General features: G+C 42.6%; 46 protein-coding genes (2 of these 46 running past the window's edge). 41 read left to right on the forward strand and 5 right to left on the reverse strand.

What is annotated here, in order from left to right; genetic code table 11:
• From LG211_RS00810 to tagD, 19 genes are all read left to right on the forward strand, one after another.
• Window positions 1–115 carry the final stretch of a DapH/DapD/GlmU-related protein gene (locus LG211_RS00810; protein ID WP_269476850.1) on the forward strand. 809 nt of this gene lie to the left of the window's left edge, so the window shows 115 of its 924 coding nt (coding positions 810–924); its start codon lies off the left edge, out of view; it ends in the stop codon at window positions 113–115.
• A 28-nt stretch (window positions 116–143) separates the two neighbouring features.
• Window positions 144–713, forward strand: a complete 570-nt coding sequence (locus tag LG211_RS00815; RefSeq protein WP_269476851.1) for an acyltransferase — start codon at window positions 144–146, stop codon at window positions 711–713.
• Window positions 714–742: 29 nt separating this feature from the next.
• On the forward strand, window positions 743–1,807 hold the full coding sequence (locus tag LG211_RS00820) for a Gfo/Idh/MocA family protein (protein WP_269476852.1): 1,065 nt from the start codon (window positions 743–745) through the stop codon (window positions 1,805–1,807).
• A gap of 15 nt (window positions 1,808–1,822) precedes the next feature.
• Window positions 1,823–2,803 (forward strand): Gfo/Idh/MocA family protein, encoded by a 981-nt coding sequence (locus LG211_RS00825; protein WP_269476853.1) that lies wholly within the window; start codon window positions 1,823–1,825, stop codon window positions 2,801–2,803.
• 15 nt (window positions 2,804–2,818) lie between these two features.
• Entirely contained in the window at window positions 2,819–3,949 is a 1,131-nt protein-coding gene (locus tag LG211_RS00830) for a DegT/DnrJ/EryC1/StrS family aminotransferase (protein ID WP_269476854.1), read from the forward strand.
• Window positions 3,950–3,962: 13 nt separating this feature from the next.
• On the forward strand, window positions 3,963–5,054 hold the full coding sequence (locus LG211_RS00835) for a glycosyltransferase (protein ID WP_269476855.1): 1,092 nt from the start codon (window positions 3,963–3,965) through the stop codon (window positions 5,052–5,054).
• Window positions 5,055–5,059: 5 nt separating this feature from the next.
• Window positions 5,060–6,490: a lipopolysaccharide biosynthesis protein gene (locus tag LG211_RS00840; protein ID WP_269476856.1), complete on the forward strand. Its 1,431-nt coding sequence runs from the start codon at window positions 5,060–5,062 to the stop codon at window positions 6,488–6,490.
• Window positions 6,491–6,495: 5 nt separating this feature from the next.
• Window positions 6,496–7,872 (forward strand): hypothetical protein, encoded by a 1,377-nt coding sequence (locus LG211_RS00845; protein ID WP_269476857.1) that lies wholly within the window; start codon window positions 6,496–6,498, stop codon window positions 7,870–7,872.
• Window positions 7,873–7,929: 57 nt separating this feature from the next.
• Window positions 7,930–9,819 (forward strand): asparagine synthase (glutamine-hydrolyzing), encoded by a 1,890-nt coding sequence (gene asnB / locus LG211_RS00850; RefSeq protein ID WP_269476858.1) that lies wholly within the window; start codon window positions 7,930–7,932, stop codon window positions 9,817–9,819.
• 145 nt (window positions 9,820–9,964) lie between these two features.
• On the forward strand, window positions 9,965–11,026 hold the full coding sequence (locus LG211_RS00855) for an acyltransferase (RefSeq protein ID WP_269476859.1): 1,062 nt from the start codon (window positions 9,965–9,967) through the stop codon (window positions 11,024–11,026).
• A gap of 36 nt (window positions 11,027–11,062) precedes the next feature.
• Window positions 11,063–12,478 carry an O-antigen ligase family protein gene (locus tag LG211_RS00860; protein ID WP_269476860.1) on the forward strand — a complete coding sequence of 472 codons (1,416 nt, stop codon included), beginning with the start codon at window positions 11,063–11,065 and terminating at the stop codon, window positions 12,476–12,478.
• A 190-nt stretch (window positions 12,479–12,668) separates the two neighbouring features.
• Entirely contained in the window at window positions 12,669–13,550 is an 882-nt protein-coding gene (gene rfbA, locus LG211_RS00865) for a glucose-1-phosphate thymidylyltransferase RfbA (protein ID WP_269476861.1), read from the forward strand.
• Window positions 13,551–13,561: 11 nt separating this feature from the next.
• The gene (locus LG211_RS00870; RefSeq protein WP_269476862.1) at window positions 13,562–16,258 is read left to right on the forward strand and encodes a bifunctional glycosyltransferase/CDP-glycerol:glycerophosphate glycerophosphotransferase; all 2,697 of its coding nucleotides are present in this window, start codon (window positions 13,562–13,564) and stop codon (window positions 16,256–16,258) included.
• Window positions 16,259–16,269: 11 nt separating this feature from the next.
• Entirely contained in the window at window positions 16,270–17,148 is an 879-nt protein-coding gene (locus LG211_RS00875) for an LbetaH domain-containing protein (protein ID WP_269476863.1), read from the forward strand.
• Between the two features lie 128 nt (window positions 17,149–17,276).
• Entirely contained in the window at window positions 17,277–18,083 is an 807-nt protein-coding gene (locus LG211_RS00880; protein ID WP_269476864.1) for an ABC transporter permease, read from the forward strand.
• 10 nt (window positions 18,084–18,093) lie between these two features.
• Window positions 18,094–18,840 carry an ABC transporter ATP-binding protein gene (locus LG211_RS00885; RefSeq protein ID WP_269476865.1) on the forward strand — a complete coding sequence of 249 codons (747 nt, stop codon included), beginning with the start codon at window positions 18,094–18,096 and terminating at the stop codon, window positions 18,838–18,840.
• Window positions 18,841–18,897: 57 nt separating this feature from the next.
• Window positions 18,898–22,422 carry a CDP-glycerol glycerophosphotransferase family protein gene (locus LG211_RS00890; protein WP_269476963.1) on the forward strand — a complete coding sequence of 1,175 codons (3,525 nt, stop codon included), beginning with the start codon at window positions 18,898–18,900 and terminating at the stop codon, window positions 22,420–22,422.
• Window positions 22,423–22,437: 15 nt separating this feature from the next.
• Window positions 22,438–23,739 (forward strand): CDP-glycerol glycerophosphotransferase family protein, encoded by a 1,302-nt coding sequence (locus LG211_RS00895; protein WP_269476866.1) that lies wholly within the window; start codon window positions 22,438–22,440, stop codon window positions 23,737–23,739.
• 13 nt (window positions 23,740–23,752) lie between these two features.
• Window positions 23,753–24,190 carry a glycerol-3-phosphate cytidylyltransferase gene (gene tagD, locus LG211_RS00900; protein WP_269476867.1) on the forward strand — a complete coding sequence of 146 codons (438 nt, stop codon included), beginning with the start codon at window positions 23,753–23,755 and terminating at the stop codon, window positions 24,188–24,190.
• A gap of 1 nt (window position 24,191) precedes the next feature.
• Here the strand turns inward: tagD and LG211_RS00905 are convergent, their stop codons facing one another.
• Window positions 24,192–25,319: a CDP-glycerol glycerophosphotransferase family protein gene (locus LG211_RS00905; protein ID WP_269476868.1), complete on the reverse strand. Its 1,128-nt coding sequence runs from the start codon at window positions 25,317–25,319 to the stop codon at window positions 24,192–24,194.
• Between the two features lie 130 nt (window positions 25,320–25,449).
• Here LG211_RS00905 and LG211_RS00910 point away from each other — a divergent pair, with 130 nt between their 5' ends.
• The 12 genes from LG211_RS00910 (at window position 25,450) to LG211_RS00960 (ending at window position 38,289) form a co-directional block, all read left to right on the forward strand.
• The gene (locus tag LG211_RS00910; protein ID WP_269476869.1) at window positions 25,450–26,667 is read left to right on the forward strand and encodes a glycoside hydrolase family protein; all 1,218 of its coding nucleotides are present in this window, start codon (window positions 25,450–25,452) and stop codon (window positions 26,665–26,667) included.
• Window positions 26,668–26,803: 136 nt separating this feature from the next.
• Window positions 26,804–28,492, forward strand: coding sequence for a CDP-glycerol glycerophosphotransferase family protein (locus LG211_RS00915; RefSeq protein ID WP_269476870.1), 1,689 nt, complete (start codon window positions 26,804–26,806; stop codon window positions 28,490–28,492).
• A gap of 2 nt (window positions 28,493–28,494) precedes the next feature.
• Window positions 28,495–29,256, forward strand: coding sequence for an IspD/TarI family cytidylyltransferase (locus tag LG211_RS00920; protein WP_269476871.1), 762 nt, complete (start codon window positions 28,495–28,497; stop codon window positions 29,254–29,256).
• Between the two features lie 19 nt (window positions 29,257–29,275).
• Window positions 29,276–30,307, forward strand: coding sequence for an NAD-dependent epimerase/dehydratase family protein (locus LG211_RS00925; RefSeq protein ID WP_269476872.1), 1,032 nt, complete (start codon window positions 29,276–29,278; stop codon window positions 30,305–30,307).
• Window positions 30,308–30,315: 8 nt separating this feature from the next.
• Window positions 30,316–32,325, forward strand: coding sequence for an LTA synthase family protein (locus LG211_RS00930; RefSeq protein ID WP_269476873.1), 2,010 nt, complete (start codon window positions 30,316–30,318; stop codon window positions 32,323–32,325).
• A gap of 94 nt (window positions 32,326–32,419) precedes the next feature.
• A complete protein-coding gene (locus tag LG211_RS00935) occupies window positions 32,420–32,647 on the forward strand; it encodes a phosphopantetheine-binding protein (protein ID WP_269476874.1) in 228 nt (75 codons plus the stop codon).
• A gap of 18 nt (window positions 32,648–32,665) precedes the next feature.
• A complete protein-coding gene (locus LG211_RS00940; protein ID WP_269476875.1) occupies window positions 32,666–34,252 on the forward strand; it encodes an MBOAT family O-acyltransferase in 1,587 nt (528 codons plus the stop codon).
• A gap of 26 nt (window positions 34,253–34,278) precedes the next feature.
• The gene (locus LG211_RS00945) at window positions 34,279–35,361 is read left to right on the forward strand and encodes a hypothetical protein (RefSeq protein ID WP_269476876.1); all 1,083 of its coding nucleotides are present in this window, start codon (window positions 34,279–34,281) and stop codon (window positions 35,359–35,361) included.
• 178 nt (window positions 35,362–35,539) lie between these two features.
• Window positions 35,540–35,863: a hypothetical protein gene (locus LG211_RS00950; protein WP_336246013.1), complete on the forward strand. Its 324-nt coding sequence runs from the start codon at window positions 35,540–35,542 to the stop codon at window positions 35,861–35,863.
• 11 nt (window positions 35,864–35,874) lie between these two features.
• Window positions 35,875–36,051 (forward strand): reverse transcriptase domain-containing protein, encoded by a 177-nt coding sequence (locus LG211_RS20000; RefSeq protein ID WP_336246014.1) that lies wholly within the window; start codon window positions 35,875–35,877, stop codon window positions 36,049–36,051.
• 513 nt (window positions 36,052–36,564) lie between these two features.
• On the forward strand, window positions 36,565–37,809 hold the full coding sequence (gene ltrA / locus LG211_RS00955; RefSeq protein WP_269476877.1) for a group II intron reverse transcriptase/maturase: 1,245 nt from the start codon (window positions 36,565–36,567) through the stop codon (window positions 37,807–37,809).
• 117 nt (window positions 37,810–37,926) lie between these two features.
• Window positions 37,927–38,289, forward strand: a complete 363-nt coding sequence (locus LG211_RS00960) for a group II intron maturase-specific domain-containing protein (protein WP_269476878.1) — start codon at window positions 37,927–37,929, stop codon at window positions 38,287–38,289.
• A gap of 241 nt (window positions 38,290–38,530) precedes the next feature.
• Here the strand turns inward: LG211_RS00960 and LG211_RS00965 are convergent, their stop codons facing one another.
• Together LG211_RS00965 and LG211_RS00970 are read right to left on the reverse strand one after the other, a co-directional pair.
• Window positions 38,531–40,744, reverse strand: coding sequence for a S8 family serine peptidase (locus LG211_RS00965; protein ID WP_269476879.1), 2,214 nt, complete (start codon window positions 40,742–40,744; stop codon window positions 38,531–38,533).
• 34 nt (window positions 40,745–40,778) lie between these two features.
• Window positions 40,779–42,260: a class I adenylate-forming enzyme family protein gene (locus tag LG211_RS00970; protein ID WP_269476880.1), complete on the reverse strand. Its 1,482-nt coding sequence runs from the start codon at window positions 42,258–42,260 to the stop codon at window positions 40,779–40,781.
• A gap of 167 nt (window positions 42,261–42,427) precedes the next feature.
• On the opposite strand from LG211_RS00970, the gene LG211_RS00975 reads away from it, so the two are divergent.
• From LG211_RS00975 to LG211_RS01020, 10 genes are all read left to right on the forward strand, one after another.
• A complete protein-coding gene (locus tag LG211_RS00975; RefSeq protein WP_253021118.1) occupies window positions 42,428–43,387 on the forward strand; it encodes a LysR family transcriptional regulator in 960 nt (319 codons plus the stop codon).
• 30 nt (window positions 43,388–43,417) lie between these two features.
• The gene (locus LG211_RS00980; RefSeq protein WP_269476881.1) at window positions 43,418–44,389 is read left to right on the forward strand and encodes an ABC transporter substrate-binding protein; all 972 of its coding nucleotides are present in this window, start codon (window positions 43,418–43,420) and stop codon (window positions 44,387–44,389) included.
• 18 nt (window positions 44,390–44,407) lie between these two features.
• Window positions 44,408–45,175, forward strand: coding sequence for an ABC transporter permease (locus LG211_RS00985; protein WP_227754807.1), 768 nt, complete (start codon window positions 44,408–44,410; stop codon window positions 45,173–45,175).
• The gene (locus LG211_RS00990) at window positions 45,172–45,936 is read left to right on the forward strand and encodes an ABC transporter ATP-binding protein (protein ID WP_227754806.1); all 765 of its coding nucleotides are present in this window, start codon (window positions 45,172–45,174) and stop codon (window positions 45,934–45,936) included. Before LG211_RS00985 ends, LG211_RS00990 begins: the two co-directional genes overlap by 4 nt.
• 385 nt (window positions 45,937–46,321) lie before the next feature.
• Window positions 46,322–48,304, forward strand: a complete 1,983-nt coding sequence (locus tag LG211_RS00995; protein WP_269476882.1) for a S8 family serine peptidase — start codon at window positions 46,322–46,324, stop codon at window positions 48,302–48,304.
• A 107-nt stretch (window positions 48,305–48,411) separates the two neighbouring features.
• Complete coding sequence (locus LG211_RS01000; RefSeq protein ID WP_269476883.1) at window positions 48,412–49,758, forward strand: LCP family protein; 1,347 nt, start codon at window positions 48,412–48,414, stop codon at window positions 49,756–49,758.
• A gap of 626 nt (window positions 49,759–50,384) precedes the next feature.
• The gene (locus LG211_RS01005; protein ID WP_148395517.1) at window positions 50,385–51,716 is read left to right on the forward strand and encodes an LCP family protein; all 1,332 of its coding nucleotides are present in this window, start codon (window positions 50,385–50,387) and stop codon (window positions 51,714–51,716) included.
• A gap of 22 nt (window positions 51,717–51,738) precedes the next feature.
• Window positions 51,739–52,809: a D-alanine--D-alanine ligase family protein gene (locus LG211_RS01010; protein ID WP_253021120.1), complete on the forward strand. Its 1,071-nt coding sequence runs from the start codon at window positions 51,739–51,741 to the stop codon at window positions 52,807–52,809.
• 16 nt (window positions 52,810–52,825) lie between these two features.
• Entirely contained in the window at window positions 52,826–54,571 is a 1,746-nt protein-coding gene (gene thrS / locus LG211_RS01015; RefSeq protein ID WP_332108584.1) for a threonine--tRNA ligase, read from the forward strand.
• On the forward strand, window positions 54,564–54,839 hold the full coding sequence (locus LG211_RS01020; protein WP_148395520.1) for a putative signal transducing protein: 276 nt from the start codon (window positions 54,564–54,566) through the stop codon (window positions 54,837–54,839). The genes thrS and LG211_RS01020 overlap by 8 nt, the downstream gene beginning before the upstream one ends.
• A 230-nt stretch (window positions 54,840–55,069) precedes the next feature.
• Here LG211_RS01020 and LG211_RS01025 read toward each other — a convergent pair whose 3' ends face one another.
• A complete protein-coding gene (locus LG211_RS01025; protein WP_269476884.1) occupies window positions 55,070–56,233 on the reverse strand; it encodes a BaiN/RdsA family NAD(P)/FAD-dependent oxidoreductase in 1,164 nt (387 codons plus the stop codon).
• A gap of 9 nt (window positions 56,234–56,242) precedes the next feature.
• Window positions 56,243–57,671: the 3' portion of a hypothetical protein gene (locus LG211_RS01030; protein ID WP_269476885.1), read on the reverse strand. It continues 656 nt past the right edge of the window; 1,429 of the gene's 2,085 nt are visible here — the last part of the coding sequence; its start codon lies beyond the right edge, outside the window; its stop codon occupies window positions 56,243–56,245.

The raw sequence follows: 57,671 nt of genomic DNA on the forward strand, positions 1-57,671 counted from the left end.
GAATGGAAAACGTGTAGGAAGAAATTGCAAGATTGGCGTTGGCTCCATAGCAATAAAAAATATTTCAGATGAAACTACAGTGTTTGGATTTCCAGCAAAAATACTTAAATTATAGATAAAGGAAGTAATTAAAGGAGGATCATATGGCAGAGTATTTTGTACATGAGTCGAGTTACATTGATGAAGGAGTTAAAATAGGAAAAGGAACAAAGATTTGGTATTTTTGCCATATTCAATCGAATGCACAAATAGGTGAAGATTGCTCCTTTGGGCAGAATGTCAATGTAGCCAATGACGTTATTATTGGAGATGGTTGTAGAGTTCAGAATAATGTTTCAATTTATCAGGGTGTTGAATTGGAATCTCAAGTTTTCTGCGGACCGTCAATGGTCTTTACAAATGATCTTACACCCAGAGCAAGTTACCCGAAGGGTAGCGAGAATTATCAAAAAACAATTTTACGTCAAGGCGCATCAATTGGCGCCAATGCGACAATCGTATGCGGACACGAGGTAGGGGCATGGGCTATGGTAGCAGCAGGAGCTGTTGTGACAAAAAATGTACCTGCATATGCTTTGGTAGCAGGAGTTCCTGCCCGCCAAATCGGATGGGTTTGCCAGTGTGGTGAGATCTTACAAAGTGATTTACGCTGTAAAGTTTGTGGCAAGGAATATGAATCTCAAAAAAAGGGGATTGTCTTAAAAGATAAATAACTAAAAGAAACGATTGAGGAGAATTGATTATGAAATATGCATTAATTGGTTGTGGTCGAATTGCGACAAATCATTTAAAAGCGGCGGCTAATAACGAATTGAATATTGTAGCATTATGTGATATCGTAAAAGAGCAGATGGACTTTTTGGCGGGTAAGCATAATCTGACTAACTTGAGTAAATTTATTGATTATAAAGAAATGATTGCTGTAGCTGAACCGGAACTTGTTAGCATTGCGACAGAAAGCGGGAACCATGCTGAAATTGCACTGTACTGTATTGAACATGGGATTCATGTAATTATTGAAAAGCCGATGGCAATGAGTATTGCTGATGCAGATAAGATTATTGCATTAGCGGAAGCTAAGGGTGTGAAAGTTTCCGCATGTCATCAAAACAGATTTAATCTGGCAGTTCAAGAATTGCGCAAGGCAATAGAAGCTCAGCGTTTTGGTAAATTATCTCATGGAACCGTACATGTTAGATGGAATCGCGGTCCTCAGTACTATCAGCAAGCGCCTTGGAGAGGGACTTGGGCGCAGGATGGTGGAGCCTTGATGAATCAGTGCATTCATGGTATTGACTTGCTTAGATGGATGATGGGTGATGAAATCGAAGAAATATATGGAGTGACGAGACAGCAATTCCATAACTATTTAGAAGCAGAAGATGTTGGAATGGCAGTAATAAAATTTAAAAATGGTGCCATTGGGACAATCGAAGGAACCACAAACGTTTTTCCAAAAAATCTTGAAGAAACCTTGTATATTTTTGGAGAAAAAGGCACTGTAAAAATAGGCGGAACATCAACCAATAATATTGATGTATGGGAATTTGAAGATGAAAACGCAAGTGACAAAAAAAATAAAGGACTGGAGGAAGCTACAAGTAATGTTTATGGAAATGGTCATACCAGTTTATTCTCTGATATGATTGCTTCAATTAAGGAGGATAGAAAACCTTACGTTGACGCCTATGCTGGCAAAAATGCTTTGGAAGTAGTCCTTGCTATATATAAAAGTCAAAAAAGTGGAAAACCGATCAAACTGCCATTAAATGAATTTTCAAGCTTGGATATGATGGGAGAATTTTAAAATTGGAGGAGTAGCATGATAAATATTGCATTGATAGGTTATGGATATTGGGGACCCAATGTTGCTAGAAACTTATATAAAAATAAAGCTTATAAACTTTCTGCAATCTGTGATAAAAAAGTAGAGAGGCTAAAGTTGGCGAAAGACTTATATGGCGAAGCTACTCAGTATATGCAAGATTATGATAAGATTTTGCATAATAATAACATAGAAGCTGTTGCGTTAGCAGTAGAAACAAGTGCACATTACCGTCTTGCCAGGGAAGCATTGCTGGCTGGTAAGCATGTATATGTTGAAAAACCGTTTACTGATAATGTCAAGGATGCGATAGAGCTATATGAGTTGGCAAAACAAAACAAACTTAGGATACATGTAGATCATATAATGGTGTACCATCCAATTATTAGGAAAATAAAGGAAGTGATAGATAGTGGCGATTTAGGAGATATTTTGTATTTTGATTGTTCCCGCATTAATTTAGGGCAAATTAAAAATGATGTTAGTGCAATGTGGGATTTAAGCGTACATGACCTCTCCATTGTAGATTTTTTATCAGATGGAGCAGAGCCAATCAGTATTAATGCAATGGGCGAAAAAATATATTCCGAAAAGGAATCCATAACGTTTCTAAATTTAAAATATGAAAATTTTTTGGCAAGTATTACTGCAAGTTGGTTGTCCCCAATAAAAGAGCGTCGAATTATTATTGCTGGAACAAAAAAAATGCTTGTTTATGATGATGTAGACGTATTAAATAAGCTAATTATCTATGATAAAGGATTTGATACGAATAAAAATGTTGAATATGAAGACTATGTAATAAAAACTCGTGGAGGTGATGCGATTATCCCTCGATTAGAGCAGGGCGATGCATTATTTAATAGTTTAGAACATTTCAGACAATGTATTATAAAACAACAAGATTCTTTAACAGATGCTAAAGCAGCAATACGAATGATTAAAATTTTAGAAACTGCAGATAAGCAGTTAAAATAAACAGGAGAAGATATAATGCAATTTATAGATTTGCACAAACAGTACGACCGTATTAAAGAAGATGTTCAAAAAAGCATGGAACAAGTATATCGTCACAAACGTTTCATAATGGGTGAAGAAGTCTGCGAATTAGAGTCGAGATTACAGGAATATACAAAAGTTAAGCATGTTATTACTTGTGCTAGTGGTACTGATGCATTGACTATTCCGTTAATGGCAAAAAATCTTACAAGAAAAAATGCCGTGTTCGTTCCTTCATTTACATTTTTTGCTTCAGCAGAGAGTATTACATTAGCAGGAGGAACCCCAGTTTTTGTTGACTCAGAATGGGATACATTCAATATGGATCCCGTTGATTTAGAAAAAAAAATATTATCAACACAGCAAACAACAGACTTGGAACCAAGTGGTGTAATTGCTGTTGATTTATTTGGATTACCGGCAGACCACAAAGAAATATGTAAAGTTGCGGATAAATATAATCTATTTGTTCTAGAAGATGCGGCTCAGGGTTTTGGTGGAAATATTGAAGGGAAAAAAGCAGCGAGCTTTGGGAATATTGCTGCAACATCTTTCTTCCCGGCTAAACCGTTAGGCTGTTATGGAGACGGCGGTGCAATATTCACTGATGATGATCAACTGGCAGATTTAATAAGATCAATTCATATCCATGGACAGGGTGTGGATAAATATGATAACGTTAGAATTGGCCTGAATAGCAGGCTAGATACGATGCAGGCTGTTATTTTATTGGCAAAGTTGAAAATATTTGATGAGGAACTTGAACGCCGCAATGAGGTGGCGGATTTATATTCGCAGCAGTTAGAAGATCTCTTAGAAATACCAATAGTGCCAAATGGTTATCATTCTAGCTGGGCGCAGTATACTGTAAAGGCTGAAAATCAGGATCAACGTGATACGATAGTGAAAGCATTGAAATCACAGGATATTCCGGTTATGATTTATTACTCAGTGCCAGCGCATAAATCAACTGCGTATTCGAAGAAAATAAAAGTGGAAAACGATAATCTTAGAATATGTGAAAGGCTGAGCAGTACAGTATTCAGTTTACCAATGCATCCTTATTTGGAAAAACATGAGATTACAAAGATTTGTGATGCCGTAAAAAAATCAATAAAAGCTTAATGTGGGGGATACAATGAGAGTTTTACATGGTATGCGAGAAGTTGCAGGACAAGCCTATTACTCTGTAAAAGGGCTTAGAAGACAAGGATGTAGAGCAGATTTGATTCTCTGGGACCCTTCACCTTTTGGTTATCCTGTTGATAAATGTTTGAACATTGATTTTGCAAATAAAAAGAAGTATCCTTGGTATGTAATAAAATTAGGATGTAATTTTATTAGTTCTTTATTTAAGTATGATGTGTTTCATTTTCACTTTGGGCACAGCTTATTGCCGTTTGGTATTGATTTGCCAGTACTGAAGTTATTCAGGAAAAAAATCATTTGTGAGTTTCATGGCGATGATGTGAGAAATCCACAATTTATTAAGAAATTTTATAAATATGTAGACTTTGAAATTTATATGGGCAGTCAAGATGCTAAAGTGCTGAAAGAAAGACGTAGTAAAAGAGTAAAATATATAATGAAGTATGCTGATCATGTGGTTTTACATGATGATGAATTGGTTTCGCATGTAAAGGCAGAGGGATTAACTGCTATAAGTGTAGTTCCACTCAGATTGGATGTTAATAGTATTACACCTTGCTATCCTGAGAATACAAATGAAAAAAGAATTAATATTGTTCATGCGCCATCGGGCAATGGCAAAGGGACAAAGTGGTTTCTTGAAGCAATGGAGAAGCTTTCACAAAAACATAATATTAACCTTATTCTAATACGTAACCTGCCTCAACAAGAAGCCTTTAAAGAGTATATGAAAGCAGATATTATTTTTGACCAAATTACCGTTGGGACTTATGGTGTTTTTGCCATCGAAGCAATGGCCATGGGTAAACCAGTGATCACGTATATATCTGAAGATATGAAAAAAAAATTGCCAAAAGATTTACCGATTGTTAGTGCGACGCCGGATTCATTGTATGGTGTATTGGAGTCTTTAATTTTAGATTCTGAACTACGCAATCATTTAGGAAAACAGGGGCGGCAATATGCATGTAAATATCATGATTGTGGGAACAATGCAGCAGTGCTGAAGGCGATATATGAGGGAAAAGAAAATGGACTAACGGGGGAAGCAGCGTTTAATCAAGTTGTGAGAAAGGTTTAAGTGCTTTGGGAAGTAATAATAAAATTATAGAGTTAGTAAAAGGCAGCGCTATTTTGACCCTTTCAAATATATGTATAAAGGCAATTAATTTTTTTTTGCTGCCTCTTTATACAAAATATTTGAGCCCGGCACAATTAGGCGTTTCGGATACAATCACTACCTTAGTTGGATTAATTTTTCCTATTCTTGTTATGGGACTGGATTCTGCGTTTAGTGCATTTTTTTTTGATGAAAAGAGTATAGAACATCAAAAAAAAGTTTTTAATACAGTTGAACTAATTTTACTTGGAATGAGTTTAATCCCATTCGTATTAATTCTTTTTAGTGGGAAGATTGCGATTGTACTGCTTGGCTCGTTAAAGTACCAATCACTAATTGTAATTGCAATGGTGTCTATGGCAGTAAATTTGTGGTACTTACCTTATTCCATATTGATCCGTGTACAGAATAGAATGGGAGTTTTTGCAGCAATAAATGTAACAGCCTCTTTGAGTATGGTGCTTTTAAATGTTTTTTTTGTTAGTGTCCTCCAACTTGGCGAGCGCTCCTTAATTTTAAGTACGTTATGTATTCAAGGGATTCAGTTGGTCTTATTTGCTTGGTTAGGACGAGAGCCTATAAAAAAGACGTATTTTAATAAGTGTTTGGCAAAAAAAATGTTAAAATATGCAATCCCTTTAATACCGATGGTGATTGCTGCATGGATATTATCAGCATCTGACAGATATATAATACTCTATTTTAAAGGAGAAGCGGAGGTTGGCATATACGGCATCGGAGCAAGATTTGCGAATATGGTAAATGTCTTAGCAAACAGCGTATATATGGCGTATACGACGTATGCTTTTAGCACAAAAGATGAAGAAAACAGCAAACAACAATACGTCAAGATTCTGGACGGATTTTATTTTATTTTGGTGATTGCCATTTTCATAATTTCTCTCTACTCTAAAGAAATTATATCATTTATGGCGGATGAACAATACTATTGGGCATATAATTTAATCCCCTGTATGTTGTTTGCTCAATTAATATATGCAATAAATACAATTGTAGGTTATGGTGTCGCTTTTAAAAAGAAGTCAATATATATGACGATTTCCGTGGGAGTAGGAGCACTCATAAATGTTTTGCTGAATTTAATATTTATTCCGCAATTTGGAGCGATAGCAGCAGCCTATACCACGGCGATTGCATACACAGTAATGGCTGTTCTTTCATATACATTTGCCCAAAAAGTCTATCCTTGTAATTACCATGTGAAGAAGTTGGCAGTTACAACTTTTGTGACCTTTTTAATAGTTGTCTTGATACAGGATGAAGGAATTATATTCAAACTATTGATCGGGAGTGTGTGCTTAATTATGATTTTAATTATGTATAAAACCGCTATAAATGATATGAAAAAATTATTGGTAAGGCTAATAAGAAAGTAGGTTTTATGAATATTAAAATTGAAAAAGATAATAAAGTTGATTACATCATTGGAGCGGCAATAATTGTTGTAAGTATTATTGGAGTATTTCCTATAGGTGATTTTAAATTATTCGGAATAGTTATGACTTATTATAGATTGCTCGTACCACTTTTTTTAGCCTTTTATATTGTTGAAGGGTTTGCTAATAGACGTTGGTCTACAATCGCAAAAAATAAATTGCTTGTTATAGGAATGCTAATTGCAATAGTTTGGATAATTTATGGATGCATTCAAATTATTGCAAACAATACAATCAGTGATAAGGAAAATTTAAAAGAGTTAATGACTTTAGCTATAGGATTTGTTTCTATAGGGTTAATAGTAAGGAGTTTACAGGATCCAAGAAGTTTTCAATATATGATATATGCTTTAAAAAGTATATACTGTGGGTTGATTTTGTTAGGACTAATTGAAATGATAACAGGTTGGCATCTGTACACTTCTCAGTATTGTGATTTACAACAAATCGAATATTACAATCAACTACACCCATTGGAACCTATTGATAAATTTGTTTCATATAATGCAACAGGAATTTTTTATGGGCCAAATGATTTTGCCGCTTTTTTGGCTATTTTTGCCCCCCTATTTTTAAAGCATGAGATACGGAAAATTTCAAATATTTTTAACACAGCTGTTTTACTCGCGGCATTTCTTCTAATCATAAGAAATGATGCTTGGATTACATTTATTGCATTGCTAATAGGTCTAATTGTATATATAATATTGACACATGCAAAGCTTAGCAACGTATTAATTAAAGCGGCAGGAATTTACCTGATATATCGATGGGGCGTAAAAGCCTTTTATACATTAATTATGAAGGGCTATGAACTGTTTCTCCCTTATAGAACTATCCCGGAAGGAATTAAAGTTGCCGTACAAGGAACAGGTACAGTGGAGACTGTAGTGGCGGCGCAAGTTGGAGGAATGAATGAAGGCTATGGATCTTTATTTCTACGAATTAATACTTATTTGGAAGGAATAAAAGAAACCTTCACAAAAACTTACGGACTGGGATTTGGGCCTAATGGATTTTCGCGCTATTTTAGTGAATATGCTATTGCTCCGGTTCTTGCGAATCCTCATTGTCTGTGGCTTGAGATATTCTCACAATACGGTATTATAATTTTCTCGCTTTATGTAGGATATTTAATATATATCTATATTAAATTAATAAAACTATATTTGCAAGAGAGGTGCGTAGAATATGCTGTTATTATTGCAATGGATACAGTGTTAGTTTTTGCTTCGTTTTCACCAAGTACTTTCTTAGCGTATGCATATCAATGGATCCTGATTGCTTGGACGTTATCTTTCGTTGTGCGTAGAAGAATATGAATGAGAAATTTCAAATGTTAAATAAAGCAAAGATTTGTATATTTGTGAGGTAGTGATATGTGTGGGATTGCAGGAATAATTGGACAAAATGATCAATCGATAGATCAAATAAGATTAATGACAGATATAATTGCACATCGCGGTCCGGATGGAGAAGGACACTATATTCATGATAATGTAGCGTTGGGCCATCGGCGCTTATCTATTGTTGATTTGACAGATAACGGACGGCAGCCAATGGAATATATGGATCAGTATGTAATCGTGTATAATGGTGAAATATATAACTATATAGAATTAAGAGATGAACTTATAGAACAAGGGTATGCATTTACATCTGATTGCGATACGGAAGTTATCATGGCAGCATATGATTATTGGGGAAATAATTGTCTCAACCACTTCAATGGAATGTGGAGTTTTGCAATTTTGGATAAAAACAAAAAAGTTGTCTTTTGTTCAAGAGATCGATACGGTGTAAAACCATTCTATTACATGCAATTAAATGAATGCTTTATATTTGCTTCAGAGATAAAGCAATTTACTGTTTTTGAAGATTGGGAGGCCGTGGCAAATAATGAGAGGTTATATGATTTTTTAAAAGAAGGCATACTTGACCATACAAATGAGACGCTCTTTGAAAATGTTTTTCAGCTGAGGGGTGGAGAAATGCTAACATATTCTTTGGCAGAAAAATCTTTCGAGATTTGTTGTTGGTATAATCTGGATGATAAGGTTCAAAATGTACAGGAGGAATTTAATAGCGAAAAAAAAGTGTTTTTAAAGAATTTTTTTGATGCAGTGAAGCTTAGGTTAAGATCTGACGTTAAAGTGGGATCTTGTTTGTCCGGTGGATTAGATAGTTCTTCTATTACATGTGTTGCTAATTCTATACTAAAGGAAAAAAATGTTGTTTCAAAACAAGAAACGGTTTCCTCTTGTTTTAATATCAAGAAATACGATGAGCAAGAGTATATTGATGAGGTAACCAAAAAGACAGGGACCATTAATCATAAAATCTTTCCTAAATATAAGGACTTGTTTGAAATTTTGGATGATCTCGCATGGCATCAAGACGAGCCGTTTACATCTACAAGCATTTTTTGTCAATGGAATGTTTTTAAAGAAGCAAAAGACAAAGGGATTAAAGTTATGTTGGACGGACAGGGCGCAGATGAACAATTAGCGGGATATGGCGGATTCCTTATGGCAAACTTTGAGGGTCTTAAACGCAGACACAAATATAAAACCTTATTTCGCGAGATGAATGCTTATAATCGTTTGTTTAAGAGTAGAAGAAAAAATATGCTTGTAAGTTGGATTTATTCGTTGGGATACGCTTTTATGCCACTAGGTATAAAAAACAAGTTGAGAAAACAAAAACAAGACCGGAATGCTGAATGGTTAAATGAAATTTACAAGGGAAAAGATCGGAAACCATATGTGGGAAAGGACTTTGGCGATAGTACTCAAAGCATCTTAAACCATTCTTTAAATCAATTAAAATATACTAGTTTGCCAGTATTGCTACATTATGAAGACCGGAATTCAATGGCTCACTCAATAGAATCAAGAGTCCCTTTTTTGGATTACAGAATTGTTGAAAGAGTACTCAGTCTTCCAGACGAGTATAAAATTTGTAATTCTGAAACTAAATTTATTTTAAGAAAAGCAATGCAGGGCATTTTACCCGACAAAATTGTTAATAGACATGATAAATTAGGATTTGTGTCACCGGAAGAAGTCTGGATAAGAGAAAACAGTGAAATTTTCAGAAATGAAATTAGTAGCGCCTGTGATTATTTGCAGGGATTCATTGACAAGAAAGTCTTGTTAAGTTGGTTTGATGAAAAGTTACTTAACAAGAAGGAATTCGGATATGTTTTTTGGAAGGTTATCAGTGCTGGGCGGTGGATGAAAGTTTTTAATGTTAGTATAAAGCTATAGAGCGTAGATTCAAACCACCATTTGAAGTAATGGGCATAACCTATGGACATTCAAATGAAGAGGGGGGAAGTGCTTACTATAAAATTGATTGAGGACTTGAAGAAACATATTATCGGATTATAGTGGGAAGGTAATATAGATTAAAATGATAGATAATACAAAAAAAGATTTTTCAATAGAGTTGCTGCGTTTGCTTGCAAGCTTTATGGTAATTGTTATTCATGTTTCAGCATATCGTACCTACGCTTTGGATCCTCAAACAGCATATTGGCAAATCATGAATTTTTGGAATAGTATTGCAAGTAGTGCAGTCCCTATATTTATAATGATAAGTGGAGCTTTTATGTTGAATCCACAAATTGAATTAGGCGGAAAAAAGTTATACAAAAAGATTCTCAAATTAGTTATTGTTTATATAGTATGGTCGGTTATATATGCATTTTATATAACTTGGTGGGAGTATGGGATACGGATTGATACAGCAATATTGAAAAGTGTGATAAAATTGACAATATACAGTAGATATCATCTATGGTATCTTCCCATGTTGATAGGGATATATATTTTCACTCCTTTACTACGCGCAATGATTCGGGGGGGGGGAGGGATACAGTATGCGGTATTGATTTTTTTTATAAATGTTATTTTAAAAACTATTCTTGAATTCAAAATAATACCACACTTTGAACTGATAAATACTCTAATTGAAAAACTTCCTTTAGAGATATTATCTCAAGGAATAGGCTATTATATACTTGGATACTGGCTATATACTTATGGTTTAGACTTACAGAAAAGAAGGTTACTTTATATACTTGCGGGGATTAGTGTATTGTTGACTTCAATTATTTCAGGATATGTGGCGTTGAAGGATGGAACATTAGAAGGCCTTCTTCATCAAAATATGTCTTTAACTACTTTTTTCGAGGCCATGGCGATTTTTGTATTTTTCAAAGGGCATTATTTAAAGAAGGAAATATCTCTGCATGCCGGGATGAAAATACAATTTTTGTCGAACCTGACATTAGGCATCTATTTGTTTCATGATGTAGTATTAAGTTTCTTCAGAGAAACTCAAATATTGGATACTACAGACTTTAATCCCATATTATCAATTCCATGCATATCAAGTCTTCTTTTTGTTATTAGTGCATTAGTAATAATTTTGTTAAAGAGGATACCGGTGATCTCTAAATGGATAGTTTAGAAGTATATATTCTTGAGGATAAAGAAGGGAGTAATTATGGCATTGTTACAACCAGTCTACAGCATTATATTAAATCAAATTTATAAACTAACTGGTAAAATACCATATCAAATTAGATATGGTATTATGTTTATTTGGTTGATTGCATTAGAAATATTACTGATTATTGGATATTCAACTGATTTTTTAGCAATTAAAGTAAGCCTCAATGAAAGAGCGATTGCTGGAGGAATTACGTTAATAATATTTTGTATTTTTAGTATAAAAGGACCATTGAAACGGGTTCAATGGTCCCTGGGCTTCTCATCAATATGGTTTATTTTTGCCTTACTAATGCTACTGTCTGGATTTGATCATGCTGTCGGGGATGGCTATAGATTATCAGGTTGGATTATTTTATTGGGATTTCCTTGTTTGGCCTTTATATGGAATAATCGGGGAGATTACGAAGTATTGTATAGATTAGTCAGTAAGGCGATTTGCGTGGTCAGTGTGGCATATTTTTTATTCTGTTTGATTATACAGCCAGAACAAGCTTCACTGGATCGATATACAGGGACGATTGATAATCCTAATACGTTAGGATTAATGGCCGTCAGTGGTATAATCAGTGCATCTTACTTATTTACATCAACGAAAAACTATCGCTGGATATTTAGTATCTCTTTTGGAACATCTGTTACACTCGGTGTTTATTCTGTATCACGAAATGCGATAATAACGATACTTCTTTTGCTAATAGTGATATCAATTTATATGTGCCGTGTATTCAAGTATAAGGGTTACTCCATAAGGGTTAGTATTAAACGATATATTTTAGGTGTATTGGGATTTACGGTTATTTCTTTACTTTGTATAATAATTTTCGGAATGGGCATGTCATCGGAAAAAAATATCGTGTCTGCAGCTAGTTTAGAACCTACGAAAGAAATAAACCTAGCTCATTGGAAATCAGCTGCGGAGGTGACAGCCGATTCGGCAGTCGGACCAGAAAAGAATCCTTTGAAAGAAAGATTTACAACGGAAGGCAAAGATTTAAATTCTTTCTCCGCAGGACGTGTGGAGATTTGGAAAGCGTATATTCAACAGCTTAACTTGAAAGGAAATGATATAAAGGGGAGTGAGTTTCCTATTGGAGATACTAGTAGCAAATATCTGGCTGCCCATAATGTATATTTAGAGATATCGTATCGATCGGGGATTATTGCAGGTCTCTTGTTCCTAATCTTTGTTTTGATCGCAGCAATAAAAGCCTTATGTTGCTTGTTTAGGCGTAAAGAATACAAAGAATATGACTTGTTTATCATTATGGCTATTGGCGCCTATGGCTGTACATCTTTATTTGAATCGCTAGTACACCCATTTTCTAGAAGTATTGTTTTTTTATTCTACCTTGCAGTTATTCCATTTTTGGCTAAACCGTCTGCTATAAAGAAGGATAGAGATGCCTGACATTAATATATTGAGGAAGAAGTATGCCATACATTTTCCGACCAGACTCGTTTCATTTTCAGTGATATGTCATGTGAAATACATGGATGTTAAGGACTTGCGAGTGTGAATTAGTTGAAAGGTTTTATGATGAAAAGAAGAATGAAGAATTGATAATTGAAACATTAACAAACCCTGAAGGAGAGTGACTATGAAAGGTATAATTCTTGCGGCGGGAAAAGGGACGCGACTGTATCCCATGACGAAGGTCCTATGCAAGCCGCTGCTTCCAATATATGATAAGCCAATGATTTACTATCCCCTTACAACATTATTGCAGGCAGGAATTCGCGATATACTGGTTATCATTCCCCCTGACACAGAAGACAGCTTTTCTGCGTTACTGGGCGACGGACATCAACTGGGGATTCACATTGAATATAAAGTACAGCACGAAGCCCGAGGCATTGCGGATGCATTTATCATAGGCGAAGAGTTCATAAATGGACAAGATGTTTGTCTCGCTCTTGGCGACAATATTTTCTGGCATGAGAATATAAGGCGCAGATTGAAAGCTGCCAAAGAAGCAGCCGGCGGGGCGACCGTATTCGGATATTGGGTAGAGGACCCCAGGCCTTTTGGTGTCGTGGAATTTGATGAGAAGGGGCGGGCGATTTCGATCGAGGAAAAACCCTCAAAGCCTAAATCGAATTATATAATACCAGGCCTGTACTTCTATGATAATAAAGTAGTGGAGATGGCTAAAACATTGGAACTATCCGCCAGAGGGGAACTGGAAATCACAGATATTAATTTAAAATATATGGAACTTGGAGAATTGCAGGTGGTTACCCTGCCGCAGGATTGCTTCTGGATGGATACAGGAACCTCCGATACGTTACTGGATGCTGCTAATCAGGTGAAAGCCTTAAAACAAAAAGGACATCTACTGGGGTACATCGAAATGGAAGCATATGAACAGGGCCTGATTGATGCCGGGCAGCTTACCTATTTACAGGACCAATTAGAGTCTACGGAATACGGAAAAACCATAGCAGCCTCGCTGAAATATACAAATGAAAACAATCTATAGGGAGATTCCAGATGAATACAACAGAAAAATATTATACATTCTCAGTCATCATGCCCTTATACAATGTGGAAAATTTCTTTGAAGAAGCGATCGAAAGCGTAATTCAGCAAACCATCGGATTCGAAGAACATATTCAGATCATTCTGGTTAACGATGGCAGCCCCGATAATGTTGAAACAATGTGTTTCAAGTATAAAGATCGCTATCCGCAAAACATTGTATATGTCAGAAAAGAAAATGGCGGTGTATCCAGCGCAAGAAATGAAGGCATCCCTTATGCTTCCGGTAAATATGTAAACTTTTTCGATGCCGATGACAGATGGGCCCTGGATGCCTTTGAAAAGGTGCTCGATTTCCTTGAAGGAGAGGCTGTTGGGATCAATGCGTTATCCTGCCGTTACTGTTTCTTTGGCAAGAAAGAAGGGTTTACTCACCCCTTAGATTTCAAGTATTCAAAGAGACAAATTATTGATATCAATCAAAATCCCGACAATGTTCAAATGGCCGTCAATACTGTGTTTTTCAAGAAAGAGGCGTTAAAAGACGTTCGATTTGACACCAGATTAAAGGTCTCGGAAGATTCAATCTTTTTTGCCCAGGTTATGCTGGAGCAGGGGAAATATGGTATTCTGCCGGATGCCGTGTATTATTATCGCAAACGGATGTCTGGCGATTCAGCCATTGATGTGAGTACCAACAACAAATCCTGGTATATGAACACTCCAGAATTTTGTTATAAAGCAGTTTTTGAGTATTCAAAAGCAAAGTTTGGACAAGTGATCCCTTATGTTCAGCACATGGTCATGTATGATCTCCAATGGCGCTTGAAACCGGAAATGTCAAAGAAACTCACCGCAGATGAAAAGCGCGATTATATTCAGGCATTGATCGACCTATTACAAGAAATCGAAGATTCGGTAATTGTATCACAGAAAAATATTAACTTTATTTTCAAGCTCTTTGCGCTTAAGCTGAAATACGGCAGAAATATTGCCCATGAACTGGAGGTACGGGACGGTGCGGCCTGGTCCAAGGATGTAAAGCTGTTTCAGATTCGCCAAAAGAATAAATTTCAAATTAATCTGCTTTATATAGAGAATGAGACCTTATATCTGGAGGGCCGGACAGAACTGGATGTGCTTTCGAAAAATTATCAGATTGTCTGCAGCAAAAATAACAAAACCATTTATCCAGTAGAATTATACCCAATCGCCTATAAAGATGTGAAAGGGTTCACCGGCGAACGAATCTTTGAAGGAAAGGGATTTAAAATACGGGTTCCTTTGAAGGAAATGAGAGGTGGAGAGCGGATTGATTTTGCTCTCATCGATAAAAATGGGGCACAAGAAAGCAAGAAGAAAGAACGGCTGAAACCGAGTTTTGGACAATTTGCCAAGCTGGAACAAGGCGTTCCGCTGTACTATTGCAGCGGGGACTATCTGGTCAAACAGTCCAAAGACCAGATCTTGGTTTTAAAGAATTCGTGGAAACGTCGGATGCTGGCTGAAGGAAGACTGGCAAAAGAACTGATCAAAAAGAAAAAATATGACATTTTTGGTATACGGATTCGATATCATCTGTCCAAGCTGTTTACAAGGGATCGAATATGGATCTGTTCGGATCGAACCGACATGGCCAGGGATAATGGTGAGCATTTATTCCGCTATCTGAATGGGATAGAGATGCCAAAGGAGCGACAGTTCTATTTTGTGCTGGATAAACAGTCTATTGATTTTGATAGAATGAATAAAACCGGACCGGTTTTGGAATTGGGAAGTAAAAAATACAAACAAAAATTCCTGCTGGCTGATAAAATCATATCCGCCCATGCGGACCCCTGGGTGTACAATGCCTTTGGTGACGACAGCAAGTATGTAAAGGACCTGTATAACTTTGATTTTGTTTTCCTGCAGCATGGAATTATTAAAGATGACTTCTCCAGCTGGCTTCATAAGCAGAATAAAAATATTAAGCTGTTTATCACATCATCCGAGCGTGAGAGAGATTCCATTGCCAATGGAGATTATGGATATGACGAAAAGACGGTTGTATTGACTGGTCTGCCTCGATTTGATGCGCTCAATAGTGATCCGAAGAAACAAATTTTGATCTTCCCAACCTGGCGGAAAGAGTTGGCACCGCCGTTAATACAAGGGTCATCTGAGCGGGAATATTTGAAGAATTTTAAAGAAACGGATTACTATCAGTTTTACAACAGCCTGATCAATGATCCGAGGCTTTTAGCTGCAATGAAGGAAACGGGCTATCGCGGCCAATTTTATGTACATCCGGCTTTCAAAAAACAGGCCGATGATTTTCAGGGAAATGAACGAATAACAGTTATTGCAGAAATTGCGGACTATACAAAAATGTTCAACGAAAACGCTTTATTGGTAACCGATTATTCCAGCGTTTATTTCGATTTTGCTTATATGAAAAAGCCGGTAGTCCATGCCATGTTCGATTATGAACGATATTATCAGATGCATACCTGCAAGCGAGGGTATTTTGATTATCAAGCCGATGGTTTTGGGCCAATTTGTTACGATTTGGAATCTACGGTGAAGGCCATTATTGACAGCTTAGAAAGCGGATGCAAGATGGAGCAAATGTATACGGATCGGGTTGATCAGTTCTTTGCCTGGACGGACAAAAATAATTGTAAACGCGTATACGAAGCAATTAATAGTATGATGGAAATGAAATAGAGGAACAAATTATGGATGCTACAGGACTTGACCAGTCGATAAATAATTTAGAAGACAACCTGATTATAGGCAGCCCAAAGCTAACCAACACAACAATAACCTTCAATGGAAAAAATAATACCTTTTTCTGCGAAGATGAAGATAATGTGGAGATTGTAGATAGCACGATCTCTTTTAATGGCAATGATTCAATTATTTATTTGTGTTCCAATAAGCACAAATATTTTCTCAACATTGCTTTGTGGCATAAGTCGGTCTGCTATATTGGCGAAGACAATTATATGAATGGGAAACTGAATATTAGTCTGTTTGAACGCAAACACCTGTTGATTGGCGATTATGGTTTGTTTTCCTTTGATTGCTGGATCAGGACAGCAGATCCACATTTGCTGTTTGACTGTAATACCAAAAAACGTATTAACCCCAGCAAGAGCGTTTTTTTAGGGGATCACATTTGGGTGGGACAGCATGCGTACCTTCTAAAAGGGACGACCATTGGATCGGGGAGCATTATTGGTGCAATGGCACTTGTAGCAGGAAAGAAGATCGGTTCAAATACATGCTATGGCGGAAATCCTGCAAAGCAGTTAGCCAGAGACGTATTTTTTACAAAGGATTGTGTCCATGGGTATTTGCAAAAGGAAACGCAAAAGCATTTAATGTCAAAGAAAAATAATTATATTTACTCGTTCAGTGAAAATGATACTTTGTCCTTTCGTGAGATTGAGCGGGAGTTGGATAACTTGACGTCAGCAGATCAGAAACTCGTATATTTAAAAGAAAAGATTCGGGGGAATACAGCTAAAAACCGGTTTTTCATTGAAGAACCCGAACCAAAGAAATCATTTATCAGGGAGATTGGTGCGAAATTAAGACGAACTAAGGAATAACTGCAAGAAAATAATTTTAGCAGATATTTGTATTCCCTGTCCGAATTTGGTATAATAATCACCGTATGAGACAAAGGTCATATATAGGGCCTTTATTGAAAGAGTAAGAAAGTAAGGGATTAGTTCTTGTGAAGACGATAAAAGAAATATTAAAAGAGCATATAAGCTGGCGCAATCAGATTTTTAAGCTGGCTAAAGCAGATATCATTAAAACCTACAGCGGAGCAGCGCTGGGGTGGGCCTGGGCTTTAGTTAAGCCTACGGTGACCATCTTTGTATTTTGGTTTGCCTTTTCGGTAGGACTGCGCCATGGCAAGGATATCAGCGGTTATCCGTTTATCCTTTGGATGGTGGCAGGTATCGTACCTTGGTTTTTTATGAGCGATATGATAACCCAGGGAGCCGGCGCTATACGGAAATATAAATACTTGGTTACAAAGATGAAATTTCCGGTTTCTACGATTCCTACCTTTGTGGGACTGTCCAAGCTGTCCATTCATATTTGCCTGATGATCATTGTTGTAATCATATTCCTGATATTTGGACATCCACCGGATATTTACATGCTGCAGCTGCCTGTCTATATGCTCTTTATGGTCATGTTCTTTATCATGTGGGGGCTGTTTTCTTCCATGCTCTCCGCCATGAGCAAGGATTTTCTCAATCTGGTGAAATCCTTGACTACAGCTATATTCTGGCTTTCTGGAATTATGTGGGACGTCCACCGCATTGACATTCCATGGCTGCAGACTGTCCTTAAATTCAACCCGGTTACCTATATCGCGGGGGGATACAGGAACGTTTTCATTTATAAGCGGTGGTTCTGGGAAGAGCCGCAAAGCCTCTTGTTTTTCGGAATTATGTTCGTGATCATGCTGATCCTTGCTGTTTGGAGTTACCGAAAACTGATTAAAGAAATTCCGGATGTATTATAGGGGTGGTAAAATGGGAAAAACAGTCATTGAATTTAAGAATGTAACAAAGAGATATAAATTATATAAAAATGATAAGCAGAGACTACTGTCCGTCTTTTCAAAGAAAGTCCCTTATAAAGAAAAGAAGGCTGCAAATAATGTCAGCTTTAAAATTGAGCAGGGAGAATCGGTAGCTATCTTTGGAAAAAATGGAGCCGGCAAGTCGACCGTTTTGAAGATGATTACCGGTGTAGCTTATCCAACGGACGGGGAGATAACCGTAGAAGGGCGAGTCAGCGCACTGCTGGAGCTTACCTCCGGCTTTGACCCTGAATTGACCGGGAGAGAAAATATATATTTAAAAGGCCAGCTGTGCGGCTTAAAGGATGCAGAGATTAAGGAACTGGAAGATATCATTGTTGATTTTGCGGAAGTGGGCGAATATATTGATCAGCCAGTCAGGACCTATTCCAGCGGAATGAAAGCGAGACTGGGTTTTGCGGTCAACGTTAATATCCGGCCAGAGATTCTGATTGTCGACGAGGCACTTAGTGTGGGAGACAGAGCATTCCGTGATAAATGCGTGAAAAAGGTCAACAGCATCGTGGAAAAAGAAAATGTGACCCTGTTGTTTGTAACCCATGCGACTGAGACGGCCAAGAGATTTTGTAAACGGGGAATTGTCATGAAGAGCGGCAAAATCGTCTATGACAACGATATTGATTCCGCTATTGATGTATATAATGAAAGTATCAATGTCAAAGAAGGAAAGAACTAAAAGAAAAACAAAAAATGCGGGGATGATTGCTTTGGGCGAACATCCCTGTTTGTGTATATGGATAAGGGGGAAGATTCGTTGCGTAATGATGTAAAAAAAATAGATTCAAAAATAAAACTTTCTATTATCGTGCCGGTTTACAATAATGGGGCCTTTTTAAAAGATACCTTAGAATCCATACGTCGGCAAAGTTTTAGAGACTATGAAGTGATTGTGATAAACGATGGTTCAATGGATAACAGTGGAGTTATCATCGACTCATTTGTTCAGGCAGATCCGCGATTTCATAAACTTGAACAACAGAATCAAGGCGTTAGCGCTGCCAGAAATGCAGGATTGAAAGCGGCACGGGGAGAGTTTATCGCCTTTGTCGACGGTGATGATTTACTGCCCAAAGAAGCCCTGCAGGCCATGTACAATGTCCAACGCAATCATTTGCACTGCGACCTGATCATCGGCGGGATTGAGCGAGTTGACGGCTTTACGAAAACAGTCAATAAAAGAACAAAAAAGTTAGCTGAAAAACGGACGATTGCAAAAGATGATCTTGATTTGGTCCATGGGCTGTCCCTCTGTAACAAATGGTTTCGCAAAGAAATGATAGACGCAAACCAGCTTTCTCTGGAACCGTTTTGCCATCTGGAGGATGGAGTGTTTTTATACCATTTTCTGCAATTTGCCGATTATATACGGGCCTGTCCGGAGACGGTATATACGTATTGCAAGCGCATACCAGCGGTGGGGTCTTCGGCCACTCAGACCGTAAAAAAAGGGATGCTGGAAGATGCAATCAAGGCATACCAAAGGATACAAGCCTTGACCACGGAGTATTCACAGGCATTTCAGCAGGAACTTGCTTATCGAATCCTCAACGCAACGCTGATCGGGGACTATTATCGGAGGATTTGGCTGCTAGATGACAGCAGCACAGCATTGCTAATGGAGCAGATCGGCATATTATGGAATAGTATTACTGTGAACCAGCAGAGAAAGCTTATGAAGATGGGTGCTGATTTATGGCCGGAACAAGGTTTTCGAGATAAAGAGGCAATTGCAGTACGACCGCTGATCTCCATTTTCATTACAGAGGATGTTGGTCAGAAAGGTATTTCAGCTTTGTTCAAGTCCATATATGGACAAGCGACTTCGAATTTTGAGGTAATTGCGCCTGGTGCTATAAGTGAAAAAATTCCTGCAATCTACCGGGGAATGCCAAATCTGCGTTTTGTGGAAGGCAGCGGCAGCCAAGCCGAATTTCTGAACAAAGCGCTGGCCGAAGGAAGGGGTGAATGGATTCAGATCGTCGATCATGCTTGTGTTTATGAACATGATATGATTAGAATGGCATATCGAGAACTTCAAAAAGGCCAGAGCGACTGCATATCCATTAAAATGGCGGGACTGGAGGGGCAAAACCCTGTCAGTTTGAAGCTGATGGAGATTCCTTTCAACCAAGAGCGCGCAGCGGATTCTTATGGGGCAGAGGATAAACTGGATTCCTTTTTCGTTAATAAGATGATTGGGAAGGGGTTTCTGGAGCAGAGCGGCTTCCAATTTGGCGGTAGCCTGGCAGAAGACGGAGAGCGGCTCTTTGAGCAGGCAGCCTATCGAAGGATAGACAGCACACGGCTGTTCTTTCTGGGTACGGAGGAAGAACTGTTGAACCATGGGAACGGATTGCCCAGGGAGCTTGAAAACAAATGCAGGCAGATGCTCGTTGGTAAGAAACCTTCCTTTATCAGTCGGGCAAGAAGAAGAATTTCACGTATGCTTGGCAAGACTAAGAATCAGAGTCAGAAAACATCCGCTGCTCCGGGAATTCTGGATTACTATTTTAACGAACCAATTCAAAAGCAGAGTATCCTTTTAGAGGGCCTGGGAAAACAAGCCAAGGGTAGCATGCTTTATCTTATTAAAGAATTGTCAAAACCCGAATATCAATCATTCCAAGTTTACCTGTCTGTAACGAAAGAAAACAAGGGGGAGGTAAGGGCATTTCTAACATCTAAAGGATATGACCGTGTTAATCTGGTCGTAGCGGGAAGCGGTACTTATCGAAAGGTGTTGTCCAAAGCTGAATATCTGGTAAATGAAGTGTATTTTCCTAATTACTGGATCAAAAAAGACGGGCAGACATATATTAATATCTGGCACGGAACGCCTTTGAAAAAGCTGGGCGCAGGAAAAGCCGGCGGGACCATTCACAATGATGGGACTGCTCAGAAAAATTTTATCAGCGCGGACTACCTGCTGTTTGCCAATCATTTTACAAAGAAGCACCTGTTGGAAGACTGTTATGTTGATGATTTGGTTAAGGGAAAGGCCCTGATGCTGGGATATCCAAGAACCGGTGCAATGCTGGACGAAAACAAAAGAAGGGAAGTCCGCAAAGAGCTGGCTCCTTATGATGAAAAAATAATGGCCTTCATGCCCACCTACAGGGGAGAAGAGCAGCAGCAAGAACAGATGCGGGAGATTAAGGAATTGCTGGATTCACTGGACAAGCAGCTTTCAGAAAAGCAGCTTGTATATGTGAATTTGCACCACAAAATGGAGGGGGGCATCGAATATGGCCGTTACAGGCATATCCGCAGATTCCCCAGTGTTCTCGATACCTATGAAGTGTTGTGCGCGGCAGACTGCCTGTGTACGGACTATTCCAGCCTGATGTTTGATTTTGCTGTGACAGGCAGAAAAATTATTTTGTATTGTCCTGATTTGGAGGAGTACCAAGCTGCCAGAGGAATCTATCTGGATATGAAGGAACTGCCGTTTCCAAAGACAAAAAATTGCAGCGAGCTTATGGAAGAGTTTCATACAGACAAGAACTACGATGATAGCAAGTTTCTCCGAACTTTTTGCAGTTATGATGATGCCGCCAACGCTGAGCGGTTCTGCCGCAGTATGTTTCTCAATGACTTTCGGGATGTTCAGATTGAGGAATTGGATACACGTAAGAAGGATTTGATCTTACTGTATTCGGACGGGTGGTCACCTGGCCTCGCAACGGAGTGCATGTATGAAATGGCAGAGTCAGGCAGCTTGAAGGATCATGTGTATTTGTCTTACAAAGATAGCCAGGTCAATGCCAATCTGGACAGCGCTTACCCGCTGCTGTGTTATTTCCGCAGCGTGGGAACAAAAGGAAAACAGCTGTTTACAGGTGAGCAAAAACAGATTTATAGACGTTACCGCAATGGAACGATTGAGTTTGCCGCTGCAATGCAGGAACTTCAGCCCGCCTATGTTGCAGAACAAAAACGGATTTATGATCGCGCAGGCTTTTCGACTATGATTCTCTATGATACAATAGATGCAGATAAAATCCTGGCAATCTGCAATTTTACCGGCTGCAGGAAATATCTGTTTTTGCAGGAGGCGCTGGTCTGTTTGTTAGAAGAACAGAACCAATATATAAAGGATGCGGTGGCGTACTTCTGCGAAAACGGTGATGGGATCTGTACTCTTTCCGAGAGTCTTGCTCACCGGGGCGGAGCCTATGTGACAAAGCCTATAACAGTTTTGCCGGGCGTTCGGGATTTGGAACAGTTTTTATCGGAATGTCTAAAACACGATTGGTAAACAGGAGAGGTAAATATGGATATAAAAGCAGTTATGCATAATGTTGTGACAAAAGGCCCCATTGAGACAATACGCTTATTTAAAAAAAGACGGGCAGATGGTGAAACAAAGCGGCGGGCCGAGGAATTGCAGAGGCTGGCCGATCAGGAAACTCCCGCATACAGACGGGAGGTGCAGGCCCGGTATATCAAGAAAATCATTCCGGCGGTATACGCGGAGTACAGCCAGAAACCCATTGAAAATAAAGTGGTTTTTATGGAAAGGGGAAAAACGAAGTCGCCAAGCCTCAACTATATATACCGAACCTTAAAGGAACAAGGACAATATGAGGTGAAGCTTCATGTTTTGAAAGCCAGAGCGGTTCCTGAGGAAATGTATTATGAAAACGCAGTCGAATATATCAAAGATGCCGCGACGGCGAAAGCGATTTTTATATGTACTGCCAACGATCTCATGGGATATATCCCAAAGCTGAGGCCGGAAACCAAATATATACAATTGTGGCATGGCTGCGGAGCGTTTAAAAAAGTGGGCCTCAGTACAATTGACAAGAAATTCGGAAAAACCGCGGAAGGCCATCGGGAATATCCCCAGAACACCAATTATACCCATGTCACCATCGCCAGTCCAGAACTGGCATGGATTTTTGAAGAATCCATGGGGATTGAAAAGGATTCCGGTATCATTGTACCGACAGGTATCAGCCGAACGGATGAATTCTTTGATGAAGATTATCGAAACAAGTGCCGCGAAAAGTTATATAAAAAGATTCCGGCTGCCCGGGATAAAAAAGTTATTTTATATGCGCCCACATTCAGAGGCGAAGTGGCTACTTGTACATCGCCGGATGTGCTTGATGTGGAAAAGTTCGCGAAAGCCTTGAGCGATGAATACATTCTCATTTTCAAACATCATCAATCTGTACGGAACCTGCCGCCGATACCGGCTGAATACGAGGGCACCTTTGCGTATGATATGACGAGAGGAAAGGGAATGACCATTAATGATCTGATGACGGTAGCCGATATTTGTATCTCGGATTATTCTTCCCTGGTGTTCGAATTTTCCTTGTTTGAAAGGCCAATGATCTTCTTTACATACGATATTGTAGATTATATCGATGAGAGGGGATTGTACTACGACTTTGATGAAATCACCCCTGGGCCCATGTTCCACACTAATGAAGAAATAATCGACTATATACAGCATATTGATGAACGCTTTGACAAACAGGAAGTGATTGATTTTAAAAATCGATTTATGTGCTGCTGTGATGGTCATTCGACTGAGAGGATTATGAAACTAATTGAAGCGTAATGGAGAGGAAACAATGAAACGAGTATTAACTTACGGAACGTATGATTTATTGCATTATGGACATATCCGTTTATTGAAGAGGGCGCGGGAACTGGGAGACTATTTAATTGTTGCGATTTCTACAGATGAGTTCAATGCGATCAAAGGGAAAAAAGCATATCATGACTATGGAACCCGCAAAGAAATGTTGGAAGCGGTTCGATATGTGGATCTGGTGATTCCGGAGGAAACCTGGGAGCAGAAGATCAACGATGTGACAAAATACCAGGTTGATGTGGTCGTGATGGGCAGCGACTGGGAGGGTAATGAGAAATTTGAGGCGCTCCGCGATTATTGTGAAGTTGTATACCTGGATCGGACAGAAGGTGTTTCCACAAGTAAAATAAAAAAGGAGCTGAATCTTCAGCCCCCAAAGGATAATGTGAACCAATTACCGGAAGAGGAAAAGTAAATTAAAGTTTCTTTTTTGAGAAAACAAAGTCAACGATATCTTTTGTTTCGTGATCACTATTCGATGAAACATATTTTTTCAGAAACGCGTCGACTTTCACAGGATCACAGGAATGGTGCCGGATTGCCCGGGCAACTTCTGCTGCTGTATTGCAGATGGGGCCGGGCATTTCTGCTTTGTAATCCATATATATATCCCTTGTTTGTAAATAATGCTCGTAGTCATATGTGTACAGGTAAATCGGACGCTGCAATACGGCTGCTTCATAAATGATACAGGAAAAGTCGCTGATCACATAATCACTGATGAAGAGCATTTCAAAAGAAGTAAATCGGTTGTCGATCATTGCTTTCGAATGGGCGAGCTCCAGCTTGGCAAGGGGGTGAGGCTTGATAACCAGATTATAGCGTTCATAGTCGATTGCGTTGGCCAGAGAGAGCACTGCCTGGGAGAACGCCTCGTCTTCCCCCTTTCGAAAGGTAGGAACATATAAAATTGTTTCTTTTTTTTGCAATTCCGGGTATGTGTGATATATGGCTTCACGAGTTACTTGCCCGTAGCGGGAGCTTTTCAATAGTTCGACCCGTGGCAGCGGATAAGTCACGATCTTGGACAGGGGATAATGAAAGCCTTCGGCCAGGTGAGGTTTGTATGCCTCAGAGGCTGCCAGAATATAGTCATAATTAGCGTGCATTTTCATTACATGCGCGATTTTACTGGAAGAACCTTCTTCCATGTCGAGGATGCTGTATCCGAATTTTTTCATGGTACCTACAGAGTGCCACATTTGGACAATGAGCAAAGATTCTCGATGATGCAAAATGCTTACTAAAATCGCATAGGAATCAAGAATGATAATTTGTGAAGTCGCCAGATGATACATTTGGCGGAGCATATGAAAACAATACCCCAGCATGGATGGGGCGCGCTTTTCCAGCTTTCGGCAAAGCACAATCGGTTTGAAATCCGGATGGGATCGTTTTATTTCGTCAGCCAGCATGGCAATATCAATGGACGGATGATCACTTTGCCTGCTGAGGAACGTGACCTTTTTTTTGACAGGCAGCAGTTTTAAAAACCAGTAAATCAGGTTTGATAGAAAAACACCTATTTTTAATAATATCGTCATGTATTCACCTCGATCAAGTATCGTAATGAGTATATCAATTTAATTGCAATTAGGCAAGGATAAGCATACCGATCACCATAATCTGTGGTATATTATTTCAGACTATTGTGCATGAAGGAGAATAGGAAAAATGAGTGAGACAAAGGAGTTTTTGAAAAAAAGGCATCGCCTTGCAGTTATTTTGTTCATACTGGGCTGCTGCCTTCTTGTGGGTGTAAATGCTGCACAAGCACAGGCCGCATCAGACACGCCGATCTATTATCAAGGGAGGACGATTGGCTATTATAACGATGCCGGGCAAATTGAATATGTACCATCACCTGACGGCAATCTGAATTACAAAGCCTTAACCTATTTAATCACTGGAAACAAGCAAAAAACAATTATTATTCCATCCGGAGCCTCCATCTATATTAACGGGCCGTTGAAACCGGGCAGCAATACCACAATCATTGCCCAGGGCGCTACGATTACCGTTAAAAAGAAATCAAATGCCATTTTTACCGAACCCAACCGAAAAATCACCAATCTGTCCATAATCGGCGGCACTTGGAGAAGCGCGGACGCAGGCGGCAGGACAGGGAGTCTTTTTGTCTTTGCTCATGCAAGCAACGTAATGATGGATGGGGTGGATTGTAATGCGAATTATAAGGGCCATACCATTGAAATTATAGCCTGCAGCAATGTAACGATTCAGAACTGCGTTGTGTCAGCGATTGGTTCGTGTCCTGCGAAATGTTTGGAGGAGCAAATTCAAGTCGATATTGCCACCAAAAAGACATCGCCTAAAATTTCCAGCTATGGAAAAAAATATGTGAAGGGACAGACCTGCAAGAACATCTATATTTTGAATAATCAAGTGAGCGGTGCAAGAGCTGTGGGTGTAAACTGGACCTCATCTGAAAAGGGAAAATGGCGCGGAAAGTATCATAAGAATATTGTGATCAGCGGCAACACTCTGACCAGCAGTACATCGGAGGGCCTGGCTTATTTCAATGTAATCGGAGGGAAAATCACCAATAACACGATCATCACATATGCAAAAAGAAAAGACAGCAATTCTTCTTATACGATCGGCGTGCATGTTGCAGTCTTTGGAAAAGCACCTAAGTCGCTGGCCAAATCAAAGCTTGAAATCAGTAACAATACAATAAAGGGAAGACGCAATGGTATCTACCTGAAGGGATATTTTAATAAAAAAGAAACAAAATGTCTGGCAAAGCTGGGAAAAGTATATGTAAAGAATAATCAGATTTACTGTAAAAAAGGTAAGAAAAATTCAGTGAAGCAAACGAAGAAGAGCTGTAAGAAACTGAAGAAATCAGGAAATAAATATTATAAATGGTAACCGGATACGAATGACGGAACTCAATCTCCGCCATTCATATTTTTTGCGGCGCCATCCCGCGGACAATACCAATAAAACGTTGTTTTTTCAACAAATTTATGGTAATATGGACGAGTGTAAACGGAGGGTATGGAATATGGATATAAACGCATCAAAGGATTTTATTGTCACAGAACTTGGCTGGGAAAGGATTTTTCTGAACTTTACCATCCAGGCAAATTATGAAGGTGAGATAAAATTCCAATTGAGACGTTTTAACCGCAAGGTTAAAGTAAAGAGAACCGCAACAGAGCTAAAAAAAGAAATTAATTTAATTTCGTGTGAGACAATCGACATTGATTATGATAAAAAAGAAGGGAACCTTTATACGTTCTCTTTAAATTTGGCCGCAGTAAAAGGGCGGAGCTTTATGAATAACGGAAAGTGGCATATACTTGCTGTTACCGATGAGGAAAGACATATCTGCAGTGTAGCGCCTGCTGTGGCTTATAAGGCGGATGAGAATTGCCGTATCTTTGACTATTATGGAGGAAAATATTCCTATAATATTACATTTTCCCACTATACGGAAGACGAGGAAAACCTGACCTTTGTGTTGGGCAGCTCCTTTATGATCATGAATAACAAATGGTATAAACGGAAATATGTCAAAGAAGCCCGTACTATTCCAGGAAAATTCCAAAGGGGATACATGGCGGCTGTCATTGTATTGATCAAGCTTTATTATCAGATCGCGGAGCATTTATCGCCCAAGCATGGCAAGAAAATTCTTTTTATGAGTGAGACGAAAAATTACCTGTGGGGCAATTTATTTTATATCGATAAGAGACTGAAGGAGCGCGGACTGGATAAAGAATTTAAGATTACCTATTCCTGCAGACAAGCTGTCGGACAGCACAAAAGCGCTTTCAGCTGGTTGAAGGTAGTGACCAATATTGCTCGCCAGGATTATATTTTCATCGATGATTATGCGCCAATTTTTGGATTTCTTTCTTTGAATAAAAGAACCAAGCTGATTCAAGTATGGCATGCTGGCGAAGGTTTTAAAGCAGTAGGCTACTGCCGGTTTGGAAAAGCCGGCAGCCCATTCCCTGTGGGCTCCTGTCATAAAAAATACGATTATGCGCTGACCGGTTCCAAGAAGCTGGTGAAAGTTTTTGAAGAGGTGTTCGGTATTGAAAAGGATGCTTTTTTGCCTGTAGGTATGGCCAGGCTTGACGGATTTTTAAATCCGGATAAAATTTCGTCATTTCGTAAGGAATTTTATGAAGAATATCCTCAGTTTCAGAATAAGAAGATCATTCTCTTTGCGCCTACCTTCAGAGGCACAGATCAGAAAACCGCATATTACGATTATAGCCAATTGGATCTGGAACAACTTTATGATTTTTGCGGCGATGAATATGTATTCTTGATTAAAATGCATCCTTTTGTGGTGGAAGCCATCGATATACCGGAAAAATACAAAGATCGGCTGTATGACTTTTCCAAATATCCAACGATAAATGACTTGTATTATGTGACTGAATTGCTTATTACTGACTACTCGTCCAATTATTTTGAATATGCACTGATGGAAAAGCCCGTGCTCTTCTTTACCTATGACCGGGAATTATATGAATTGACAAGAGGCGTTCACCGCAGTGTCAAGGACAGCGCGCCGGGTAAAGTCTGCGATACTTTTGAAGAAATGATGACCGCATTAAAAAATAAAGACTTTGAAGAAGCGAAAATACATCAATTTGTTAAGGATAATTTTGGGGAATATGATGGACATGCATCTGACCGTGTTATTGATCAGATACTGTTAAAAAAGGAGAATTAATTATGGGGAGCAATATTGCGATTATTTTTGCCGGAGGCAGCGGCGCCAGGATGGGATCCGGACTGCCGAAACAGTTCATTGAAGTGAATGGCAAGCCGATCATTATTCATACGCTGGAAATTTTTGAAGAACATCCGCGGATTGATAAGATTTATGTTGCTTGTAAAGCAGATTATATTGCAAAACTTGAGCGATATGTGAGCAGGCATTTCATTTCCAAGGTGAAAGCGATCGTTCCGGGAGGCGCGACCGGGCAGGATTCGATTTATAACGCATTATGCGCTGCAGCGGAAGAAAACCCAGGTGATTCCATCGTTTTGATTCATGATGGTGTAAGACCTTGTATTACAGCGCAGCTGATCGATGACGATCTCAAAAGCGTGACCGAAAAAGGGTCTGCCATTACGTGTACCGCATTATTTGAAACTCCAGTGATCAGCAGGGACGGAAAAACGGTCGACGAAGTTCCGCCCAGAGCCCAGCTGTTTACAGCCCAGGCGCCACAGTGCTTTTATCTTTCTGAAATTATGGAGGCCCATAGCAAGATCAGAAAAGAAAACCCAGGTTATGAGGGTATTGTTGATTCTTGTACATTAATGAAGCAGTGCGGAAAAAAAGTTGCCATTGTTATAGGAAACAGGGGAAATATTAAGGTGACGACTCCGGAAGATTTATATACATTCAGAGGCATGATCCAATATCGGGAGACGGAAGCTGTGTTTGGATTTGCAGATCGCGAAGTTTCGAAAAAACTGAACAAATAAAATGGAGGCAGATTGAGATATGAACAAAGTGATGCAAGAAGACATTAAGGGCATTATTAAACGGGATATTAAATGGGAGAAGCTAATTGGCAAAACCATTCTAATTACGGGAGCGACTGGCATGCTTGGAGGGTATATGCTCCGCACACTGGTTGATCTGAATAAGATCGAGCAGTATGACATGAAGCTCTATGCACTGGTTCGAAATCCGGATAAAGTGCCTGCAGAATTGAGAGATGATATTGAACTGATTGTGCAAAGCGTTACGGAAGCAATTCGCGCGGATGTGATATTTGACTATGTAATACATGCAGCCAGTCCGGCCAGTCCTCTGATCATGAAGGAAGATCCGGTAGGAACCATCGCTGCGAATTCACTGGGTGCTTTTTATACGTTGGAACTGGCCAAGCAGAGTAATGCCGAGGGCTATCTGTTTATTTCGTCCAGGGAAATTTACGGACAGCCGTATGAGAATCAAACGATGTTTCAAGAAAACACCTATGGATTGGTGGACCCATTGGATCCGCGATCCTGCTATCCGGAAGGTAAAAAGGCCGCGGAAACAATGTGTGCCTGCTATCGCCAGCAATATGGACTTAATGCCAAAATTGCCAGACTTGCCCATACCTTTGGCCCCGGCATGTCCATCGATGATGGCAGAGTACAGGCTGATTTTATAAAGAACGTAGTAAACCATCAGGATATCGTTCTTAAAAGTGAAGGCACCGCAGTACGAACCTATACCTATGTAAGCGATGCGGTTGCAGCCCTCTTTTACATTCTTCTTAATTCTGATGATCTTGTCTACAATATTGCATCGGAAGAATCCACCGTTTCTATTCGGGATTTGGCGCAAGCTTTAGTGGATGCCTTTCCGCAGCGTGGTTTAAAGCTGGTTTTTGACATTCCGACGCCTGATAAAAACACAGGATGTGCGCCTTTTACCTTGGGTATACTCAGCAGCGATAAAATACGTCAGCTGGGATGGAGCCCGCAATATACGCTGCAAGAAGGATTGATGAGAACAGTTGCATTTTTTGAGGAGAATTAGGATTTTTTATGAACTGTATTAAGTTAGAAAATAGGCACAGACCCGTATTGATTGCGGGTGTTGTGCTTTTGACAATTTATTATGCCTATTTTTGGCTGGGAAAGTTATATCATTCAGATGGAGACCTTTCAGTCTTTTGGCGAGTCGGAATCATCACGGTTGGATATGTATTTTTAATTTTGGTGATTCTATGGAAAAATTCCCTGTCAGCGAAAACCAATCATTTGCTTTCATGGATTTTTTTCTGTGCGGCTCCTTTTGTTTCGTTTCTGTCGCTAGAACTGGTACTGACTAAGGTCTTGGTTTTAAAGGTAGGCCACACTTCCCACAGTATTCTTATGAATTTACTGATTTATGTCAGCGTGCTGCTGGTGTTATATCTGGTTTCATCGAGGATTAAGCTGGCCGTTATTGTTTCTTATATTTTTTTTGCTTTCCTGGCGCTAGGCATGTATTATGTAATGATCTTTCGTGGAACAGCATTAATCCTTGCTGATTTTTTGAGCATTCAAACTGCAGCAAATGTCGCTGGCGGTTATGATTTTAACCTTGATTTTATGGCATACTTGGGAACCTGGCTGCCGATAGGCGGAATCGTAATTATCAGCAAGCTGCATACGCCCAGACCTTTTCCGTGGAAGATCAGACTTGTCATGGCAGCTGCTGCGCTCGTTATTTGCGCATCGTTTGTACCGGTCTATCTGCATTCGGAAATGATGAGCAAATATAAGGTGCGGCTTTGGAGGCCTCAGGACTCTTATGCCAAATATGGGGCCGTTCTGGCATTGGTAGAGAGTGGAAGATACTTAGTCGTGAAAAAACCAGAAAATTATTCCGCAGCGGCAGTTGAGGAAATTGCTGCAACTTATCGGAAACAGGCAGATGATACAAGCTCCGATGTAAAACCCAATATTATTGTGATCATGGATGAAGCGCTGTGCGATCTTCAGTCTTTGGGCGAGAGCGGCGAAGTTTTTCGCACAAATAAAGAAGTGCTGCCTTTTATTAATGGTTTAAAAGAGAATACGATCAAGAGCAACCTATTCGTTTCCAATTTAGGCGGCGGGACGGCCATTATGGAATTCGAAATGCTCACCGGCAATACCAATGCCTTTTTACCAAAGAGTACCATTGCCTATCAGACAATTATAAAGGATCGTCAACCTTCTTTCGTATCACATTTAAGTGCACTGGGTTATCAAGGAATGTATGCGATCCACCCTTATCGGTCCAATTCTTATTACAGAGATAAGGCCTATCCATATTTAGGCTTTAAGGAATTCATCGATGAAACTCAGTTTATAGATCCTAAGGAAGACAAAAATATTGGTGCAAATATTTCCGATCAGGTTGCCTTTGATAAAATTATCGAAAAGTATGAAGAAGCAAAAGAACGCTCTTCTGCGCCTTTTTTCGCTTTTGAGGTAACGATGCAAAACCATACGCCCTTCGAAGAAGTGGAAAATCCGGAGATTACAATCTTGGATGACGGGTATGCCGATTCTGTCGCAGAACGCTATGTGAACTATGCCCATGCTTCAGATCAGGCTTTTCAGGGGCTTGTTTCATATTTTGAAAAGGTTAATGAGCCAACGGTCCTTTGCATCTTCGGCGACCACCCACCTGCGATTAAAACAGGATTCTACAGCAAGGTGTTTGGAAAAAAGGAGTCAGCGCTTTCTGCGGAGGAGACGATGAAACTTCGAAAGACGCCTGTGGTTATTTGGGCCAACTATCAAATCGAGGGGAAAACTTTGCAGGCAGTGAGCCCCAATTATATTTCAGGCTTAGTGTCGGATGCGGCTGGAATTAAAAAATCCGGGTATCAACGTTTTTTGCAGGAATTGCAGAAAAAGGTACCGGTGATCAACGGGATCGGCTATTGGGGAGCTGATGGAAATTATTATGAAACGGATGATCAAAATTCTCCCTATTACGACATCGTTCATCAATATCATATATTGGAATACAATAATTTAATTGATAGAAAAAATCGAATTGAGAATTTCTTTGAGTGATTTTAAGAAATTTTAAGATTTGATCATACAGTATTCACATTCATCGAGTAGATTATCTAAGTGGAATTTATTTTAATGAAAGGAAGTTTATGTAATGAAAGATGAATTAATGGAGATCTTGCGCGGTGTTCGCGCTGATGTAGATTTTGAACACAGTACGGCTCTAATAGACGACGGTCAATTGGAATCGCTGGATATTGTCGCCATTGTTGGTGAAATGAACGATGCTTTTGATGTGGAAATTTCAGTAGCTGATCTTTTGCCGGAGAATTTCAATTCGGTAGATGCCATGCTGGACTTGATAAAAAAACTTCAGGACTAAGGAGGCTCAGAAAGCAGGATGTCATTTACTTCGGTCGGATTTATCCTATTTATCATCGTGACAGCCATCGTTTATTTTATCGTTCCATTGAAAGTAAGATGGGGGATCTTGCTGCTTGCCAGTTATGCCTTTTATCTGCTCTCCAGTCCGAAAACCTTTGTCTTTGTGCTTATTACCACAGTTACTACGTTTTTTTGCGGAAAATATATCGGTGGGTTTGAAAGACAGTACAAATTATATATTAGTGAAAATAAGGACAAGCTGAGCAGGGAAGATAAAAAACGTTTAAAAGCAATCAATCAGAGAAAAAAGAAAACGATTTTACTAATAACGCTTTTTTTGAACTTGGGTATTTTGGCCTTTTTAAAATATTTCCGGGTGTATATTGATGCAATGGCACATTTGATGGGGTTTGACCAATTCAGTTTTGATGTGGGAATATTGATTCCTCTGGGAATTTCCTTTTATACCTTTCAATCGATTAGTTATATAATTGATGTGTATAGAGGAACTTGCAAGCCGGATATGAACCTAGCGAAATTTGCACTGTTTATATCCTTTTTCCCGCAGATTATACAAGGACCGATCAGTCGGCATGGTCAATTGGCGCACCAACTGTATGAAGGACATAAATTCGACTATACGCGAATTAAGTTCGGAGTGCAATTAATCCTATGGGGTTTTTTTAAAAAACTGGTAATCGCTGATCGGGCTGCGATTTTAGTAAAAGAAGTGTTCAATAATTACAACGACTATTTGGGCTTTTTCGTAATTATAGCTGTGCTTTTTTATACGATTCAAATCTATGCTGATTTTTCAGGAGGTATGGAGATCGCCAGGGGTGTTGCCCAGATATTCGGCATTGATCTGGTTAAGAACTTTGAGCAACCATATTTTTCAAAAAGCATACCGGAGTTTTGGAGAAGATGGCATATCACTCTAGGGCAATGGTGTAGAGATTATATCTTTTATCCTGTGTCCTTATCAAAGAAATTCGGAAAACTGGGTAAAGCGTCAAGAAAGGTCTTGGGCAACCGGGTAGGAAAGCTTCTGCCGGTTTTGATTGCCCAGCTGCTGACCTTTCTAACGATTGGTGTTTGGCATGGGGCGGATTTTAAATATATCGCGTATGGCCTTTACCAGGCGTTTTTTATTATCTGCGGAATCCTGTTCGAGCCTTATCTGATCCGTTTGACAAAAGCACTGAAGATTAATACAGAGACCTTTAGCTGGAAATTGTTTCAGATTTTGAGGACGTTTGTCTTAATTGTAATCGGCAGATATTTTTCCAGGGCTGCCAGCTTCTCGGCTGCACTTGTGATGATGAAAAACACATTGGTCTTCAACCCAAGGGTTTTCTTTGATGATTCTCTGTATACGCTGGGGCTGACCCAGGGAGATTTCCGGCTCTTGTTTATTGGAATCGTTGTCTGGCTTATTATCAGTCTAATGCAAGAAAAGGGGATTTCTATAAGAGAAACATTAGCGGAACAAAACCTGGTATTCCGGTGGTTCATTTACATTGCGGCCATATGCGCAGTTCTCATTTTCGGCATTTATGGAAGCGGTTATGATGCTACAGGGTTCATATATCGAGAATTTTAAGAAGAAATAAAAGCAAAGGAAATACAATGACAAAGAAAGATGTAATTGGAGCGATACTTTTTTTGATCGTTTTATCCGGCGTGCTGCTTTATTTGTTCAGTGTTTTTACGTTTCCAAGAGAGCAGGCGCAGGATCAGGCAAGAGAGCGATTTAATTCTTTTTATGTGGAAGAAAAGAACACTCTGGATGGTGTTTATATTGGCAGCAGCGGCGTGGACCGATACTGGATCCCATCGGAAGCATGGGACAAGCATGGCATGGCTATATATGAGTTATCCACCGCGGACCAGCCGGCTGTTTTCATTAAATATATTATGGAAGAGTCTTTAAAAACGCAGGAGCCAGAGCTGTTTATCGTGGAAGTAAGACGTTTTACGAATCCTCCGGAGGACGTGCAGGATGTTGACATCCGCCGTGTAGCGGATAATATGAATTGGTCGCTGAATCGTGTTAAGGCAACAAAGGCTGTACTGGATTATGTTGAGAATTCGGATAATACAAATATAGACACAAGCGACTTGTCCTATTTTATTCCAATCATCAAGTATCATTCTATGTGGGATGAAGAGTTGACCGATGAGGATTGGACCAGTCCCAATCCAGGGACAGAATACAAAGGGTACTTTGCTTACAGCAACGCAGCGTATCGAACGGTGGCCCAGGAAAAACCGGTTGTGACGCAGGAACAGACGCCGATTCCAGAGGCCAACGAGAAGATATTGAACGATCTGCTGGACTATTGCGACGGTTTAGATCAGAAGGTACTGTTTGTGGCTTCTCCGTATGATATTGACACCGCACGCCAGGAACAAACCAATTATGCGCTGGCTAAGATTGAAGAACGCGGCTATCCGGTCATTAATTTTAATACGGAGGAAATGTATGCGGCTTTGGATTTTAATTTTGGCACGGATATGTACAACCCGGGCCACGCAAATTTAGTCGGAGCTATGAAATATACTCACTATTTAGCGGATTACTTGAAAGAAAACTACAGTTTGCAGGACCATAGGGGTGATGAAGCCTATCAATCGTGGGATCAGTCTTATTTGGATCTCAAGGAACGAGTAAAAGAAAAAAATGAAGCTTTTTATCTACAATACTTCTAATAAAAAACTTCTCCGAATTCATCCGGAGAAGTTTTTTCTGGTATGACGGGCATGCCATCAATCTGTGGTGAAAGCCCACGAGGGGCGCAGCTGCCAGCGAACCCCCGTAACGGAGGGAACGGTTCGCAGGAGATAGGGCTAATGCATATCGAAACAAAACAAGAAAAGGAGACAAGTAATGAGCCAGCTTTTAGAGCAGATACTGGCAAGGGACAACATGAAGACTGCCTACAAAAAGGTAAAGTCTAATGGTGGAGCAGGTGGAAATGACGGCATCAATACAAAAGATGTCAGAGGTTACCTTGTAAAGAACTGGTCCCGTATCAGAGAACAAATCAGACAGAGGAAGTACAAACCACAACCGGTAAGAAGAGTAGAAATACCCAAACCAAACGGCGGAGTGCGGAATCTGGGAATCCCGAATGTCATAGACAGAATCATAGAACAGGCTATTGCACAGGTATTGACCCCGATACAGAATCCCTCATTCATAAATATCTAAAGGCAGGGGTAATGATAAAGGGAAAGTATGAGGATACACCAGTGGACACACCACAGGGCGGGAACCTATCACCGCTTCTATCCAAGATCATGCTAAATGAACTGGACAAGGAACTGGAAGCAAGAGGGCTACACTTTGTGCGATATGCAGATGACTGTGCGCCACGAAGGCGTGCCCAAGTAGCGTAGCTACTTGAAGGCAGCTATGCTGTACAAATGATGGCGGAGGGCCCGCCGAAACCGCCATGCAGGCGGAGGTTTCAAACCACCCTAAGGTGCTGTGGACAAAAGCCATGGTATTGAGCGTTAGGGAAAAGGCAGTGAAAGCTGTCAGGTGAGTACAAAGAAGATGAACGAGCAAGTGAACCGCTTACGAACATGTCGAAAGCGTATAGATTCCATCAAAACCAGGGGGTAGTCGTTAACCTGGGACGAGTCTGGAGGAAACCTGTTTACCGATCAGACGGTGGGCGGCATAAAGGCGGCATGAACTTTGTATAGGCATTTGTACGGAACGTGGGAACCCACGGGCTGATGTTAAGGGAGTATATCAAGCGGAAGAACCGCAAGATAAGAGTACCGATGCAGTCATGGGGACAGATTAGGCTGTAGTAGTGAAGAAGCTCTTGTAATGAGAGTGGAGTGAAGAGCCTGAATTATCCAGCTTCTAAAGTGAGTCAACTTTGAAAGGAGGAGGAACTTATGCAAGAAGCAAAGCCATACAATATTTCAAAGAAAGCAGTGTTTGCTGCTTACGAGAAAGTGAAAGCAAACAAGGGAACCTATGGTGTGGATGGGAAATTCATTGAAATGTTCGAGAGAAATCTTAAAAACAATCTTTACAAGATATGGAACCGAATGTCATCGGGCACCTATTTCCCCAAACCTGTAAAAGCGGTTGCAATACCGAAAAAGAATGGAGGAACCAGAACCTTAGGAATTCCAACAGTAGAGGACAGAATCGCCCAAATGGTGGTCAAGCTGTACTTTGAGCCAGGTGTGGAGCCAATCTTCTATGAGGATTCTTATGGATACCGGCCCAACAAGTCGGCAATCCAAGCACTGGAAGTCACAAGGGTAAGATGTTGGAGGAGAGACTGGGTATTAGAATTTGATATCCGGGGGCTCTTTGATAACATCCGTCATGAAGACTTGATGAAAATGGTAAAGAAGCATACACAGGAAAAGTGGATTCATCTATACATCCAAAGATGGATGTTGGCTCCCTTTCAAATGGAAGATGGAACGCTGGTGGAAAGAACAGCCGGAACGCCACAAGGCGGGGTTATTAGTCCGGTACTAGCAAATCTGTGTTTGCATTATGTGTTCGATGACTACATGGAGCGGGAGTTTAAAACCATACCGTGGGCAAGATATGCTGACGATGGAATCGCACACTGCGTATCACGAAAGCAGGCCAAATATCTACAAAGGAGACTTCAGGAAAGATTTCAGAAGTTCGGGCTGGAGCTGAATCTAGAGAAGACGAGAATTGTGTACTGTAAGGATGATGACCGAAAGGGAAATCATGAGCACACATCGTTTGACTTTCTAGGCTATACCTTTCGCCCAAGACATGCAAAGAACAAGTACGGCAAGTACTTCACAAATTTCCTGCCAGCGATCAGTGAGAAAGCGAAGAAATCCATAAGGAAGAAAGTCAGGGGCTGGAAGCTACAATTGAAATCAGACAAAGACCTCTATGACATTGCGAACATGTTTAACGGCCAAATACAGGGGTGGATTAATTACTACACCCACTTCTACAAAACAGAGATTTACGAAGTATTGCAATACATCAATGGATGTCTGGTAAAGTGGGTGCGGAGGAAGTACAAAAAGCGTAAAGCGAGAAGAAAAGCAGAACATTGGCTTGGACAAATCGCAAAACGCGATAAGAGATTGTTTGCACACTGGAAACTTGGAATATTGCCATCGGCCGGATAATGGGAGCCGTATGAGCTGAGAGGTTCACGTACGGTTCTGAGAGAGACTTGGGGGAGGCTCCCCAGGTCTACTCACTGCGTCATAGCAGTCGGAAGCAGTGCTGCTGCAAACAGAGTTATGCACACGGTAACAGACTGGATTGAACGAAAGCTTGGTCTGAAAGTCAACATGACAAAGACTAAGGTTACAAAGCCAGTGAAACTGAAATACCTGGGATTTGGATTTGTTAAAATGAATGGAAGATGGGAAGCAAGATCACATAAGGACTCCATTGCAAACTTCAAACGCAAGCTGAAGAGACTCACGAACCGCTCATGGCCAGTTACAATGGATGAAAGAATCCAACGGCTGAACTGGGTGATCAGAGGATGGATTAACTATTTCAGAATCGGCAGGATGAAGAAGCAGTTAGAGAAAATTGATGAACACCTGCGGACAAGAATGCGGATTGTAGTATGGAAGCAATGGAAAACAAATTAGAAACGATATTGGAGACTGCGAAAACTTGGTGTTCCCAAGTGGATGGCAAAGCAGTCGGTGGGATTTGGAGACCATTACCAAGCAGTAGTAAAGACCACAGGTCTTCACTACATAAAGAAAGAGACCTTCGCAAAACGAGGTCCCATAAGCTGTCTTGATTATTATTTGAATTGAACCGCCGTATGCCGAACGGCAAGTACGGTGGTGCGAAAGGGGCTACAAGTTAGCCCCTATTCGATTGCTAAAATTTGCATTTTTTTATGTCTGAGTAAGGGCCATAAATCCGTTTTCCGCGATAAGTTTTGTATGCCCGTGCTTTATAGTAATAAGTCTTTCCTTTTTTCAGCCGTTTGCTGGTAAAACTTCTGCGAGAACTGGCCCGCTTTGTAGTGGATTTCCTATACTTACCGTTTTTCGAGGTTGCATAATACACCACATAGCCACTGACGGTAGAGACTTTTTTCCATGTAATCGTAGCTTTACGCGTGCGCTTATTCTTCTTAAGAGAGATATAGGTCTTTGCTGGTGTGGTCTTTAATGCCTTGGCGGAAGAATAGCTTCCATAAAGACGTTTCCCGCTTACAGTTCGATAGGCGCGCACCTTATAATAATAGTTACGATTAGGCTTTAACTTGGAATTGGTGTAGGAAACGGTGGAACCTTTTGTTATACGCTTTATGGAACTATATTTACCGTTTTTGGAAGTGGCACGGTAGATGTTATATCCGGAAGCTCCTGATACTTTCTTCCATTTCAATTTGATTCCCGTATACGTGGTGTGATACAGTTTTACACTCTGCGGTACGCCAACAGACGGCTGAGCTGCTGCCGGGGCAGAGAGCGGGCTGGTCGTTTTCTTATTGAAGCGCGTTCCGTACGCATCCACTTTATAATGGTACTGCTTGCCGGTGGAAAGGCTGGTATTCGTATAAGATGTGGAACCTGCCGGCAGCGTTTTTATGTGCGTATACAGCCCATCTTTGGAGGCAGAGCGGAATATGCGGTAACTGTTGGCTCCTGGGATGGTATTCCAGCTCAGGCGGATGCTATTGTACCCGCTGGACTTGGCGGTAAGGGTCGGCTGAGCTAAATAACCAGGCCATACATCCACAGAAATTCCGGCAGCTCTCCCGACAGCCGCATAGGCGTTTACATTTCCGGCGCCCGTGTAATCATCCCGGCCATCTGTATATAGATCAGTGGCAGTATCCTCCAGAATAGACTCCACATCAGAAGGTGTCAGACTCGGGTTGACATAATACATCATGGCCGCAACAGAGGCGACCACCGGAGCTGCGTAGGAAGTGCCAGAAGGGTTCTGACTGGAATAGCCGCCTGGTGAAGTTGACTGGATACGATGCCCGGGAGCAGAGAGATCCTTAGCAGGCCCATAGTTGGAGCTGTTTGCTTTACAGATACCGTAAGCATCCGTATAGTTTTCTGTGGATATAACGCCAAGAACATTGGGCATATCAGATGGATACCAGGATTTAGTAGACTTTTCATTTCCGGCTGAAGCAACAAAGGCTACACCTTGGTTCGTTTTTTCGTTGATCGTATTTTGCAACAACTGGTCACCGCTATCAGCACCGCCGTCGTGGCCTAAACTCATATTCACTACCTTGGCTCCAACTTCGTCACTGCAAGCGTATTCAATTCCAGCGATAATGTTGGAGGATTTAGCCCGGGAATTTCCTTTTTTTCCTTCATAAACGTCGATGACCACCAATTCAATGAGATCGTTGGAATTACCGGCAGCCACACCAGCGACGCCACCATTTCCCGACTCGGCGGCGATTACGCCGGAGACCTTGGTTCCATGGCCGTCCTCATCAGATGTTAGGGGAGCATAACCAAAACGATTACCAGAAGTGGTTACATCGACACATTTGCCAACATTAAGCATTGTTTTAAGATCGGTGTGAGTTGTATCCACCCCCGAGTCCAGCACCGCAACCGTAACCTTCTCCCGCGGCTGACCGTCTTTCTTCACTTCATCAATCAAATCCCAAGCTTGCTGGGTATCGACCTTTTTTAGATTCCAAAGATCGGTGTCATCTTTCCCTGCAGTCGCTGCCCTGGCAGATGCAAGTTCGTTGTCTTCCCCGGCATCAAGACTATACAGATAATTGGGCTGAGCATAGGCGACCGCTTTTTCCTTTTCCAGGTCTTTCACCGCATCCTCCACCGACTCCCCTTTGTCCAGCGTCACAACATAAGGCGTTTCCTCGACAGGTGTTTCCACCTCCTCTACTTTTTTTGCGTCCACTTCGTCCGTGACAGAGCGAAGTTCCTTTTTCGAAGGTTCCTCCTCAAAGACGACCAGGACTTCATCCTTTACGTATTCACTATCGCCTACGGAAGGAGAATCTGCTGCGTATGCGGCGGGCGCTGCTGTAAAGGTCATTGTTGTAAACAAGGCAGCGATTAACATAAATGATATTGCTTTTTTCATAATAAACCTCAGTATCCTCATTGTGCTTAATCAATCAGTTGGTACGGTCGATCAATTTATTCCGCTGAATTTTTCCATTAAAGGTCCGGGGAATTTGATCAATCACTTCGATAAACTTGGGCTGCTTATTGGCATCCAGATTTTTCAGCAAATAGTTTTTCAACTCTTTTTGGTCGTATTGCTGGGGATCCTGGATGGAAATGAACAGCTTGGGCGCTTGGCCGGTGAGGGGATCTTTCACCGGGATGCAGGCACAGTCGTTAACCTGCGGATGCTTAATCACGATGCTTTCGATTTCCTCGGGAGAGATTTTGATGCCGCCGTAATTGATGACATCGTCTTTTCTTCCCAGCATATAAATAAAGCCTTCCTCATCGATATACCCTAAATCTTTGGTATAGAGAAAGCCGTTCTCCATGGCTTCCTTTGTCAGCTGGGGGTCTTTCCAGTATCCTTTCATATTGATGGAGCCGGAGCTGGCGAGAAAGCCCAGATGATCGATGGAAGAATCGATGATGTTTCGGTTCTCATCAACCACGATGAACTGGGCGTTTTTGGCCGGTTTGCCGATGCATCCCGGCTTTCCTGAAGCCGCGTTGAAATCCAGCAGGCAGGAGCAGCCGGCTTCCGTGCTACCGTAAAAATTATAGAGCCTGGTCTTGGGCAGAAGCCTCGAAAGGTGAAGCTTGTCCTCCTCTGGAAGGGGCGCCGAACCCAGTTGAATATAATCCAGCTGATCGGCGTAGTCGCCCAGCCGGTCTTTTGAAAGCTTAAAGATAATGGATAGATTGCTGGGCGACAGATCCATAGATGTGACATGATACTGATCCATGAGACTGAAAACTGCCTGCAGCAGCGTAACCCCATTGATAAAGACCGCGGAGCTGCCGTTGAGCATATTACCGTAACAGCGTCTCAATCCGTGGGAATGGCTGAGGGGCATGGGAATCAGCTCCACATTGTATTCTTTCATCTGTACCCCATACATGACGTTTTCCGCCAGGGCCACATCATTTCCGTGGGAAAGTTCAATTCCCTTGGATTTGCCGGTGGTACCGGTGGAAAATAAAATTTCAGCCGTGTCGGATTCATTTGGGAAGGTGACGTTATCTAAATCGATGGATCCATCGTACTGATAATCAGACACGCTTTGGATTGGTAAAAATGGGACTTCTTCGTTTATGGCTTTTTTTCCTATATATAATTTGCCGTCAACACCCTGAACCATGCTATGAATTCGATCAGCGGCCGAATTCTTTTCCACAGGAACAAAAATTCCACCGGCTAGCTGGATGGCGAACTCGCAGATCATGTAATCCACATTCTGGGTGCATTCGACTAAAACGCAATCGCCGGTGCTGACTCCAATTGTTTTAAGGTGCCGGGACAGACCGTAAATATTGCGCCAGACTTGCTGATAGCTTGCGGCCTTGGCCCCATCTGCAAGACATAATCTGTCGGGCTGCTGCTGGGCGTGGAATGCGATCCATTCCACGATGGACTGATGTGTTGTCATTTAACCCCTCCTAAGTAGTAATGTGGCTCTATTATATCGTATTTTTTAAGAATTCTTAAGAAATTAAGAGAATCTTCACCGTTTTTTCACAATGGAAGGATATAATTGGCGACGATATAAAAGAGTGCTTATGTGTGTATAAATAAAACGTTATGGAGAGGTGAAAAATGAATATTGTTCCGTCCAGCTATGTTCTGGCAGCAGCGCAGTATAAGAGCATATCCAAGGCTGCTGAGAAATTGGGGATTTCTCAGCCTGCATTGAGCGCTCATTTAAAAAAGATTGAGGATCAACTGGGAATCACGATTTTTGATCGATCTCACAAGCCGCTTACTTTGACCGATGCCGGAGACATCTACCTGCATTACGCAAAGCAGGCTTTGGAGCTCGACAAGGCATTCGAGCAGCGCATTTCCGATCTCAATAATCTGGCTACTGGCAATCTGGTTCTCGGCGGGGCCAGTTTTTTTAATGTAAGCTACCTGCCTAAGGCAGTGGCGGAGTACACGCGCCGCTACCCGGGGATCAAAATCCAGGTGGTTGATGGGAAAATGCCGGAAATCATCGAGAAAGCCCTCAATAACGAAATCGATCTCTTCATTTCGCCGCCCTGGCAGCAAGATGACCGATTTTCTTATGAGCGGTTTCTCAGTGAACGGATTTTCATCTGTGTTCCGCCAAAGTGGCCCATTAATGATGCCCTCGCAGAACAGAGGTTATCAATCGATGACATTTTGTCGGACAGGAAAAAAGAAGAGGCTTCGCTTAAGACCGTTGACTTTAAACGATTTGAGAATGAACCCTTTGTTCTGCTCAAGGATGACCAGCATATTGGAAACATGATGAAACAGCTTTTTGAGCGCCATGGATTTCCTCCAAAGCGTAGCGTTGAAGTAGAACAGACCATAACCAGCTACGCATTTACCTTGGCGGGGGTCGGCATTTCGCTGATGACGGCAAGTACCATTAAAAACAGCCATCTTCAGGATTACCCAGCTTTTTATTTAACCGATCCGGATATCTGCCAGAGGGATATGTTCATCGCTTATCCCAAACAAAAATATTTATCGCGCGCTTGCAAAGAATTCGTCGCTGTTTTAAAAGATTCTTTGGAGTCGTTTGGATAAACATGTAACTTATTATTAAAGGAGAATAAAATGAAACATCGAAAGAAACTAATCGCAATTATTTTGACACTGATTTTAACCGTATCTCTGGCGGCCTGCGGCGGGGATTCGGATTCGGGCGCAAAGAACAAGCTTACGATTGCGCATCAGTACGGAATGGCGTATGCGCCGCTGCAAGTGATGAAGGAGCAGAAGCTGATCGAGAAGTATTATGATGGGGTAGAGATCGAATGGTCCGTACTTAATTCCGGCTCTGCCATCACGGAAGGCTTTGCCGGCGGCAGCATCGACGTGGGCGCTATGGGTGTGGGACCTGCAATTACGGGAATTACCAGCGGCGTTCCATATAAAATTTGCTCCAACATGTCGGCTCAGCCCCATAAGATCATGACCAACAACCCAAAGATCAAATCCTTAAAAGACATCAAGGATGAAAAAATTGCTCTGGTCAACATGGGAAGCTTCCAGCATATTGTCCTTGCAATGGCGGCAAAAGAACAGCTGGGTGATGCCCACGCTCTGGACAACAATATTGTAGCCATGTCCCATCCCGATGGAATGTCGGCGCTTCTTTCCGGCAGTGTGGATTGTCAGCTGACCACATCGCCATACGTTTTCAAGGAAGCCGCAGAGACGGGTATCTCCGAAGTGGAGGCTCTGGAATCGGTTTGGCCCAGCGGTAATTCCTTTATCGTAGCGGTCGCTTCCACCTCCCTGCAAGAGGAAAATCCCGAACTTTATGATGCGGTTGTAAAGGCTTTTGATGATGCCATTGAATTCCTTAACAGCAATACCAAAGAAGCGGCTGAAATGCTCTGTGAAGCGGAAGATGTAGATGCAGCCACCATGGAGAAATGGCTCAAAGACAAGGATTGCGTTTACTCAACAGAAACAAAGGGACTGATGGATTTTGCCAACTTTATGTCGGATAACGGTTTCTTGGAAAATGACGGTCCTAAGGATATCAGCGATCTGGTATTTGACAATGTTAAAGGCAACTAGGAAGCGAGGGGCACGCGGATGAAAGAAGCAAGAACACAAATTATCTTTGTCATCTGTTTTCTGGTAGTCTGGCAGATCGTCTATGAAATGCAGGCTTTCAGCGAACTGATCTTTCCTTCTCTGAAGGATATTGGGCAGAGCTTTATCGATGGATTTCGGGAAGACAGCCTGTTTACTTTTACTATGTATTCCATGTCCTTGATTTTAAAAGGACTGGCGATCGGTATTATACTGGCGTTTATCTTTTCCAGTATCGCGGTGGTATCTAAGACCTTTAAGGCTATCTATCATTTAATTGTTTCGATCTGCGACCTGCTGCCGGGTGTGGCGCTGCTGCCTCTGGCCATTCTCTGGTTTGGGATCGGTGAGCTGACTACCATTTTTATTGTGGTTCATTCCATCATTTGGCCCATGTCCAGAAGCATCATGGATGGATACAATTCTGTTTCCAGCATTTACATAGAGAGCGGCAAGAACATAGGACTAAAAGGCTTCAACCTGGTAAAAGGGGTCTATTTGCCGGCGGCCTTTACCCATGTGCTGTCGGGCATGCGGGTTGGCTGGGCCAGGGCCTGGCGGGCTTTGATCAGTATCGAAATGATCTTCGGTACCACTGGAGCCGGCGCCGGGATCGGCTGGTTTATCTTTATGAAACGGACCAATGTGGATATCGCAGGTGTGTTCGCAGCCTTAATCGTGATCATGATTATTGGAATCATTATCGAATACGGGCTTTTCCATACCATTGAACGAAAGACCGTAAAGAAATGGGGGATGGCAAGATGAGCAAGCTTTTAGAAATCCAAGGACTGACAAAGAATTATCACGATGCCCCAGACTCGGAGGATATTCTCAAGAATTTGAATTTAACCGTCAATGAAGGGGAGTTTATCTGTATTTTGGGCCCCTCCGGCTGTGGTAAAACTACGTTGATCCGCTGCATTGCCGGATTTGAAGACTATGAAGGCGTCATAAAGGTCGATGGCAAGGAGGTCCGTAAGCCTGGCATTGATCGGATCATGGTTTTCCAGGATTTTAATCAGTTGTTTCCGTGGAAGACGGTTCGCAAGAACATCCAGTACCCGTTGAAGATCAATGGCATAACGGATAAAGAAGAGCTGGACCGGATTACCCGGGAGCATCTGGAGCTTGTTGGCCTGTCCGACTACGGCGACTTTTATCCCCATCAGTTGAGCGGCGGGATGAAACAGCGAGTGGCCATTGCCAAAGGACTGGCCCTTAATCCGAAGATTATCCTGATGGACGAACCCTTTGCCAGCCTGGATGCCATGACTAGAAACAAGCTGCAGGCTGAGCTATGGCGCATTAAAGAAAAAGAGAACGCTACGGTCATCTTTATCACCCATAATATCCAGGAAGCGCTGGTTCTCGGAACCCGTATCCTGCTCCTTTCCAAGCAGGGTAAGATCAAGATCGATATGGATAATAACATTGAAAAGCCCGTTACCCCGGCATCCTCAGGATACGGTGAAATGTGGAAAATGTTCAACGACGCATTATGGGAAGAGGATGAAGATCAGCAGTAAGGGAAGCAGCGTGGAGAAGGTAAAAACGCCTGGAGAATAAATGTTTATAGAAGGGGCATATCGCATCCGTGAAAACAAATGCGATGTGCCCCTTCTTTCGATCCATTTTGCGAAAGGAGCGGACCCTCCGGGCACGGATTCATAAAAGAAGAAAAGTAAAATGATCGCTCGAGCTTGTTTTGGTCGAGGCTTGCAATGATTTGCTCACGACTCCGGAACCCCGACCCCCGACTCCTCGAGAACATGACGCTCAAGGATTCAGGGATCACGGCGATCACGATCACATTACTGCGGCAGCTCCTTTTTCTGTACTTGACTGGGAACTTGACAGGTGATACCATACTTATAAGTGTGGATCGATTCAATAAAAGAAAGGAACTCAGTCATGAAAAGAAGGTTTTTAACCAGAGGCAGTATTTGCCTTGCCGCTGTGCTGGCGGTTACCTTTGTCTTGGGGGGAAGCAACATCGACGTTACCAGAGCGGAGACGGCTTTTGATTCGCAGCGCTTGTCACAGACAAAGCCAGGGGAGGGCTGGGAATGGACACTGGATTATATGGACGTTCCCGAAGCCTGGAATCTGATCGATGAGATCAAACCCAGACAGATGCGAAAGGAAAGCGACAAAATAATAGTCGCAACGCTGGATACGGGGATTGATACCAGCCACCCTGATCTTCAGGCCAATCTTAATAAGGAGCATTGTGTTTCTGTGGCAGGAAAGACAGCTCCATATCCTACATATCAGACTCCAAAATTTCCCCATGGAACCAAGACTGCCGGCATTATTGCAGCCACATCTGGCAACGGCAAAGGAATTTCCGGTGTAGCAGCGGGAAACGATAATGACTTGATTTCACTCATGGGGGTCAATGTATTCCAAGACAAACAATATACAGCCCAGAGCAGCGCCTCAACGAAGGATATCATCAAGGGCCTCAATTATGCCTGCGACCACGGCGCGCGGGTGATTAACATGTGTCTGGGCCACAGTCCGGGAGCTAAGGATCTGTCAGGAAAGAAACACAACGATAAAGCATTGGAAAAGGCCATCAACGACGCTGTATATAATAAGAATGTGGTAATTGTTTGCTCTGCAGGAAACCATAATAATGAAAAAACCTGGTATCCTTCGGATTTTGACGCCACAATCAGTGTAATTAGCACCCAGAAATATAAAAACGCCTGGAGCCGCCATACCAAAGCACCCAGCTCCAATTACGGAAAGAAAAAAGATCTTTCTGCGCCGGGAGACGCTATCTATACGACCACGCTGGGAGGGGCGTATGTATCGGGTTTTGGAACTTCTTACGCAGCGCCTTCTGTGGCAGCAGTGGCCGCACTGATGCTGTATGTAAATCCGAATTTGAAGGCGCGGGAAGTAAAGGAGATTCTCTGTTCCACCGCTACCGATCTTTATACCCCGGGATCTGATCGATACACCGGCAGCGGCAACGTGAACGCTTATCGGGCGGTGGCGGCGGCAGCGGGACGCCGGATCCAAACAAATGCAGAGGCACTGCCCCAGCCGGAGGCCAAAGCCCAATCAGACGGCAGACATACGATAAAAGTTTCCTGGGATCGAATACCTCAGGCCAATGGTTATTGGATCTATCGCGCGGCTGAAAAAAATGGGCATTATAAGCGGATCAAACAAATCCGAAAAGGAGATCAGAGATACTTCCTGGATCCAAAACGGAAGTTCAACAAGAATTATTTTTATAAAGTAAAAGCCTACGGCACCACGGAAGACGGGAAAAAGATGGTCAGCGATTTCAGCAGCGCTGCGGCTGCCAAAGCCCGGGGTTCGGGAAAGGTAGCCGCTTTGAAATGCAAAACCATTAACTATAAAACGATTGCTCTTTCTTGGAAGCAGACAAAAAACGCCGATGGGTATGTGGTTTACCGAAAGACAGCCAATCAAGGCGCCTATAAACCGGTGAAGACCATTTCAAAAAATACAACTACGAAATGGAGAAATTCCAAGCTGCGCCCGGGCAAAACCTATTCTTATAAAGTCTGCTCTTACCGTGTCGTTTCCGGCAAACGGTACTATGGCGAAGCATCCGAGATCAAGACTGGAACTGCAAGGCCTGCGCGGCCTGCTGTAACTATCAGCAAAAAGGGCGCGTCGATTACGTTAAAATGGAAGAAAGTTCCTCAGGCCAGCGGCTACAAAATCTATCGCAGCCAAGGCTCGTCCTCAAAGTGGAAGCAGGTTCATAAAAAAGGGGCAAATGGCAGAACCTATGTCAATAAGGGCCTGATAAAGGGCAGAAAATATCGATATAAAGTAGTAGCCTATAAACGGATTCACGGGAAAACTGTTTACAGCGCCTACTCAGCCATCAAAGCAAAACGAATATAAAGGGCCTCTTAATATTCCCTTACGATTCCTAAATTTTCCCGTCATTTCTTGCCTTTGAAGCGGTTTACTGCTATAATAAATCCGCTATACAAGAAGGAGAAAACTCGATGAGATCAGATAAGTACAGCGGAAAAAGAGACAGCAGCCGGGACACCCAGTCGTATGACGGCTGGGAAGAAACGCAGATGCTTTTTCAAAGCCGTGATCAGGAAAAAGAAGCAGAAAAAAAGCGCAGACAGCGGGAAGCTGCCTATCAGGAATATTTAGCTTTACGGGAAAATCCCGATGCCAGCCGCGCGCCTGAGGATGATGTACGGACCTATACCCGCAAAAAGCGTGCAAACAAGCAGCAATCCAGTGTCTTTGAAGAACCGAAGCCTTCCCGCAGGGAGAAAAAAGAACAGAAAAAACCGCCAGCAAAAAAGAAAAAGAAAAAAGGCAGGAGCCTCCGGCGGGTAATCCTGATCGTGCTCCTCCTTTTGATTGCGGCTGCTGCCGCGGGGATACTCTTTGTCATGGGCCTGATGGAAAAAGTGGGAACTGAGGAGATCGACCAGGCCAACCTGGGAATCAACCCACAGGTTGAGCAGGACTTGAAAAACTACCAGAACATTGCCCTGCTGGGTGTGGACGCAAGGGATATGGAAGACTATAAGACCTGCAGGACCGATGCCATCATTATGCTCAGCATTGACAAGCAGAATAAGGCGATTCGTCAGATTTCCGTTTATCGGGATACGTATCTTCATGCCAATAAAAAATACGGCTATGATAAAATTACCAACGTTCACGCTTATGCGGGCACCACGGGAACCCTGCACAGCTTAAATGAGAATATGGACCTTAATATCCGAGAAGCCGTCATCGTCAACTGGAAGGCGGTGGCCGATGCCATCGACGGCCTGGGCGGGATTGATGTTGAAATCAAAAAGTCTGAAATCAAAGAGATGAACAAATATATTAAGGATACCCAGAAGAATATCGGCGGCTCCAAAGAGAAGATTAAAAAAGCCGGTATGCAGACTCTCAACGGTAATCAGGCCGTGACCTATGCGCGAATTCGAAAGGATTCGTCGGAAGGCGATTACCGCAGAAACGAGAGGATGAAGATTGTCGTTTCCGCAGCAGTGGATAAGGCAAAAAAGACCAACCCATTCAAGCTGAAGCAGATTGCCGATCAGGTAATGCCGCAGATCAGGACCAATATGGATACCAATAGCCTGCTCAAAGTCATGTTTGCATTTCTAAGGTACGATATGACCGACAGCGCAGGATGGCCCTTTGAAACCGGAAGCTGGACCAGCTACAACGGAGCATGGGTGGGTCCGCCGGTCACCCTGAAACGCAATGTGACCGAGCTCCATGAAAAATACTTCGGACAGCCTGGGTACGAACCGACTCAGACCGTACAGGATATAAGCAAAGAAATTTCCAGACGGACAGGGCTGTATTAGGCGACAGATAATAAGACTGCTGCATGAAATCACTTTTCATATGGAAAAGCGGTTTTATGCAGCAGTGTGCGTTTATAGAGAATGGGCAGAGTTGCTACAAAAGGATAAAAACCATCGGCTTTTGTATCTTTTTTCAACGCGGACAGGATCTGATTGGCGCTGACTTAGGCCCAATCAGGCTGCTATCGCTGACGATATTTCCTACGTAATAAAAAAGGCTCCTGCCTTTTGGTTTACCGTAATGAAAACCTTGGAAACGTTGAAATTCCACACTAAATTTTTAAAAATCAAAAATTTAGTGTACCCCTATGTATCCCGCACCCCCATGTAGAGCCGCATAAATCAAATCAGTTTTCAGCAGGCAGCCCCTTTCAGCTGCACCCCGCCAAGCCAGTTGCATCCGGGCCCTCATCCCTTGCCCAATCAGATCACCCAAATACCTCCGGCCCATATTTGTGAAGAATGTCTTAAAATGCCGCTTTTTGTTGCATTTTAGGGCTAGTATTGGTATAATAGGAACGTTATTTAGGGGGTTCCGCCCCCACCAACCGGCTCTAATTTACGTTATTGAAAGAAGGAATGTCTGAGAACACCTGAGGGTAAGAGACAGAAAGGAGAAATCCGAAATGAGCTCTGAGAATCAGTTCAATCATGGAAAAAATGATCATGGATTTGAAAATATAGAAGAATTACTGGCAAAAACTTTGGAGGATGAAGAAACAGCAGCGGACGGCCAGGAACAAACCGGCGGCAGCGTCCTCGAAGGCGGCGGACGGTCGGCTAAAAGCAGCGCTGGCAAAGAAGAGACAGAAAAAGAACGAAAAGCCCGGGAAAAGCAGGAAAAGCGAGAGCAAAAAGAACGGGAAAAAGAAGAAAAGCGCCAAACAAAGGCAAGGGCAGATGAATCCGGTCAGAAAAAAAAGAAGAAAAAAAGCAACAAGCCACTGGTGATCGCGCTGGTGGTGGTCCTGGTCCTGGTGGTGGCCCTGGGAGGCGTCATTGGCGCCGGACTGACAGTAGTTCATACCAAGCTTGACAAAGTGGCGAAAGTACAGGTTAATCGGGAGGCCCTGGGAATCGACGACCGGGTGGCCAAGGAACTGAAAAATTACCGAAATATCGCCCTTTTGGGTATAGATGCCAGGGATATGGACGATGATTCTAATACAAGGAGCGATGCGATGATCATCGCCAGTATCAACGAAAAGACTAACGAAGTTAAGCTGGTATCCCTGTATCGGGACACCTATGTGAGTTTGGGAGACAATTTCGGTCTCGATAAGATGACCCACGCCTATTTTTACGGCAAAGCGGCCCAGACCCTGCAGACCATCAACCGGAATCTGGACTTGAACTGCGAGGAAGCTGTGGTGGTCAATTGGAAGTCGGTAGCCGATACAGTGGACGAGCTGGGCGGCCTTGATATTGAAATCAAGGAATCAGAAATCAAAGAAATGAATAAGTATATTAAGGATACGCAAAAAAATATCGGCGGACCGAAGAAGAAAATCAAGAAAGCCGGTAAGCAGACACTCAACGGAAATCAGGCTGTAACCTATGCCAGAATCCGAAAGGATTCGGCTGACGGCGACCACCGAAGAAACGAACGTATGAAAATCGTGCTTTCAGCTGCCTTTGAGAAGGCCAAAACCCTGAGCCTCAGCCAGCTGAATCAGATAGCCGATAAAATTCTGCCGACCATCAAGACGAATATGTCTACCAATCAGATGATGGAAATGATTCTGGAAATTAACTCTTATAATATCACGGAAAGTAAGAACTGGCCTTACAAATCGGCAGACTGGATGCACAATAACATATACTACGGACCGCCAGTGACGCTCAAAAGCAATGTCATTCAGCTCCACGAAGAATTCTTTAATCAAAAGGATTATGAGCCCACCGAAACCGTAGAAAAAATCAGCAACAGTATTTCAAGCATAACAGGGATATGGTAGGTTCCTGTAGAAAGGGTGTTCGATGAAACAGCGACTACTAGTCCTCTTTGGAGGAGCATCATCGGAGCATGAAGTGTCCTGCCTTTCGGCAGCCTCTGTGCTCAAACATTTGGATGAGAGTAAATATGAAATATACAAAGCAGGTATTACAAAAGAGGGGAACTGGTTTTTGACCGATTCCCCTGTTTCAGATGTGGAAGACGGCAGCTGGATCAAAAACCCGGCCAACCAAAAAGCCTTTTTATCGCCGGATAACCAGACCCGGGGCCTGGTGGTTCTGAACCAGGAAAAATATGAAATTCTGCCACTCGATGTGGTTTTCCCGGTGCTTCATGGAAAGAACGGCGAGGACGGAACCATACAGGGCCTTTTGGACTTGTCGGGCATTCCATACGTGGGAGCAGGCACTACGGCATCGGCGGCATCGATGGACAAAGCAATCACAAAGGTGATCGTAGCACAAACCGGTGTCAGGCAGGCGGACTTTTACCTCACCGACCGCTACACCTTTGCATCCGATCCCCAGGGAATTTTGAAAGCAGCAGAAGAACATTTCAGCGGCGCTTACCCGCTCTTTGTCAAGCCGGCCAATGCCGGATCGTCGGTGGGCATTTCCAAAGCCAAGAGCAGCAAAGAGCTCTTTGAAGCCATTCGTATCGCCGCTGAGGAAGATCACAAGGTACTGATTGAGGAAACGATCACCGGCCGGGAGATCGAAGTGGCCGTGCTGGGCAACCGCCACCCAAAGGCATCGCCGGTGGGTGAAATTCTGGCTGCCAACGAATTTTATGATTACGAAGCAAAATACATCAGCAGCCAGTCTCGGACTCGAATTCTGGACGATGTGCCGCAAGAAAAAGAAGAAGAGATTCAGCAGGCGGCCCTGACTGTTTACCAGGCAATGGGCTGCGAGGGACTGGCCCGGGTGGACTTTTTCCTGAGCGACAGCGATCAGGTGGTATTCAACGAAATCAATACCCTGCCGGGATTCACCAATATCAGCATGTATCCCAAGCTGTGGGAAGCGGCGGGCCTTTCTTACAATGAACTTTTAGATACATTGATCGCGCTGGCGACCGATGAAATGGAATAAACAGGAGGATGAAAAGATGGCGAAAGAAAAGATGAATTTTGAAGATGAACAGATGAGGCTGCGTTACAGGCATACCACGTCCCACATTCTGGCGCAGGCAGTAAAAAAGCTGTGGCCCGAAGCCAAGCTGGCAATCGGTCCTGCCATTGAAAACGGATTTTATTATGACTTTGATCTGGAACACAAATTTACCGATCAGGATCTGATGAAACTCCAAAAAGAAATGAAAAAGATCATTCAGGCCAACTATCCGCTGGAACGCTTCGAGCTTCCGCGGGAGGAAGCCATTTCCAAGATGAAGGAGCTGAATGAAGATTATAAAGTAGAGTTGATTGAGGACCTGCCGGAGGATGAAGTGATTTCCTTCTACAAGCAGGGAGACTTCGTCGATCTGTGCGCAGGACCCCATATGGAAAAGACCGGCCAGATCAAGGCGGTAAAGCTGCAGAGCGTAGCAGGGGCCTACTGGCGGGGCGACGAAAACCGCAAGATGCTCCAGAGAATTTACGGAACCTGTTTCCCTTCCCAGGCCGAGCTGGATGAATATTTAAAGAAGCTGGAAGAAGCCAAAAAGCGGGATCACCGCAAGATCGGAAAAGAAATGGACCTCTTTGCCCTCTATGAAGAGGGACCAGGTTTCCCATTCTTCATGCCCAACGGTATGATCATCCGCAATGAGCTGGAGAACTTCTGGAGACAGGAGCACCGAAAGAGAGGATATCAGGAGATTAAAACACCGCTGATCTTGAATGAACAGCTTTGGCATACTTCCGGACACTGGGACCACTATCAGGAGAATATGTACTTCACCAAGATTGACGATGCCGATTATGCCATCAAACCCATGAACTGTCCGGGAGCAATGCTGGTCTACAAGCGCAGGATGTACTCTTACCGGGATTTCCCCATCCGCATGGGCGAACTGGGCCAGGTGCACAGGCACGAGCTGTCAGGCGCTCTCCACGGCCTGATGCGGGTAAGAACCTTTACCCAGGACGATGCCCATATCTTCATGCTGCCAGACCAGATTACCGATGAGATCATGGGTGTCATTGACTTTATCGATTATGTTTACAGCCTCTTTGGTTTCAAATATCATGTAGAGTTATCAACCAAACCAGAAGATTCCATGGGATCGGAAGAAGAATGGGATCGGGCTACCAATGCCCTCAGAGAGGCCATGGAAAAGAAGGGCATGGATTATATTGTAAACGAAGGCGACGGCGCTTTCTACGGTCCAAAGCTGGACTTCCATCTGGAAGACTCTCTGGGGAGAACCTGGCAGTGCGGAACCATTCAGCTGGACTTCCAGATGCCCCAGCGCTTTGACCTGACCTATATCGGCCCGGATGGAGAAAAGCACAGACCGATCATGATTCACCGGGTAATCTTCGGTTCCATCGAGCGGTTTATCGGCATTTTGACAGAACACTTTGCCGGCAAATTCCCCCTGTGGCTGGCGCCGGTGCAGGTAAAACTGCTGACGGTAACCGAAAAATTTAACGACTATGCGCTGGAAGTGGGAGCCGAACTGGAAGAAGCCGGACTGCGCGCTGCAGTAGATGTTAGAAACGAAAAGATCGGCTACAAAATTCGAGAAGCAAGAAACGAACGTACTCCGTATATCTGCATCATCGGCGAGCGGGAAGCCGAAGCAGGAACTCTGACTGTACGGTCCAGCAAAGCAGGCGAGCTGGGAGAAATGCGAGTGGACCAACTGAAGGCCAAATTACTCAAAGAAATTGAGGATAAGGATGTTTAGCAACTACGATAAAAAAGAACCGTGGAGGGACGGGGTCTATCTTTGTACTGCGGACAGCAGTTTTCAAGCCGACCTATTGGAATCCAAGCTGCGCAGCGAAGGCATCCCCTGTGTCAAAAAGTATCAGGGTGCCAGCAATTTTCTTGAAATTGCCATGGGCGGCAACAGTGCGTATCCCATCGATATCTACGTGCCGGAGGAAACTTTGGAAGAAGCGAGAGCTGTCATTATTCCGGTGCCTATCGAGGATGATTTTGAAGAAAAATAGAGATGGATGTTAGCAGCTGCCAGCTGGAGGCTGCTCCTGGGCCGGTTCCCGGGAATGATCGCTGGAAAGAGTGTTTATGGCTGCCAGCGATAAAATGGGAAAAGTCGTTTCGAGGCCTTACAAACTTATGCGACAAAGGGGCTGATCACATCACTGGATGCGATCAGCCCCTTTCCTTTATGTTCACAACACACACTTACAACAAAAAACACAACACACACGATATTAAATCACAACACACACATTGCGGCCCCGTAACCGCTGGAAAAAGCGAACTGCAAATTGTAGCCGCCGGTATCCCCATCAATGTCCAGCACTTCCCCGATGAGAAACAGTCCGGGATATTGTTTGCTTTCAAAAGTTTTTGTATCCACTTCTGTCAGGCTGACACCGCCGCTGGTGGCCATAGCCGATCCGAACCCGGATGTACCGCTGATGGAAAAGAGATCCTCCCTCAGCAGAGCAGTCACCCGGCGCAGCTGGGAAATTGGCAACGAAGCCGCCCTGGCCGCCGGATCGGCCCCTGCCCTGAAAAGGAGAACTTCTGCAAAGCGCTTGGGAATTTGGAAACTATCTGCGATAAACGTGCCGGCTTTCCTGCGATCCCCGGACGCATCCGGCAGATCTGCCCGGGGAAGATAGCTGATTTTCAGCCTGCCTCCCGGCCGGACATAACGGGATAAATTGAGTACTGCCGGCCCGGAAAAGCTGTTGTGGGTAAACAGCAGGCCGCCTGTCAGGCTGTGATCATCGATCCTTACGATCGCTTGCGCAAAGGAAATGCCCGCAAGATCGCTGTAAGGATACTGCTGTACCGTCACTGGCACCAGCGCTGGTTTGGGCTTGATTATGCTCAGGCCCAGCCCCTGCAAAAGAGGGAGCATGCTGCCGTCCGACCCGGTCGCCGGATAAGAGCAGCCCCCGGAGGCCACGATAACCTGCTTGGCCCGCAAATGGCCGTTGATGAGAAACGTTCCATCATTCTCCGCGGCCAGAGATGTCACGGGACAACTCGTCCGCAGACTCCAGCCCTTTTCCCTTGCCTGGGCCAAAAGCAGATCCAGCACCTGCGCTGCATCCATAGACTTGGGAAAAATTTTTCCGTCCTCCCGCTCGACAAGCGCCAGTCCCCGGTCCGCAAAAAACTTCATCAAGGATAAATTGCTGGCTTTGTAAAGGGCAGGACGGATTTTTGTGCCGCCCGGACCATAGTGGCCGATAAAGTCTTTGATGCTGCCGCCGTGGGTAAGATTACATTGGCCGCTTCCTGAAAGAAGCAGCTTCTGTCCGGGTGATTGGGTTCTTTCAAGAATAAGCCCTCTGCCCGCCGGGCTGAAAGCGGCAAAGTAGAGACCGGCCGCTCCGCCGCCTATTATAATCCGATCATATACCATAATATTCCCCTAGTTTATCAATTCCTTCAGAAAGGAAGGCGCGCTTTCCAAGCTGTAATAAAAGGTGACTTCTTCGCCGTCAAAGACCGTATTCTTCTTAAAGGTGATCTCACAAATAAAGATGTCCGGATTCACCTCGCAAGTATCCAAAACCGTTTGAATCTGCTTTGGATCTTTTAAAACTGCTGCCTTTTTAAAGTAAGATGAATATTTGGGCTCTAACATAGATAATTCCTCCAATGCCTTTTTCCGTTTGGACGGATCGCATACATACACTTGAATTTCCTTTACATCATCTGCAGTCGGCTGCAGGGAGCGCAGCGACTTATGCTCATCCAGCCACTTCAATGTGCGGGTATCGGTGTCCAGCAGATTGAGATTGACCCCATCAACCGTATAGCCATTGCCCGGTACCAAGGTCTTGAAGGTGAGACAGACGCTGGCACAGGGGCGCTTTTTATCCAACTGTTCTTCATAGGTGCGATCAAGAAAATCCGCATCTAAGCATTTTAAAAAGGACTTGCGCTCATGTTCGTTAATCTGGATATCCTCATAGCTAAAAGAAGAATAGACGCTCAGCTCACCCTTGTTCAGCCGTTTTAGATTGCTTGCCAGATACAAATTTTTATATTCGCTGGATTCATAGATTTTTTTATAGGAAGCATTGCTGCAGAAGAACGATTCATCTACTAGATAGCTTCGCTGTAAATCCACTCCGTCTTTGTAATAATGAACTCCAAAGACCAGCCCGTCTTCTGCGGTCGGCATTTTTTGCGAATAAGCGGAAAGAATGTCCCGGTGCAGGGCGGCGATCGCCTGAATGTTTCCAGGCGTTTGATAAATTTCCTGTGCTGTTTTGCGGCCTCCTTTAAAGTAAGAGGGATCAAAACGGGGATCGCTTTCCCGAAGAGAAGCATCGTCCACCGCAACCTTGGAGACCAAAGCAGTATCGGGAATACGATTTTCATACCCAGTCCAATCAAAAATCAAAACGCACAAAAAGAGGATGGCGACTGCTGCGTAAGCGGCAAAGGCTTTTAATGCGGCAAGATCGAAAATGTGCAGCGACTTTTTTACCACCATTCGGCTGATGAGAAATGCTACCAGACCGCCGCCGGCAAATCCGGCATAGGTGATCCATTTGGCACTCTGGCTGGAGAATAGAACCAATCCGGCCAGCGTCATACCAAAGAAGGTCAGCAGAAAACAGGCTGCTGTGTCCATCCCCCTGAAAACAAATGCTTTCTGGGTTCGCTCCAATTTACGCTTTTGATAGAAGAGGGATGAAAGGCTAAGCAAAATCAGACTGCCGGCCAGGTAAACCATGATCAACGGCGTCGACGGGGTTACAACCGATGGGTTTGTCAAACCAGTAAACGGTGAAAGACTGGTGATCAAAGCTTGCATGCTATCTCCCGTAACGTAACCGAAGAGAAAT

The sequence above is a fragment of the Hominibacterium faecale genome, from assembly GCF_020734085.1.
In the GTDB taxonomy this organism is placed as follows: Bacteria; Bacillota; Clostridia; order Peptostreptococcales; family Anaerovoracaceae; genus Hominibacterium; species Hominibacterium faecale.

What these genes read in the sequence shown, in the direction of transcription:
- LG211_RS00815 (WP_269476851.1), top strand. Translation starts at nt 144, where the DNA reads ATGGCAGAGTATTTTGTACATGAGTCGAGTTACATTGATGAAGGAGTT.
- LG211_RS00820 (WP_269476852.1), top strand. Translation starts at nt 743, where the DNA reads ATGAAATATGCATTAATTGGTTGTGGTCGAATTGCGACAAATCATTTA.
- LG211_RS00825 (WP_269476853.1), top strand. Translation starts at nt 1,823, where the DNA reads ATGATAAATATTGCATTGATAGGTTATGGATATTGGGGACCCAATGTT.
- LG211_RS00830 (WP_269476854.1), top strand. Translation starts at nt 2,819, where the DNA reads ATGCAATTTATAGATTTGCACAAACAGTACGACCGTATTAAAGAAGAT.
- LG211_RS00835 (WP_269476855.1), top strand. Translation starts at nt 3,963, where the DNA reads ATGAGAGTTTTACATGGTATGCGAGAAGTTGCAGGACAAGCCTATTAC.
- LG211_RS00845 (WP_269476857.1), top strand. Translation starts at nt 6,496, where the DNA reads ATGAATATTAAAATTGAAAAAGATAATAAAGTTGATTACATCATTGGA.
- asnB (WP_269476858.1), top strand. Translation starts at nt 7,930, where the DNA reads ATGTGTGGGATTGCAGGAATAATTGGACAAAATGATCAATCGATAGAT.
- LG211_RS00855 (WP_269476859.1), top strand. Translation starts at nt 9,965, where the DNA reads ATGATAGATAATACAAAAAAAGATTTTTCAATAGAGTTGCTGCGTTTG.
- LG211_RS00860 (WP_269476860.1), top strand. Translation starts at nt 11,063, where the DNA reads ATGGCATTGTTACAACCAGTCTACAGCATTATATTAAATCAAATTTAT.
- rfbA (WP_269476861.1), top strand. Translation starts at nt 12,669, where the DNA reads ATGAAAGGTATAATTCTTGCGGCGGGAAAAGGGACGCGACTGTATCCC.
- LG211_RS00870 (WP_269476862.1), top strand. Translation starts at nt 13,562, where the DNA reads ATGAATACAACAGAAAAATATTATACATTCTCAGTCATCATGCCCTTA.
- LG211_RS00875 (WP_269476863.1), top strand. Translation starts at nt 16,270, where the DNA reads ATGGATGCTACAGGACTTGACCAGTCGATAAATAATTTAGAAGACAAC.
- LG211_RS00885 (WP_269476865.1), top strand. Translation starts at nt 18,094, where the DNA reads ATGGGAAAAACAGTCATTGAATTTAAGAATGTAACAAAGAGATATAAA.
- LG211_RS00890 (WP_269476963.1), top strand. Translation starts at nt 18,898, where the DNA reads ATGGATAAGGGGGAAGATTCGTTGCGTAATGATGTAAAAAAAATAGAT.
- LG211_RS00895 (WP_269476866.1), top strand. Translation starts at nt 22,438, where the DNA reads ATGGATATAAAAGCAGTTATGCATAATGTTGTGACAAAAGGCCCCATT.
- tagD (WP_269476867.1), top strand. Translation starts at nt 23,753, where the DNA reads ATGAAACGAGTATTAACTTACGGAACGTATGATTTATTGCATTATGGA.
- LG211_RS00905 (WP_269476868.1), bottom strand. Translation starts at nt 25,319, where the DNA reads ATGACGATATTATTAAAAATAGGTGTTTTTCTATCAAACCTGATTTAC.
- LG211_RS00910 (WP_269476869.1), top strand. Translation starts at nt 25,450, where the DNA reads ATGAGTGAGACAAAGGAGTTTTTGAAAAAAAGGCATCGCCTTGCAGTT.
- LG211_RS00915 (WP_269476870.1), top strand. Translation starts at nt 26,804, where the DNA reads ATGGATATAAACGCATCAAAGGATTTTATTGTCACAGAACTTGGCTGG.
- LG211_RS00920 (WP_269476871.1), top strand. Translation starts at nt 28,495, where the DNA reads ATGGGGAGCAATATTGCGATTATTTTTGCCGGAGGCAGCGGCGCCAGG.
- LG211_RS00925 (WP_269476872.1), top strand. Translation starts at nt 29,276, where the DNA reads ATGAACAAAGTGATGCAAGAAGACATTAAGGGCATTATTAAACGGGAT.
- LG211_RS00930 (WP_269476873.1), top strand. Translation starts at nt 30,316, where the DNA reads ATGAACTGTATTAAGTTAGAAAATAGGCACAGACCCGTATTGATTGCG.
- LG211_RS00935 (WP_269476874.1), top strand. Translation starts at nt 32,420, where the DNA reads ATGAAAGATGAATTAATGGAGATCTTGCGCGGTGTTCGCGCTGATGTA.
- LG211_RS00940 (WP_269476875.1), top strand. Translation starts at nt 32,666, where the DNA reads ATGTCATTTACTTCGGTCGGATTTATCCTATTTATCATCGTGACAGCC.
- LG211_RS00945 (WP_269476876.1), top strand. Translation starts at nt 34,279, where the DNA reads ATGACAAAGAAAGATGTAATTGGAGCGATACTTTTTTTGATCGTTTTA.
- LG211_RS00950 (WP_336246013.1), top strand. Translation starts at nt 35,540, where the DNA reads ATGAGCCAGCTTTTAGAGCAGATACTGGCAAGGGACAACATGAAGACT.
- LG211_RS20000 (WP_336246014.1), top strand. Translation starts at nt 35,875, where the DNA reads ATGATAAAGGGAAAGTATGAGGATACACCAGTGGACACACCACAGGGC.
- ltrA (WP_269476877.1), top strand. Translation starts at nt 36,565, where the DNA reads ATGCAAGAAGCAAAGCCATACAATATTTCAAAGAAAGCAGTGTTTGCT.
- LG211_RS00960 (WP_269476878.1), top strand. Translation starts at nt 37,927, where the DNA reads ATGCACACGGTAACAGACTGGATTGAACGAAAGCTTGGTCTGAAAGTC.
- LG211_RS00965 (WP_269476879.1), bottom strand. Translation starts at nt 40,744, where the DNA reads ATGAAAAAAGCAATATCATTTATGTTAATCGCTGCCTTGTTTACAACA.
- LG211_RS00970 (WP_269476880.1), bottom strand. Translation starts at nt 42,260, where the DNA reads ATGACAACACATCAGTCCATCGTGGAATGGATCGCATTCCACGCCCAG.
- LG211_RS00975 (WP_253021118.1), top strand. Translation starts at nt 42,428, where the DNA reads ATGAATATTGTTCCGTCCAGCTATGTTCTGGCAGCAGCGCAGTATAAG.
- LG211_RS00980 (WP_269476881.1), top strand. Translation starts at nt 43,418, where the DNA reads ATGAAACATCGAAAGAAACTAATCGCAATTATTTTGACACTGATTTTA.
- LG211_RS00985 (WP_227754807.1), top strand. Translation starts at nt 44,408, where the DNA reads ATGAAAGAAGCAAGAACACAAATTATCTTTGTCATCTGTTTTCTGGTA.
- LG211_RS00990 (WP_227754806.1), top strand. Translation starts at nt 45,172, where the DNA reads ATGAGCAAGCTTTTAGAAATCCAAGGACTGACAAAGAATTATCACGAT.
- LG211_RS00995 (WP_269476882.1), top strand. Translation starts at nt 46,322, where the DNA reads ATGAAAAGAAGGTTTTTAACCAGAGGCAGTATTTGCCTTGCCGCTGTG.
- LG211_RS01000 (WP_269476883.1), top strand. Translation starts at nt 48,412, where the DNA reads ATGAGATCAGATAAGTACAGCGGAAAAAGAGACAGCAGCCGGGACACC.
- LG211_RS01005 (WP_148395517.1), top strand. Translation starts at nt 50,385, where the DNA reads ATGAGCTCTGAGAATCAGTTCAATCATGGAAAAAATGATCATGGATTT.
- LG211_RS01010 (WP_253021120.1), top strand. Translation starts at nt 51,739, where the DNA reads ATGAAACAGCGACTACTAGTCCTCTTTGGAGGAGCATCATCGGAGCAT.
- thrS (WP_332108584.1), top strand. Translation starts at nt 52,826, where the DNA reads ATGGCGAAAGAAAAGATGAATTTTGAAGATGAACAGATGAGGCTGCGT.
- LG211_RS01020 (WP_148395520.1), top strand. Translation starts at nt 54,564, where the DNA reads ATGTTTAGCAACTACGATAAAAAAGAACCGTGGAGGGACGGGGTCTAT.
- LG211_RS01025 (WP_269476884.1), bottom strand. Translation starts at nt 56,233, where the DNA reads ATGGTATATGATCGGATTATAATAGGCGGCGGAGCGGCCGGTCTCTAC.